The organism is Aestuariirhabdus haliotis, assembly GCF_023509475.1.
GTDB lineage: Bacteria > Pseudomonadota > Gammaproteobacteria > Pseudomonadales > Aestuariirhabdaceae > Aestuariirhabdus > Aestuariirhabdus haliotis.
In genome coordinates, this window is record NZ_JAKSDZ010000008.1 from 1 (window position 1) to 56,344 (window position 56,344).

Annotated in this window: 56 protein-coding genes (1 of these 56 cut by a window edge); 34 read left to right on the top strand and 22 right to left on the bottom strand. The window is 52.9% G+C overall.

Annotated features, from left to right (window positions below):
* Positions 1-285: 285 nt before the first annotated feature.
* On the top strand, positions 286-912 hold the full coding sequence (gene upp / locus MIB40_RS07705; RefSeq protein WP_249692661.1) for a uracil phosphoribosyltransferase: 627 nt from the start codon (positions 286-288) through the stop codon (positions 910-912).
* Between the two features lie 48 nt (positions 913-960).
* On the top strand, positions 961-2,241 hold the full coding sequence (locus MIB40_RS07710; protein ID WP_249692662.1) for a uracil-xanthine permease family protein: 1,281 nt from the start codon (positions 961-963) through the stop codon (positions 2,239-2,241).
* An 81-nt stretch (positions 2,242-2,322) separates the two neighbouring features.
* On the opposite strand, the gene gatB is transcribed toward MIB40_RS07710, so the two are convergent.
* The 3 genes from gatB to gatC all read right to left on the bottom strand — a co-directional run bounded on the left by gatB (position 2,323) and on the right by gatC (position 5,651).
* Positions 2,323-3,768 (bottom strand): Asp-tRNA(Asn)/Glu-tRNA(Gln) amidotransferase subunit GatB, encoded by a 1,446-nt coding sequence (gene gatB / locus MIB40_RS07715; RefSeq protein ID WP_249692663.1) that lies wholly within the window; start codon positions 3,766-3,768, stop codon positions 2,323-2,325.
* A gap of 78 nt (positions 3,769-3,846) precedes the next feature.
* The gene (gene gatA, locus MIB40_RS07720) at positions 3,847-5,301 is read right to left on the bottom strand and encodes an Asp-tRNA(Asn)/Glu-tRNA(Gln) amidotransferase subunit GatA (RefSeq protein ID WP_249692664.1); all 1,455 of its coding nucleotides are present in this window, start codon (positions 5,299-5,301) and stop codon (positions 3,847-3,849) included.
* Between the two features lie 62 nt (positions 5,302-5,363).
* Positions 5,364-5,651, bottom strand: a complete 288-nt coding sequence (gatC, locus tag MIB40_RS07725) for an Asp-tRNA(Asn)/Glu-tRNA(Gln) amidotransferase subunit GatC (RefSeq protein WP_249692884.1) — start codon at positions 5,649-5,651, stop codon at positions 5,364-5,366.
* 114 nt (positions 5,652-5,765) lie between these two features.
* Here gatC and MIB40_RS07730 point away from each other — a divergent pair, with 114 nt between their 5' ends.
* The 9 genes from MIB40_RS07730 (at position 5,766) to tldD (ending at position 16,995) form a co-directional block, all read left to right on the top strand.
* Entirely contained in the window at positions 5,766-5,978 is a 213-nt protein-coding gene (locus tag MIB40_RS07730) for a hypothetical protein (RefSeq protein WP_249692665.1), read from the top strand.
* On the top strand, positions 5,971-7,008 hold the full coding sequence (locus tag MIB40_RS07735; RefSeq protein WP_249692668.1) for a rod shape-determining protein: 1,038 nt from the start codon (positions 5,971-5,973) through the stop codon (positions 7,006-7,008). The genes MIB40_RS07730 and MIB40_RS07735 overlap by 8 nt, the downstream gene beginning before the upstream one ends.
* A 106-nt stretch (positions 7,009-7,114) precedes the next feature.
* Positions 7,115-7,975: a rod shape-determining protein MreC gene (gene mreC / locus MIB40_RS07740; protein WP_319941641.1), complete on the top strand. Its 861-nt coding sequence runs from the start codon at positions 7,115-7,117 to the stop codon at positions 7,973-7,975.
* A complete protein-coding gene (gene mreD / locus MIB40_RS07745; protein ID WP_249692676.1) occupies positions 7,968-8,456 on the top strand; it encodes a rod shape-determining protein MreD in 489 nt (162 codons plus the stop codon). Before mreC ends, mreD begins: the two co-directional genes overlap by 8 nt.
* Positions 8,457-8,495: 39 nt before the next feature.
* A complete protein-coding gene (locus MIB40_RS07750) occupies positions 8,496-9,083 on the top strand; it encodes a Maf family protein (protein WP_249692677.1) in 588 nt (195 codons plus the stop codon).
* 30 nt (positions 9,084-9,113) lie between these two features.
* The gene (gene rng, locus MIB40_RS07755) at positions 9,114-10,583 is read left to right on the top strand and encodes a ribonuclease G (protein WP_249692679.1); all 1,470 of its coding nucleotides are present in this window, start codon (positions 9,114-9,116) and stop codon (positions 10,581-10,583) included.
* 54 nt (positions 10,584-10,637) lie between these two features.
* The gene (locus MIB40_RS07760) at positions 10,638-14,615 is read left to right on the top strand and encodes a YhdP family protein (RefSeq protein WP_249692684.1); all 3,978 of its coding nucleotides are present in this window, start codon (positions 10,638-10,640) and stop codon (positions 14,613-14,615) included.
* Positions 14,616-14,679: 64 nt separating this feature from the next.
* Entirely contained in the window at positions 14,680-15,543 is an 864-nt protein-coding gene (locus MIB40_RS07765; protein WP_249692685.1) for a carbon-nitrogen hydrolase family protein, read from the top strand.
* A 12-nt stretch (positions 15,544-15,555) separates the two neighbouring features.
* Positions 15,556-16,995, top strand: coding sequence for a metalloprotease TldD (gene tldD, locus MIB40_RS07770; protein WP_249692694.1), 1,440 nt, complete (start codon positions 15,556-15,558; stop codon positions 16,993-16,995).
* 5 nt (positions 16,996-17,000) lie between these two features.
* On the opposite strand, the gene MIB40_RS07775 is transcribed toward tldD, so the two are convergent.
* Together MIB40_RS07775 and yjgA are read right to left on the bottom strand one after the other, a co-directional pair.
* Entirely contained in the window at positions 17,001-17,375 is a 375-nt protein-coding gene (locus MIB40_RS07775; RefSeq protein WP_249692695.1) for an EthD domain-containing protein, read from the bottom strand.
* A gap of 24 nt (positions 17,376-17,399) precedes the next feature.
* The gene (yjgA, locus tag MIB40_RS07780; RefSeq protein WP_249692697.1) at positions 17,400-17,927 is read right to left on the bottom strand and encodes a ribosome biogenesis factor YjgA; all 528 of its coding nucleotides are present in this window, start codon (positions 17,925-17,927) and stop codon (positions 17,400-17,402) included.
* Positions 17,928-18,119: 192 nt separating this feature from the next.
* Here yjgA and pmbA point away from each other — a divergent pair, with 192 nt between their 5' ends.
* Positions 18,120-19,478 (top strand): metalloprotease PmbA, encoded by a 1,359-nt coding sequence (gene pmbA, locus MIB40_RS07785; protein ID WP_249692698.1) that lies wholly within the window; start codon positions 18,120-18,122, stop codon positions 19,476-19,478.
* 32 nt (positions 19,479-19,510) lie between these two features.
* Here the strand turns inward: pmbA and MIB40_RS07790 are convergent, their stop codons facing one another.
* From MIB40_RS07790 to MIB40_RS07840, 11 genes are all read right to left on the bottom strand, one after another.
* The gene (locus MIB40_RS07790) at positions 19,511-19,780 is read right to left on the bottom strand and encodes an HPr family phosphocarrier protein (RefSeq protein WP_249692699.1); all 270 of its coding nucleotides are present in this window, start codon (positions 19,778-19,780) and stop codon (positions 19,511-19,513) included.
* 14 nt (positions 19,781-19,794) lie between these two features.
* Entirely contained in the window at positions 19,795-20,658 is an 864-nt protein-coding gene (gene rapZ / locus MIB40_RS07795) for an RNase adapter RapZ (protein ID WP_249692700.1), read from the bottom strand.
* A 101-nt stretch (positions 20,659-20,759) separates the two neighbouring features.
* Positions 20,760-21,215, bottom strand: a complete 456-nt coding sequence (ptsN, locus tag MIB40_RS07800) for a PTS IIA-like nitrogen regulatory protein PtsN (protein WP_249692702.1) — start codon at positions 21,213-21,215, stop codon at positions 20,760-20,762.
* Between the two features lie 8 nt (positions 21,216-21,223).
* Positions 21,224-21,511: a ribosome hibernation-promoting factor, HPF/YfiA family gene (gene hpf / locus MIB40_RS07805; protein WP_249692711.1), complete on the bottom strand. Its 288-nt coding sequence runs from the start codon at positions 21,509-21,511 to the stop codon at positions 21,224-21,226.
* A 124-nt stretch (positions 21,512-21,635) separates the two neighbouring features.
* On the bottom strand, positions 21,636-23,165 hold the full coding sequence (locus MIB40_RS07810; protein WP_249692713.1) for an RNA polymerase factor sigma-54: 1,530 nt from the start codon (positions 23,163-23,165) through the stop codon (positions 21,636-21,638).
* 119 nt (positions 23,166-23,284) lie between these two features.
* Positions 23,285-24,010, bottom strand: coding sequence for an LPS export ABC transporter ATP-binding protein (gene lptB / locus MIB40_RS07815; protein ID WP_249692716.1), 726 nt, complete (start codon positions 24,008-24,010; stop codon positions 23,285-23,287).
* A gap of 7 nt (positions 24,011-24,017) precedes the next feature.
* On the bottom strand, positions 24,018-24,527 hold the full coding sequence (lptA, locus tag MIB40_RS07820; protein ID WP_249692718.1) for a lipopolysaccharide transport periplasmic protein LptA: 510 nt from the start codon (positions 24,525-24,527) through the stop codon (positions 24,018-24,020).
* Positions 24,514-25,086, bottom strand: a complete 573-nt coding sequence (lptC, locus tag MIB40_RS07825) for an LPS export ABC transporter periplasmic protein LptC (RefSeq protein ID WP_249692720.1) — start codon at positions 25,084-25,086, stop codon at positions 24,514-24,516. Before lptC ends, lptA begins: the two co-directional genes overlap by 14 nt.
* 7 nt (positions 25,087-25,093) lie before the next feature.
* Positions 25,094-25,618 (bottom strand): KdsC family phosphatase, encoded by a 525-nt coding sequence (locus MIB40_RS07830; RefSeq protein ID WP_249692722.1) that lies wholly within the window; start codon positions 25,616-25,618, stop codon positions 25,094-25,096.
* The gene (locus MIB40_RS07835) at positions 25,618-26,592 is read right to left on the bottom strand and encodes a KpsF/GutQ family sugar-phosphate isomerase (RefSeq protein ID WP_249692724.1); all 975 of its coding nucleotides are present in this window, start codon (positions 26,590-26,592) and stop codon (positions 25,618-25,620) included. Before MIB40_RS07835 ends, MIB40_RS07830 begins: the two co-directional genes overlap by 1 nt.
* 36 nt (positions 26,593-26,628) lie before the next feature.
* Positions 26,629-27,594, bottom strand: coding sequence for a calcium/sodium antiporter (locus MIB40_RS07840; RefSeq protein WP_249692726.1), 966 nt, complete (start codon positions 27,592-27,594; stop codon positions 26,629-26,631).
* Positions 27,595-27,810: 216 nt separating this feature from the next.
* On the opposite strand from MIB40_RS07840, the gene MIB40_RS07845 reads away from it, so the two are divergent.
* From MIB40_RS07845 to hisD, 9 genes are all read left to right on the top strand, one after another.
* Positions 27,811-28,626 (top strand): ATP-binding cassette domain-containing protein, encoded by an 816-nt coding sequence (locus tag MIB40_RS07845; protein WP_249692736.1) that lies wholly within the window; start codon positions 27,811-27,813, stop codon positions 28,624-28,626.
* Positions 28,616-29,410, top strand: a complete 795-nt coding sequence (gene mlaE, locus MIB40_RS07850) for a lipid asymmetry maintenance ABC transporter permease subunit MlaE (RefSeq protein WP_249692738.1) — start codon at positions 28,616-28,618, stop codon at positions 29,408-29,410. Before MIB40_RS07845 ends, mlaE begins: the two co-directional genes overlap by 11 nt.
* A 2-nt stretch (positions 29,411-29,412) precedes the next feature.
* Positions 29,413-29,874: an outer membrane lipid asymmetry maintenance protein MlaD gene (gene mlaD, locus MIB40_RS07855; RefSeq protein WP_249692739.1), complete on the top strand. Its 462-nt coding sequence runs from the start codon at positions 29,413-29,415 to the stop codon at positions 29,872-29,874.
* 49 nt (positions 29,875-29,923) lie between these two features.
* Entirely contained in the window at positions 29,924-30,571 is a 648-nt protein-coding gene (locus tag MIB40_RS07860; protein ID WP_249692741.1) for an MlaC/ttg2D family ABC transporter substrate-binding protein, read from the top strand.
* Positions 30,571-30,873: an STAS domain-containing protein gene (locus MIB40_RS07865; RefSeq protein ID WP_249692743.1), complete on the top strand. Its 303-nt coding sequence runs from the start codon at positions 30,571-30,573 to the stop codon at positions 30,871-30,873. Before MIB40_RS07860 ends, MIB40_RS07865 begins: the two co-directional genes overlap by 1 nt.
* 85 nt (positions 30,874-30,958) lie before the next feature.
* Positions 30,959-31,201, top strand: coding sequence for a BolA family protein (locus MIB40_RS07870; RefSeq protein WP_249692746.1), 243 nt, complete (start codon positions 30,959-30,961; stop codon positions 31,199-31,201).
* A gap of 46 nt (positions 31,202-31,247) precedes the next feature.
* On the top strand, positions 31,248-32,510 hold the full coding sequence (gene murA, locus MIB40_RS07875; RefSeq protein WP_249692749.1) for a UDP-N-acetylglucosamine 1-carboxyvinyltransferase: 1,263 nt from the start codon (positions 31,248-31,250) through the stop codon (positions 32,508-32,510).
* A 14-nt stretch (positions 32,511-32,524) separates the two neighbouring features.
* The gene (hisG, locus tag MIB40_RS07880; protein ID WP_249692751.1) at positions 32,525-33,178 is read left to right on the top strand and encodes an ATP phosphoribosyltransferase; all 654 of its coding nucleotides are present in this window, start codon (positions 32,525-32,527) and stop codon (positions 33,176-33,178) included.
* Between the two features lie 59 nt (positions 33,179-33,237).
* Positions 33,238-34,551: a histidinol dehydrogenase gene (gene hisD, locus MIB40_RS07885; RefSeq protein ID WP_249692753.1), complete on the top strand. Its 1,314-nt coding sequence runs from the start codon at positions 33,238-33,240 to the stop codon at positions 34,549-34,551.
* A 49-nt stretch (positions 34,552-34,600) separates the two neighbouring features.
* Here the strand turns inward: hisD and MIB40_RS07890 are convergent, their stop codons facing one another.
* Entirely contained in the window at positions 34,601-35,755 is a 1,155-nt protein-coding gene (locus MIB40_RS07890) for a S1C family serine protease (RefSeq protein ID WP_319941639.1), read from the bottom strand.
* A 152-nt stretch (positions 35,756-35,907) separates the two neighbouring features.
* On the opposite strand from MIB40_RS07890, the gene MIB40_RS07895 reads away from it, so the two are divergent.
* The 7 genes from MIB40_RS07895 to MIB40_RS07925 all read left to right on the top strand — a co-directional run bounded on the left by MIB40_RS07895 (position 35,908) and on the right by MIB40_RS07925 (position 44,200).
* Complete coding sequence (locus MIB40_RS07895; RefSeq protein WP_319941640.1) at positions 35,908-36,669, top strand: Nif3-like dinuclear metal center hexameric protein; 762 nt, start codon at positions 35,908-35,910, stop codon at positions 36,667-36,669.
* Between the two features lie 225 nt (positions 36,670-36,894).
* Positions 36,895-37,803 (top strand): sulfate adenylyltransferase subunit CysD, encoded by a 909-nt coding sequence (gene cysD, locus MIB40_RS07900; RefSeq protein ID WP_249692754.1) that lies wholly within the window; start codon positions 36,895-36,897, stop codon positions 37,801-37,803.
* Between the two features lie 67 nt (positions 37,804-37,870).
* Positions 37,871-39,508, top strand: a complete 1,638-nt coding sequence (gene cysN / locus MIB40_RS07905; protein WP_249692755.1) for a sulfate adenylyltransferase subunit CysN — start codon at positions 37,871-37,873, stop codon at positions 39,506-39,508.
* A gap of 480 nt (positions 39,509-39,988) precedes the next feature.
* Complete coding sequence (locus tag MIB40_RS07910) at positions 39,989-41,008, top strand: amino acid ABC transporter substrate-binding protein (protein WP_249692756.1); 1,020 nt, start codon at positions 39,989-39,991, stop codon at positions 41,006-41,008.
* An 80-nt stretch (positions 41,009-41,088) separates the two neighbouring features.
* A complete protein-coding gene (locus MIB40_RS07915; RefSeq protein ID WP_406566444.1) occupies positions 41,089-42,279 on the top strand; it encodes an amino acid ABC transporter permease in 1,191 nt (396 codons plus the stop codon).
* Positions 42,280-42,282: 3 nt separating this feature from the next.
* Positions 42,283-43,380, top strand: coding sequence for an amino acid ABC transporter permease (locus MIB40_RS07920; RefSeq protein WP_249692758.1), 1,098 nt, complete (start codon positions 42,283-42,285; stop codon positions 43,378-43,380).
* 91 nt (positions 43,381-43,471) lie between these two features.
* Complete coding sequence (locus tag MIB40_RS07925; RefSeq protein WP_249692896.1) at positions 43,472-44,200, top strand: amino acid ABC transporter ATP-binding protein; 729 nt, start codon at positions 43,472-43,474, stop codon at positions 44,198-44,200.
* Between the two features lie 105 nt (positions 44,201-44,305).
* On the opposite strand, the gene MIB40_RS07930 is transcribed toward MIB40_RS07925, so the two are convergent.
* The gene (locus MIB40_RS07930) at positions 44,306-44,953 is read right to left on the bottom strand and encodes a cupin domain-containing protein (RefSeq protein WP_249692759.1); all 648 of its coding nucleotides are present in this window, start codon (positions 44,951-44,953) and stop codon (positions 44,306-44,308) included.
* Between the two features lie 463 nt (positions 44,954-45,416).
* On the opposite strand from MIB40_RS07930, the gene MIB40_RS07935 reads away from it, so the two are divergent.
* The 5 genes from MIB40_RS07935 (at position 45,417) to MIB40_RS07955 (ending at position 51,364) form a co-directional block, all read left to right on the top strand.
* Positions 45,417-47,063: a methyl-accepting chemotaxis protein gene (locus MIB40_RS07935; protein WP_249692765.1), complete on the top strand. Its 1,647-nt coding sequence runs from the start codon at positions 45,417-45,419 to the stop codon at positions 47,061-47,063.
* Between the two features lie 104 nt (positions 47,064-47,167).
* Entirely contained in the window at positions 47,168-48,646 is a 1,479-nt protein-coding gene (locus tag MIB40_RS07940; RefSeq protein ID WP_249692767.1) for a DUF2867 domain-containing protein, read from the top strand.
* Between the two features lie 67 nt (positions 48,647-48,713).
* A complete protein-coding gene (locus tag MIB40_RS07945) occupies positions 48,714-50,291 on the top strand; it encodes a winged helix-turn-helix domain-containing tetratricopeptide repeat protein (protein WP_249692769.1) in 1,578 nt (525 codons plus the stop codon).
* Positions 50,292-50,568: 277 nt separating this feature from the next.
* The gene (locus MIB40_RS07950; RefSeq protein ID WP_249692771.1) at positions 50,569-50,934 is read left to right on the top strand and encodes a hypothetical protein; all 366 of its coding nucleotides are present in this window, start codon (positions 50,569-50,571) and stop codon (positions 50,932-50,934) included.
* Positions 50,935-50,977: 43 nt separating this feature from the next.
* Positions 50,978-51,364: an ArsR/SmtB family transcription factor gene (locus tag MIB40_RS07955; RefSeq protein ID WP_249692772.1), complete on the top strand. Its 387-nt coding sequence runs from the start codon at positions 50,978-50,980 to the stop codon at positions 51,362-51,364.
* Between the two features lie 30 nt (positions 51,365-51,394).
* Here MIB40_RS07955 and yaaA read toward each other — a convergent pair whose 3' ends face one another.
* Entirely contained in the window at positions 51,395-52,171 is a 777-nt protein-coding gene (gene yaaA, locus MIB40_RS07960; RefSeq protein ID WP_249692898.1) for a peroxide stress protein YaaA, read from the bottom strand.
* Positions 52,172-52,337: 166 nt separating this feature from the next.
* Here yaaA and MIB40_RS07965 point away from each other — a divergent pair, with 166 nt between their 5' ends.
* A complete protein-coding gene (locus tag MIB40_RS07965) occupies positions 52,338-52,637 on the top strand; it encodes a hypothetical protein (protein ID WP_249692773.1) in 300 nt (99 codons plus the stop codon).
* Positions 52,638-52,682: 45 nt separating this feature from the next.
* Here the strand turns inward: MIB40_RS07965 and MIB40_RS07970 are convergent, their stop codons facing one another.
* The 3 genes from MIB40_RS07970 to MIB40_RS07980 form a co-directional block, all read right to left on the bottom strand.
* Positions 52,683-54,083 carry a PhoH family protein gene (locus MIB40_RS07970; RefSeq protein ID WP_249692774.1) on the bottom strand — a complete coding sequence of 467 codons (1,401 nt, stop codon included), beginning with the start codon at positions 54,081-54,083 and terminating at the stop codon, positions 52,683-52,685.
* Positions 54,084-54,603: 520 nt separating this feature from the next.
* Positions 54,604-55,935, bottom strand: coding sequence for an ATP-dependent RNA helicase RhlB (rhlB, locus tag MIB40_RS07975; RefSeq protein WP_249692775.1), 1,332 nt, complete (start codon positions 55,933-55,935; stop codon positions 54,604-54,606).
* 81 nt (positions 55,936-56,016) lie between these two features.
* On the bottom strand, positions 56,017-56,344 hold the 3' portion of the coding sequence (locus tag MIB40_RS07980) for a hypothetical protein (RefSeq protein ID WP_249692776.1). The gene runs 242 nt beyond the window's last position; 328 of the gene's 570 nt are visible here — the last part of the coding sequence; the start codon falls outside the window, past its right edge; its stop codon occupies positions 56,017-56,019.

Sequence of the window (56,344 nt, forward strand, 5' to 3'; positions counted from 1 at the left end):
TAGGTACCTCGGCGGGAACGCTAGCTAATAGGGTGGTTAGGGAAATAAACGCGCAACCTTACCCCGCTTGTTGACGGAGGGCAAGCTCGATGGGTTTTTTGATTGCCCCGAGTAGGACTGCCCCGATAGAATAGCTCTCCGGGACGACCCCGGATACCCGCCAGCAGGTACCCCCTCCCAGATTTTCCGATTATTGCCCGCAAATTATTTTGCCGGGGCTCGGGTGGTCTGCGGATGGACGGCGAGAAGAGGTGTATCCATAACCACAGCATCAGAGGATTACAGATGAGCGTTCACGAGATCACACACCCACTGGTCAAGCATAAGCTGGGTATAATGCGTAAAGAGGGTATCAGTACCAAAGCCTTCCGGGGGCTGGCTGGCGAAGTGGGTGCCCTGCTGACCTATGAGGCGACTAAAGACCTGACGCTTGAAGAAGTTGAAATACAGGGCTGGTGTGGTCCTATCAAGGTGCAGCAGGTCAAGGGTAAAAAAATCACGATTGTGCCTATTCTACGTGCTGGCCTCGGCATGCTCGACGGAGTCTTCGAATTGATTCCCAGTGCCAAGGTGAGTGTGGTGGGCCTGTACAGGGACGAAGAAACTCTGGAGCCAGTAGCTTATTTTGAGAAACTGGTGGGTAAGATTGATCAGCGGATCGCCCTGGTTGTGGACCCGATGCTGGCTACGGGAGGCTCCATGATTGCTGCCATCGATATGCTCAAGAAAGCCGGTTCAAAAGATATTCGAGCCCTGGTTCTGGTCGCAGCTCCCGAGGGCATCGCCAAGTTGCAGCAGGCGCACCCCGATGTTGAGCTCTTTACGGCGTCGATCGACGATGGGCTCAACGAAAACGGCTACATCATGCCGGGGTTGGGTGATGCCGGGGACAAGATCTTCGGTACCAAGTAAATAACGGCCATTTCATTCAATAGAACAACAACGAACAGGAGATAGGGTATGACAACTTCGGTGGGGGAGCAGCAGGGCGGCGCCCAGCTGGTATTATCCGGTGCACAAATGCTCTTTGTGGCGTTTGGCGCTTTGGTGTTGATGCCTTTGTTAACGGGCATGGACCCCAATGTGGCGTTGTTCACGGCGGGTGTGGGTACCCTGATCTTTCAATTGATTACTGGCCGGCAGGTACCGGTATTCCTGGCGTCCTCCTTTGCTTTTATTGCACCAATTATCGTCTCTACCCAAAACTGGGGGATGGCCGCGACCTTAGGCGGGTTGGCGGCTGCTGGCGTGCTTTATATGTTGCTCAGTGTGGTGATCAAAGTGCGCGGTACCGGCTTCTTGCACCGAGTCTTGCCTCCTGTGGTGGTGGGTCCGGTGATTATGGTGATTGGCCTGGGGCTTGCGCCGGTGGCCGTGAATATGGCATTGGGCAAAACCGGTGACGGTGCCGTGCAGCTGGTGCCTCAGGATGTCGCTATGACCATCTCCTTTGCTTCCTTGCTGATCACGCTATTGGTCGCGACTATGGGTCGCGGCATTCTGAAGCTGGTCCCCATTATGGTCGGCGTGGTCTCCGGTTATGTGCTTTCTGTAATGTTTGGCATTGTCGACTTTGCCAAGGTTAGTGAAGCAGCCTGGTTCGCCTTGCCGAATTTTGTTACTCCGGAATGGAACTGGAATGCGGTGCTCTTTATGATTCCGGTCGCCATAGCTCCGGCCATTGAGCATGTGGGTGATGTTTTGGCCATCGGTAACGTCACCGGCAAGGACTATATCAAGAAGCCTGGATTGCACCGGACCATGCTGGGCGATGGTGTGGCGACGACGGCGGCGGCGATGGTGGGAGGACCGCCAAACACAACCTATTCCGAAGTCACCGGTGCGGTCATGCTGACCAAAGCCTTCAATCCGAAAATCATGACCTGGGCGGCGCTGTTTGCTGTCGGTCTGGCCTTTATTGGCAAGGTGGGTGTGCTGTTGCAGACCATCCCGGTGCCGGTGATGGGAGGGATTCTGATGCTGTTGTTTGGTTCCATCGCGGTAGTAGGCCTTAATACCCTGATCAAGGCGCAGGTCGACATGGCCAAGGCGCGTAATCTGGCGATCGTCTCCCTGGTATTGGTAACCGGCATCGGTGGTATGAGTATCGGGACCGAGTCCTTCAGTATGCAGGGGGTGGGTTTATGTGCGCTGGTAGCGGTGGTTCTAAACCTTATTTTGCCTCATGAAAAGGGTGAAGACCGTTACGAGGGTGTCGAGATCGAGCCCCGTAACGACTAGGGCTGTAACTCATGGGTGAGAGCCCGTTACGCTATACAAAAAAACCCGCGCAAGCGGGTTTTTTATTGGGTTTAAATAGCATCAGCCATCGAGCTTGGAACGCAACAGTTTATTGACCTGACCCGGGTTGGCACTACCGCGGGAGGCTTTCATAATCTGGCCAACAAAGAAGCCGATCATCTTGCCGCGCTTGGCCTCGTCACTGGCACGGTACTGTTCCACCTGCTGAGGGTTGGCGGCCATGACCTCATCGATCATGGCTTCCAGCGCGCCGCTATCGGAGACCTGCTTCAAGCCCTTGCTGTCGATGATGGCGTCGGGCTCACCTTCACCATTCCACATTGCCTCGAACACGGTTTTAGCGCCTTTGCCAGAAATGGTGTCGTCCTTTACTCGCAGCAACATGTCGCCCAGCTGTTGAGCCTTGACCGGGCTGTTGGAGATATCGAGGTTTTCCTTCTTGAGGCGACTGGCCAGCTCTCCCATCACCCAGTTAGCGGCGAGCTTGGCATCACCACAGGCGTTTGCGGTCTGCTCGAAATAATTGGCGGTGGCACGTTCAGGGGCCAGCACCGAGGCGTCGTATTCAGACAGTTTATAACTCTCTAGAAAACGAGCAATGCGCGCATCTGGCAGCTCTGGCAGCTCGGCGCGTACCGACTCAATAAAGGTATCATCGATTTCGACGGGCAGCAGATCAGGGCAAGGGAAGTAGCGATAGTCGTTGGCTTCCTCTTTCGAGCGCATGGAGCGTGCGATACGAGTCTCGCCGTTATAGAGACGGGTTTCCTGTTTGACGCTGCCGCCATCCTCGATCAGGTCGATCTGGCGCTCAACCTCCAGTTTGATGGCGTCTTCCATAAAGCGGAAAGAGTTGAGGTTTTTGGTTTCGGTGCGGGTGCCGAGCTTTTCGCTGCCTTTGCGGCGTACCGATACATTGACATCGAAGCGCATCGAACCCTGGGACATATGCCCGTCGCAAATCTCCAACGAGGTGACAATCGAATGCAGTTTTTTGGCGAAGGCCACCGCTTCGGCTGATGAGCGCATATCGGGTTCGGTCACCACTTCGATCAGCGGGGTGCCGGCTCGGTTAAGGTCGATGCCACTCATGCCGTGGAAGTCTTCGTGCAAGGATTTGCCCGCATCCTCTTCCAGGTGGGCGTGGTGGATGCGAACCGACTTGTGACTGCCATCCTCGAGCAGGATGTCGACGACGCCGGGGCCAACGATGGGTTGCTCCAGCTGGGTGGTTTGGTAGCCCTTGGGCAGGTCGGGGTAGAAATAGTTCTTGCGCTCGAAATGGGATCGCTTGCCGATCTCGGCATCGATTGCCAAACCGAACATCACCGCGTAGCGATAGGCCTGTTCGTTGACCACCGGCAGCACGCCGGGCATACCCAGGTCGACCAGGCAGGCCTGGGTGTTGGCTTCGGCGCCATAGGCGGTGCTGGCGCCGGAAAAAATCTTACTCTGCGTGGCCAGTTGAACGTGGACTTCCAGCCCGATCACAACTTCCCAATCCATTCTGTACACCTCTTGTCTTGTCCGCCTGTGCTGCGGAGTCATTCTGTTGCTGTGCTTGTCTATGTCCGGGCTTGGTGATTAAGCGTCGGTTTTTGGGGCTTGTTGGTGCCAGTCGGTCGCTTGCTGGAAGCGGTGGGCAACATTGAGTAGACGAGCTTCGCTGAAATAATTACCGATCATCTGCAAGCCAACCGGGCGCCCTGCGGATTGACCCGCCGGAATGCTAATGCCGGGAAGCCCCGCCAGGTTGGTCGACAATGTGTAGATGTCGGACAGATACATGGCGACCGGGTCGTTGGATTTTTCGCCCAGATTAAAGGCGGGTGTCGGTGCCGTGGGTCCGACGATCAGATCGACCTGTTCGAAAGCAGAGACAAAGTCGTTTTTGATCAGGCGGCGTATTTTCTGAGCCTGTATATAGTAGGCATCGTAATAACCGGCCGAGAGCGCGTAGCAGCCGACCAGGATGCGCCGCTTGACCTCGGCGCCAAAGCCTTCGCCGCGGGAACGGGTGTATAGATCTTCCAGGTCAACGGGGTTGTCGCAGCGATAACCGTAGCGTACACCATCGAAGCGGGACAGGTTGGAGGACGCTTCCGCCGGGGCGATAACATAATAGGCCGGTACTGAAAGCCGGGAGTTGGGCAGGCTGACTTCCTGCACGGTCGCGCCCAGTTTTTCCAGTTCCTTGATGGCGTCCCGCACACATTGTTCGACGCCGCTATCGAGCCCATCGGCAAAAAATTCACTGGGAATGCCGATGCGCAGGCCGTCCAGCGAATCGTTCAATGAGGCACTGTAGTTATCGACCGGATGATCGACACTGGTTGAGTCCTTGGGGTCAAGTCCTGCCATGGCTTCTAATAGCAGGGCGGCATCTTCCGCAGTTTGGGCCATGGGACCCGCCTGATCGAGGCTGGAGGCATAAGCGATCATGCCCCAGCGCGAGACTCGGCCATAGGTGGGTTTGATGCCGGTAATACCACAGTGGGAAGCGGGCTGACGAATCGAGCCGCCGGTGTCGGTTCCGGTAGCGGCAGGTGTCAGTCGGGCCGCTACCGCCGCTGCGGATCCACCGGAAGAGCCACCGGCAATGGCGGTGGTGTCCCAGGGGTTTTTGACGGCGCCGTAGTAACTGTTTTCGTTGGATGAGCCCATGGCAAACTCATCCATATTGGTTTTACCCAGTAACACGGTACCGGCAGCTGCCAGTTTTGCGGTCACCGTGGACTCATAGGGGGCGATAAAGTTGTCCAGCATGCGCGAACCCGCACTGGTGCGAATACCCTGGGTGCAGAAGATATCCTTATGCGCGATGGGAATACCCATCAGCGGTGTCGCGTTACCGGCCTTGATGCGCTCATCGGCAATGGCGGCATCGTGCATGGCACGCTCTTCGGTAACGCTAATAAAGCTATTGTACTGGCCGTCCAGTTTTGTGATGCGATCCAGATAGTGGCGGGTCAGTTCCTGGCTACTGAACTCGCCGGCTGACAGGGCGTGGGAGAGTTCGGTTATGGTTTTGTTATGCATTGGAAAAATGGTCCTGAAATCAGATGACTACGATTCGCTGAAGGGATTCGGGCAGGAAGAGCCTAGTCGATCACCTTGGGTACCAGATACAGCCCATCTTCCGTAGCTGGGGCGATTTTCTGGACTTCGTCGCGCTGGTTGTCCTCGGTCACGACGTCGGTTCGCAGTCGTTGCAGGGCATCCAAAGGGTGTGCCAGGGGCGCGGTGCTGGAAGTGTCGACAGCTTGCATTTGATCAACCAGTTGCAGGATATCGGTCAGGGTGGCAGTGGTGTTTTCGATATCGTTTTCGTTGATCGCGAGTCTGGCGAGATGAGCTATACGGGTTACTTCTTCACGGTCAAGGGCCATGTCAGTCTTCATCGTCGCTGGGTTCCGCGACGCTCCTTTTGAAGGGGGTTACAAAGCGCAGCATTGTACCCTGAACCGTGCAGGCTGTCCCCTGCAGAGAAGTATCGGGTCCAGATGACAACAGAAAACGCAGTATTTGGAGCTGTTGCAGGAGCCTTCAGCCAGAGTTTGGTTATGAAAATAACGAGCGAGGGGGCGAAAACGTCGGAAAATGCGCTGAAATGCCCAAAGCTCTGGCGTAAAAGTTGCTCTATTTCGCAGGCGTTGTTAGAGTTTGCAACACTCCGGAAATCTTTGTTCTTATTAGGATTATCAGCTGATGTTTAAAAAATTGCGGGGCATGTTCTCCAGCGATCTCTCTATCGATCTGGGAACGGCCAATACCCTGATCTACGTCCGTGACAAAGGGATCGTCTTGAATGAGCCTTCGGTCGTAGCTATTCGGCACCATGGCAACCAGAAAAGCGTGGCGGCCGTTGGGACCGACGCGAAGCGTATGCTGGGGCGTACTCCCGGTAATATTTCTGCCATTCGCCCAATGAAAGATGGCGTAATTGCGGACTTTAACGTCACCGAAAAAATGCTGCAGCATTTTATCAATCGGGTACATGAAAGCAGTTTTATGCAGCCCAGCCCACGGGTTCTGGTCTGTGTACCTTGTAAGTCGACCCAGGTCGAGCGCCGGGCGATTCGTGAATCAGCACTGGGTGCCGGTGCTCGCGAAGTCTATCTGATCGAAGAGCCTATGGCAGCGGCCATTGGTGCTGGTTTGCCGGTCGAAGAGGCGCAGGGTTCGATGGTGGTTGATATCGGTGGTGGTACCACTGAAATCGCAATTATCTCGCTCAACGGTGTGGTGTATTCCGAATCGGTCCGTGTTGGTGGCGACCGTTTCGATGAAGCGATTGTGACCTATGTTCGTCGCAACTATGGCAGCCTGATTGGTGATTCCACCGCCGAGCGTATCAAGCAGGAAGTGGGTTGTGCCTACCCGGGCGAAGAAATTCGTGAAATTGACGTTCGTGGTCGAAACCTGGCCGAAGGGGTACCACGCAGCTTTACCCTCAACAGCAATGAAATCCTCGATGCCTTGCAAGAGTCGTTAGCCGCCATCGTTCAGGCAGTGAAGAGTGCACTCGAGCAATCCCCCCCTGAATTGGCCTCTGATATTGCAACTCGTGGACTGGTGCTCACCGGTGGTGGTGCCCTGTTACGGGACCTCGATCGATTGCTCAGCGAAGAGACCGGCCTGCCGGTGATTGTCGCCGAAGATCCGCTGACCTGTGTCGCGCGCGGCGGTGGTCGAGCCTTGGAAATTATGGATCAACACGCGGCTGATCTGCTCTCAACGGAATGAGTAAGGTCCTGTAGTTATCGGCGTTCAGTGTCTGGCTGGGCGCCGTTTCTATTTCTTGAGGCCACTATAGATACAATAACGAATCGGGGAACTGGTCATTAAACCCATCTTTACCAAAGGCCCTTCGGTCGCGACTCGTGTAGCCCTGCTTGCGGTATTGTCGCTCGGTTTGATGCTGGTGGACCATCGCTACGATTATTTGCATGCAACCCGGGCCTGGTTAAGCCTGGTCACGGCACCGGTGCAGTGGATGGCCAACGTTCCTGCAAATCTCTGGGGGTCGTTAACCGATTCGGTGAAAACACGAGATACCCTCAAAGAGGAAAATGCCAGCTTGCGGGCCCAGAATCTGGTACTGGAAAGGCGCTTGCAAAAACTGGCTTCGCTGACAGCGGAGAATGTACGTTTACGCGAGTTGCTGAACTCCTCTGCCCTGGTGGATGATCGGGTGCTGGTCGCCGAGTTGATCGGGGTCGACCCCGATCCCTTTCGGCATCAGGTGATTGTCAATAAAGGGGCCTCCGATGGTGTTTTCGTGGGGCAGCCGGTGCTGGATGCCGAAGGCCTGTATGGTCAGGTGATTGAGGTTAACCCCATCGCCAGTCGAGTATTATTAATCTCCGATAACAGTCACAGCCTTCCGGTGATTGTTAATCGTAATGGGGTGCGCGCGATTGCCAGTGGTACCGGGCAACTGGATGAGCTGGTGCTGCGCCACGTGCCCAATACCGCGGATATTACCGAAGGGGATTTGCTTATCAGCTCGGGGCTCGGAAAACGTTTCCCGAGCGGCTACCCCGTGGGCACGGTGGTATCGGTGGTGCATGATCCGGGTCACCCTTTCGCTTTTGTGAAAGTCCGCCCCAGTGCTCAACTAAATCGAAGCAGTCACCTGCTGCTGGTCTTCACCGAACGTCCACAGACACCTCAGGTTGTTGCTCCTGAACAGGAGGCTGACAATGAATGAGCAAAAACCCCGGGGCGGACTGGTTATTTTACTGAGTTTTGTCGTCGCGCTGTTGTTGGCGGTGTTACCTATGCCCGGGTGGGGGCAGTTTGTCAGACCCGAGTGGGTCGCCCTGGTGGCGATTTACTGGGTGTTGGCGTTGCCGGAGCGCATTAATATCGGTTGGGCCTGGTGTGCCGGGTTAATGCTGGATGTAATGCAAGGTACGCTGTTGGGGCAGAATGCCCTGGGCCTGGTCATCGTGGCTTACATTATGACTCGCTTGCACCGGCGTATGAGAATGTTTCCACCGCTACAGCAATCCTTCATTGTCTTTGTGGTGGTGGGGCTGTATCAGATGATTGCCCTATGGGTGCGCAGTGCGACTGGGGCGATAGTGCCGGGTTTGAGCTTTTTGTTGCCCGCCATTACCAGTGCCATTTTATGGCCCTGGGTGTTTTATATTTTACGGGATCTGCGTCGGCGTTATCGCATCAACTGATTCGGTCGCCTGGGGCTCAGTATTTATCAGGAGCTGAACATGGCTAACCATTCGTTGTATCTGGGATCCAATTCCCCCAGGCGTCGGGAACTGCTCGCCCAGATCGGGGTTCATTGCAAACAATTTTCCGTGGATATTGATGAAACGCCAGGCTCTGGTGAGTCCCCCCGAGATTATGTATTGCGTATGGCTCCCGAAAAGGCTCTGGCTTCACGCGCCGCGCTTGCCGGCGGGCAACGCTTACCGGTGCTGTGTGCCGATACCACGGTAGTCGCGGGGGGAGCAATTCTTGGCAAGCCGGCTAATCGTGAGCAAGGCATCCTTATGTTGCAAACCCTGGCGAATAACGAGCATCAGGTACTCACTGCGGTTGCTATCGCAGATCAGCAGTGTATTGAAACCCGGCTCAGTAGCACTCGCGTGTGGTTTGGTTCTATCAGTGATGAACAGGCCAGCCGTTATTGGGACAGTGGCGAGCCGGCGGATAAGGCCGGTGGTTATGGCATTCAGGGCTTGGGTGCCATTTTTGTGCAACGAATTGAAGGCAGTTATAGCGGGGTGGTCGGGTTGCCGTTGGCCGAAACTGCGGAACTATTAGCGCAATTTAAGGTGCCCTATTGGGTATAATAAGAGGACTAACAGTGACTGGGCGCATCCATGAGTGAAGAGATTTTAATGAACATCACCCCGATGGAGTCACGAGTGGCGGTGGTGGAGAACGGGGTGCTGCAAGAGGTTTATATCGAACGCCCGCAGAAAAGAGGCATTGTCGGTAATATCTATAAGGGTAAGGTAGTCAGGGTATTACCGGGTATGCAGGCGGCTTTCGTCGATATTGGTCTTGAGCGAGCTGCGTTTATTCACGCGGGAGAGATTTGCCGCAAAGGTGAACGTGATACCTCCCAGGAAGATCTGCCCATCAATCAGCTGGTTCGGGACGGGCAGTCTCTGGTGGTCCAGGTAACCAAGGATCCCCTGGGAACCAAGGGCGCGCGCCTGACCACCAATATTTCCATTCCTGCTCGCTATCTGGTCTTGATGCCCGATTCCAGCCATGTAGGCATCTCACTGCGGATCGAACAACCCGAAGAGCGTGAGCGTCTCAAAGCCTTGGTTGAAGCCGGTCTCGACAGTCTGGAAGAAAAGCCGGAATTCGGCTTTATATTGCGTACTGCGGCTGAAGGGGTGGGGGAAAAAGAAGTCGTCGCCGATATTCGCTACCTGCAGCGCCTGTGGGGAACCATCTCGGAGACCATAAAATCCAGTAAAGCCCCGGCTAACATTTACGAAGATTTGCCCTTGCACTTGCGCACATTGAGAGATCTGGCCGAACCCGATATTGAAAAAATTCGTATTGATTCCCGGGAGACCTTCCAGAAAGTCGAACGGTTTGTCGATAAGCTACTGCCCGAAGTGGGAGGCCGTGTTGAATATTACCCCGGCGAGCGCCCCATATTTGATCTGTACAGTGTCGAGGATGAGATTCAAAAAGCGCTGAGTCGTAAAGTGCAGTTAAAGTCCGGCGGCTATCTGATTATTGACCAGACGGAAGCGATGACCACCATCGATGTGAACACCGGTGGTTTTGTCGGGCACCGGAATCTGGAAGAGACTATCTTTAAAACCAACCTTGAGGCAGCCACTGCTATCGCTCGCCAGCTGCGGCTGAGAAATCTGGGCGGTATTATTATTCTCGACTTCATCGATATGGAAGATTCTGAACACCAGCGGCAGGTGTTACGCATGCTGGAGAAGGCGATGGAGCGGGATCATGCCAAAACCAATATAACCGGTGTGTCAGAGCTTGGTCTGGTTGAGATGACCCGCAAGCGAACACGGGAAAGCCTGGAAAACATCCTGTGTGAAAGTTGCCCGGTGTGTGAGGGGCGTGGAACTCTTAAAACGGCGGACACGGTGTGTTATGAAGTCTTCCGTGAAATTTTGCGTGAAGCCCGCGCCTATGACAGCAAATCATACCTGGTGCTGGCTTCCCAGTCGGTGGTTGATCGGTTGCTCGATGAGGAGTCTGATAATGTGGCCGATCTGGAAGAGTTTATTGATCGATCGATACGATTTCAGGTTGAACCCATGTATTCCCAGGAGCAATTTGATGTGGTGTTGTTGTGACTTTCTGGCCGATTACTCTGTGGGGAATCGGCCGGATACGGTGAGCGTTTAGCCATGAAGAAAGTTGCCTTTCATCTCACCCGAGGAACCTGGCTGCTAACCCTGTTGTTGGTTGTGCTGTTGGGAGTCTACCTGCTGGTGGGTCGGTTGTTGGTGCCCTACGTAGAGAACTATCGACTGGTTGCCGAACGGGAGCTATCCGAGATGCTGGGCGCCCGGGTTACCATCGAGTCCATGACCGGCCATTTCCGTGGCTTTAATCCTGCGTTGGAAGCCAAACATGTGGATATTTCTCCGTTGGCTCCGTCGCAAGGTTTTAGTTCCAATATTCACATTGATTCCCTGTCGGCTGAAATTAGCTTCTTTGGCACGCTACAACACCGAGAAATATCGCTGCAGGAACTGGTGATTACGCGGCTCGAGATCTTTCTTAACCAAAATGAACAAGGTCAATGGAACATAGCCGGTTGGGAGCCGAAAGCGACTGCCGCCAGTGAAGAAGATAAAAGTATAAAAGAGATTCTGGCCAACCTTGTGGAAGAGGTTGAACAACAAGGGCATGTGCAGATTATTGATAGCACGGTGCATGTGCAGCCCTGGCAGCAGACTGCTCGCAAGATCGACCAGATACAGATGGACCTGTTTGATCTGCCGAGAAATCGGATTCAATTGGATCTGCGCGCTCGATCCGGTTTTCAGCAGCCAATGCACCTGATGGCGACTCTTGAAGGCGACGTTTCGGATCCCTCTGATTTGCGTCTGGATGCCTACTTTCAGGCAGGCATGTTGCAATTAGGCCCCTGGCTTAAACAGCTGGTGTTTGAACAAGTTTCTGAATTGAATGTAAAACCTGAATTGTGGCTGAACTGGAATGGTGAGCGCTGGCAAACACAGGGAAGTCTGGATATTGGTCGATTGCAAGTGCTCCATGAAGGGGTGCAGCATACGATGAATGATTTGTCGATTGACCTGTCGGCAAACTACCATCCTGATAACCTGTGGCAGTTATGGCTGCAAAACCTCTCTTTTTCCATGGCCGGTTACCAATGGCCGAATACTGAATTGTACCTGCAAGGGGATACGTCCGATGTTGTCACCTTCGGAATCCCTCAGCTGGATCTGGGCGTAACCAGGGATATTTTGTTAGGTAGTGAGATTCTCTCGGGTATGCCTCTTGAGCTGGTCAAGACCCTGAATCCATCCGGTGTTCTCGAAGGTGTGCAGCTTCGTTACCTGCCGCAGCAGGAAGATTTTGACATCAGTGCCCGATTGGTCGATGTGGCCGTTGATGCCTGGGGCGATGCTCCCTCTGGACATGGCGTCAATGGTTTTGTTCATGCCTCCAAGTCCAAAGGGTATCTGGATCTTGAGTCATCAAATTTTACCCTGGGCTTGCTTAACCTGTTCCGTGAGCCCTGGCATTACCGTCAAGCGGATGGCGTGTTGTATTGGCAGATAGCGGATAACCAATATTCGCTCATGACCGAAAATATGCTGTTGGTGGGCGATGAGGGCGAGGTGCACGGCCAGTTTCGCCTCGATATCCCGTTTGACGAGCGACCGGTATTGATGGGCTTGCACGCCGGTATTCGTAATGGTGATGTGCGGCATGCGGGCAAGTACATCCCGTTCGGCGAAAGCGGTCTCGACGAGGATGTGATCTCCTGGCTGGATGCGGCTCTGGTGCAAGGCAAGATACGTGAAGGCTCCTTTATGATGAACGGAGCCCTGCAGGACGTCGGGGCAGAGAACGACTTCACGGTCGGATTGTTCTTCGATGTGGAGCAAGCCACCATCAATTACGATCCCGAGTGGCCACTAGCCGAACAGGTCAATGCGCTGGTGGTCATCAACGACGATGACATACGTGTGGACAGTAAACAGGCTCGGGTTTGGGGAGCCAAAGTCGACGCGTTGAAGGTTCGTATACCCACTTCACCCGAAGGGCAATCCACCAGATTGTCGGTGGTGGGGCACGCAAAGAGTAGCCCGGAAAGTGCGTTAAAACTATTGCGGGAAAGTCCGATCAACGACATCCTCGACGGTGAAGCTCATGACTGGGAGCTGGCGGGGGATATCGGTGTTAATCTGAATCTTGATATTGCCTTGGGTGAGGGTGGAAGTGAAGATCGCTATCAGGTGGAAGTGGATTTTGATAACAACCGCTTTCAAATTAGTTCCCTGCAGTTGCCTCTTGAAAACCTTTCGGGACGTTTAGTTTATGACTCGTTACAGGGGATCACCAGCGAGCCTCTCAGTCTTAATCTGCTTGGATCAGCCGTCAGGATGCAGGCGCTGAAACCTCAAAATTCGAGCCAGATTGCCCGTTTTAGTCTTGATGGCACGGTTGCTTTGACCAAGCTGTATGACTGGCTGGAACAGCTGCAAGGCAAGCAATATGCGCTCGATTTGGCTCGCAAACTGGTTACCGGAAAGGCGCCATACACCGGTCAGGTGTTGATTGCGGAAGAACAGGGCAAAGTCATTTCCAGAACCACCATTGAAAGCCGCCTTCAGGGCATCAAAATTGATGTCCCGTCCCCTCTGGGCAAGTCAGCTGAGCAGGCACGATCGCTGAAAGTTCGTATCGATGATGAGGTTGACGATAGCGATAAACTGGGCTTTCGCTGGCGCTACGGTGCTTTGCTCGATGGTGCCCTGTTTAGCCAGAACGGAAGCCTGACGGGAGGGGCTCTGGAAATTGGGGGGAAACAAGCCAACCCGGGCAAGCAGCCTTCTTGGCTGAACGTCTCGGGGACCATTGATCAGCTGTTATTGGAAGACTGGCTTGATTGGGTGCAGAAGCTGCCTCGGGGTACAGCGGTTCAGGCGTCGGGGGATAGTGCTCTGCCGATCAAGCTCAGGCAGCTGCGCGTAGGACAGGTAAAGGGGTATGACCATCAATTTGATGAGCTCTGGATTAATGGTGACATCAACGGTGAAGATATTGTGCTTGAGGTTGAATCGCCCAAGCTGAGCGGCACTCTCTCTTCTGGCTCCGATGATCAACCTTACGGTGTGAATCTGGAGCGCCTCTATTTGGCGGCATTGACGTCCGAAGACATTGAACAGCTAAAGATTGTTTCGGACGCCCCCCTTGAAGAACCTCAAGCCGTATCGCCTGAAGAGCCCCGGAGTGCTCCTGAAGCGGATCAGACTAACGAGGATGCAACAGAGCCTGATGACCCGTTAAAAACGACCGATCCCAGCCAGTTCCCTGCCGTTGATTTGATTATTGCCGATCTGCGTTTTGGTGAAGAGTCCTGGGGGAGTATTGGCGCCAATATTCGTCCTTATGAAGAGGGCGTGCACTTTTTTAATATCAATGCCACGATTCGCCAGGTTGAGATTGAGGGTGACTTGAGCTGGGCCTATAGCAATGGTTTGCACCATACCTATACCAAAGGCTCCCTGTCCATTGAGGATATGGGGGATGTGCTGGAGAACTGGGGGGTTGGTCGTTATATAGAAACCAAGCAGGCCCATTACGATTTTAACTTCAACTGGCCCGGGAGTCCGGCTGCGGTGTCTATGTTGTCCTTGACCGGTTCCGTGGAAGGGGAGTTGAACGATGGTCGATTCCTCGAGGCAGGTAAAGGCGACGCGCTGCGCTTGTTCGGAGTTCTCAACATCAATACCATCACTCGCCGCTTGAAACTCGATTTTTCAGACCTGTTGTCCTCAGGCATCGCCTTTGACAAGCTGACAACCCACAACACCTTTGCTAGCGGAGTCGTCACCACCGAAGAGCCGGTTACGGTGGATGGCCCCGGTTCTGATTTCAAGCTAACTGGAACCGTTGACCTCAATACAAAACAGATCGATGCTGAGCTGGTCGTGACCCTGCCATTGACCGGTAGCTTGCCTATCCTTGGTCTGGTGTTGGTGAACCCTGTTGTGGGTGGAGGTCTGCTGGTCTTCGATCAGCTATTGGGTGATCAGGTGCAGCAACTCGCCAGCGTTAATTATCGCATTGAAGGTGATGCGACCAACCCCACCGTCGAGGTTAGTAGGGTCTTTGGCCGTCAGTAGCCTTGACCCTGCTATATAAGCTTGTCGCGGGCCGATTAGGCCGGTGGATAACAGGAGTGTAACGATGCAAAGGTGCCGAATTGCCCTGGCTCAGATGAATTCTGTCGCCGACCTAAAGGAAAATCTGGACAATGCGGAACGCCTGATTATCGAAGCCGGCCATCAGGGGGCAGACCTGATTGTATTGCCCGAATGTTTTGCCAGTTTTGGCGGGGGCTCGGTTGCGGAGGTGGCCAAAACCATCGAACAAGCGGGGGTGATTGCCAGGCTGTCGTCGCTCAGTGCACGTCATGGGGTCTGGTTGGTGGCCGGAACCCTGCCAATGGTGGAAGATGGCAACCCGGATATCAGAGCGTTTTCTCGCTGCCTGGTATTTGACAGCCAGGGCCGGGAGGTGAGTTACTATGATAAAGTGCATCTATTTGATGTGGATGTTGCCGATACCACAGGCCGTTATCGAGAATCTTCAGATTACCAGCCTGGGCAGCATTTGAGCCTTATCGATACACCCTGGGGTAAACTGGCCCCGTTGGTTTGTTATGACCTGCGTTTTCCTGAGTTGTTTAAGGCTTTGGCATTGAACGGTGCTGAAATCATCTGTTTGCCATCCGCTTTTACAGCCGTCACAGGGCAGGCGCATTGGGAGCCACTAATACGCGCTCGAGCCATTGAAAACGCGCTGTATGTTTTGGCTGTTAATCAATGTGGGCAGACAGGCTCGCGAAAAACCTGGGGACATTCGATGGTGGTTGATCCCTGGGGGGAAATTTGTGCTTGTGCCGGGGATGATGTTGAACTGGTGCTGGTTGATTTACGGCCGGATACGCTGGTGAAAGCGCGTGAATCTATTCCTAGCTTGAACCACCACAAATTAGCAACGGGCTGGTATCCCTTGCCTGTCCGAACGAATGACCCGAACGGGTCCTAACGAGTAAGAACGATGACCGATATTCTGGAAACTGCGAAGCAAAGCTTGCTGCTGCCGGCGGGGCTGTCTGAGAATAATCTGCAACAGGTTCTCGATAGCATGCTGGGTCGCACCCTGGATGCTGCTGACCTCTATTTCCAGAGTTCTCGACAGGAATCCTGGGTGTTGGATGATGGCATCGTGCGCGAGGGTAATTTTAATGTCGATAGTGGCGTTGGAGTGCGCGCCATCAGCGGAGAAAAAGCCGGTTTTGCCTACTCGAATGAGATTATCTTACCCGCCCTGCAGCAAGCTGCCGGTGCGGCTCGTAGTATTGCCGCCCAGGGCCAGCAACGCCAGGTATCAGCATGGCAGCGTAGTTCGTCTTTAGCGCTTTACCAGCCAGCCAATCCACTGGATTCGATGTCCCAGCAGGACAAAGTAGATCTTTTAAAACGCCTGGATGCCGAAGCTCGGGCGCTGGATTCCAGAATCAAACAGGTGACGGTTGGGCTGTCCGGTTTGTTTGAAACCATCCTGGTTATGGACACCGATGGTACCCTGGCAGCCGATGTACGGCCGTTGGTGCGTCTTAACGTTAGTGTTATTGCAGAGCATGAAGGGCGCCGGGAGCGAGGTTCAAGTGGCGGCGGTGGGCGTTGCAGTTATGAGCATTTTTTACAGGATGATCGAGCCTCGGGCTATGCTCGAGAAGCAGTGCGACAGGCGTTGGTGAATCTGGAAGCCATTCCTGCCCCCGCCGGTGCCATGCCGGTGGTGCTTGGCCCAGGTTGGTCAGGGGTCTTATTGCATGAAGCAGTTGGCCATGGTCTGGAGGGTGATTTTAATCGCAAGGGCAGCTCTGCATACGCGGGCAGAATTGGGGAGCGTGTCGCTTCTGAACTCTGCACTATAGTGGATGATGGCACTCTGGCAGGGCGTCGAGGCTCTCTCAATATGGATGATGAAGGGACTGTCACCGAATGTACCACGTTGATCGAGAATGGCATTCTTAAAGGGTATATGCAGGATAAGATGAATGCCCGCTTAAGCGGTGAGCGCTCGACGGGAAATGGCCGCCGTGAGTCCTATTCACACTTACCAATGCCCAGAATGACCAACACCTATATGCTGGCTGGTGAAACGGATCCAGAAGAGATTATTGCATCTGTTGAGCGGGGGATTTACACCGCCAATCTGGGCGGTGGCCAGGTTGATATAACCTCAGGGAAGTTTGTTTTTTCGACCAGCGAGGCTTACTTGATTGAAAAAGGCAAGATCACGGCGCCGGTGAAAGGGGCTACCCTGATTGGTAATGGCCCTGAAGCGATGAATCTGGTCAGCATGGTCGGCACCGACCTTGAGCTGGATACCGGTATCGGTGTGTGCGGAAAAGAGGGGCAATCAGTTCCCGTTGGGGTTGGCCAGCCTACCCTGAAGATCGATGAGCTCACGGTAGGCGGTACGGGCTGATAGGGTTATTCCGAATCGATGATAATGCTCTCATCGACATAAAAAGAAGTCGACCGTGAAGTATCAAGAAGGAAATGCGGGTTCTGCTTCAGCTCGGTGATCAATTGAATCCACTGATCGCTGGAAGTGATTTCGAACGCTTCGCGGGGTTTTTCAAACCAGAATTCGACGACACCATCATAGGGGGCTTCGAAGTGTTGTCGCTGCTGCAGTTTGTCGTTTTCTTCAACTTGCAGGGTCAGGCTTTTGGCGGCGCGGCAACAGTTTAAGGTATTGCCAGCATCACGGATAAATTGGTCGAATTCATTGTTCCAGTAGTTCCGGAGTTCTATATCACTGACGCCTGCCTTGCGCCGGAAGCACATTACTTGCTTGATCAATTGAGTCTTCCTTATATACGTTGATTATTCTGCGAGTTCTGATTGCTCTCTCAGGTAACGAAACAGCTTGCGGCTACTGGCCGGTGGTTTTTGTTGTTCCAGTTCCTTGCGAGAGTTCCTTATAAGCTGGCGCAGGTATTGAATATCGGCAGTGGGATAGGCTTGTAAATACTCTTGCAGGGCCGCATCGCTTTCATTTATCAGGCGCTCGCGCCAGCGTTCCAACTGGTGAAAAATCCGGTTGTACTCCGCGCTACTGGTATCCTGCCGGTCGACTGCCTGTTGCAGGGACTCGATCTCCTCGTCGCGCATGAGTTTGCCGATAAACTGGCGGTGCCGTTTGAGGGCGTTATGGCTTTTTATTCGTCGGGTTTCTTCCAGCGCTCGGCGCAAACGTTCGCTGATTGGCAAGGCTGCCATCACATCAGGTTTCAATTCCAGTAGACGCATACCTAGGGCCTGCAGTTCATGCATCTCCTGTTTAACCTGGGTTTTGCTTTTGTAATCTTCGTCGTCGAAATCGAGCGAGTCATTTTGGTGGTCTGAGCTCATAGCAATAAACAGTTTGTAGCCATTGAGAGAATTGATTACCCATTGTAAACCGATACCTCATCAATGTCTGTGTATGGTCTGTGTAAGCGAGCACTGTTTATCCTAATTTCCGGGCAAACTCCCTTAGGGCTTGTTCGCGGGCCTGCTGCGGGTAGAATGGATCGATAGCCTCTTTGATAGCGATCTTTCATTATGACCCCAACCCCGGTTAATACCCCTTTGGACCTGCGCCAGGAGCAGCATCGACTGCAACAATTGGTGCAAGATATTCTTAAGGAGGCTCGCAAGCAGGGTGCCAGTGGCGCGGAAGTCGGGGTAAGCCTGGATAGCGGTTTGACCACGAATGTGCGTATGGGTGAAGTCGATACGGTTGAGTTTAATCGAGACCAGGGGTTTGGCATCACGCTTTATTATGGACAGCGCAAGGGTTCAGCCAGTACGTCGGACAGCAGCCAGCAGGCGATCGTGGATACGGTAACGGCGGCCAGCAATATCGCTCGCTACACCTCCGAGGACCCGTATGCCGGTCTGGCTGATGCCGATATGATGGCGTCGGAACTGCCTGATCTCGATCTGTTTTATCCCTGGGACGTCGAGGTGGATCAGGCGGTTGAGATTGCTACTCGCTGCGAGCAGTCCGGATTGGAGGTTTCAGACCAGATTACTAATTCCGAGGGGGCCAGCCTGTCCAGCCATCAGAGTTGCCGGGTCTATGGTAACAGTCATGGTTTTATGGGTGGCTATCTGGCGTCGAGACAAAGCCTTAGCTGTGTGTTGATTGCCGGTGAACGCGATCGCATGCAGCGAGACTACTGGTATAGCCTGGCGCGCAAGCAGGAGAATCTGGAAGACCCTGAAGCCATTGGTCGACGTGCGGCTGACAGAACGCTTCGACGCCTGGACCCGCGAAAGCCTAAGACGGAACAGGTGCCGGTGCTGTTTGCCGCCGAAATCGCCGGAGGGTTGCTGTCGCATCTGTTGGGTGCGATCAGTGGTTCCAGTTTGTATCGACAGGCCAGTTTCCTGCTGGGGCATCTGGATAAGCCCCTGTTTCCCGAGTTTGTGCGTATCTACGAGGAGCCTCTGTTGCGCGGAGGTATGGCAAGTGCCTCATTCGATAACGATGGTCTGGCGACCTATGCCAAGGACTTTGTTCGTGATGGCGTTCTGTGCAGCTACCTGCTTGGCGTCTACTCGGCGCGTAAGCTCGGTATGACATCGACCGCCAATGCCGGTGGGGCACATAACCTGCGTATCAGTGACAGTGGTCTGGGGGCCGGTGAGCTCTTGCAGAAAATGGATCGAGGGCTACTGGTCACTGAGCTTATGGGGCAAGGGGTGAATCTGGTCACGGGTGATTATTCAAGAGGTGCCAGTGGTTTCTGGGTCGAGAATGGCATCATCCAGTATCCCGTGTCTGAAATTACCATCGCTGGTAATTTGAAAGATATGTTCGCCAATCTGGTTGCGGTTGGAAACGACGTTGATCGGCGGGGTAATGTACAGTCAGGCTCAATTTTGCTGGAAGGTATGACGGTTGGTGGGGATTAGTCCGTTATGTGATCCTGATAGGAGCAGGAGGGCTATTCGCCCTCCCCGAAGAAGTCGTTAACCAGTTCGGTAATGGCTTCCAGAGCCCGCTCTTCGTCGTCACCGTCAATCCGCAGAATAAGTTCGGTGCCCTGGCTCGCCGCCAGTAGCATCACTGACATAATACTCTTGCCGTCAACCATCTTGCCGTCGTGGCCTACCTCGATGGCGCTGCCATAAGCGGAAGCGGTGGTAACAAACTTGGAGGCGGCCCGTGCATGCAGACCGAGTTTATTGATAATAGTTATCCTGGTGTCGATCATGTTGGTTCACATTGTTATTTTTGTGTGGTGTGAAGCTCGCGGTGACGAACCTGAACATTCTTGATTTTGTCGCTAAAGCTGTTGGCCAGCTGCTCACTGAGATATACCGAGCGATGGTGTCCGCCGGTACAACCGATGGCAACCGTCAGATAGCTTCGGTTGCCTGCCTCGAAAGCGGGCAGCCAGCGATCGACAAAGTCACCTATATCGGACAGCATTCCCTGTACTTCAGGTTGATCGGCCAAAAAGGTCTGTACGGGTTCTTCCAACCCGCTAAACCCCCTGAGATGAGGAACCCAATAGGGGTTGGGTAAGCAGCGTACATCAAATACGTAATCGGCATCAATTGGGATGCCGCGTTTGAAGCCGAAGGACTGAAACAGCAACGCCAGGCTATCGTTGTTACGTTGGGCTACGCGCGTGCGAATCAGGTCACGCAGTTCGTGAAGCGACAGGGAGCTGGTATCCAGAGTCAGTTTGGCTTCGTCTTTGAGCGGAGCCAAGAGTTCACTTTCGGCCAGTATTGCTTCTTCTAATGAACATTGATCGTTGGAGAGTGGGTGCCGGCGGCGGGTTTCACTGAATCGCTTCAAGAGGGTCGCGGGTTCGGCATCCAGGTAGATGACCTCACAGTTAACACCGCTTTCGCTCAGTTGGCTGAGGATTTCCGGGAAACGTTTGAGGTCGGCATGCATATTACGAGCATCGATACTCACCGCCGCATTACGCAGTTCTGCTTCCCCTGAGATTTCTGCGGCCAGAGAGCCCAGAAGTCCAGCCGGCATATTATCGACGCAGTAAAAACCCTGGTCTTCCAGTACGTGTAACGCACTACTTTTTCCTGAGCCTGATCGTCCACTGATTATGACTAGTCGCATGCCACTTTTTCCACTGAGTACAGGCAGCGAGCCACCTGTCCATTGACTGAATTAGTGGAAGTATATCAGCTGGTAAGTGACAGGTCTGTGACCTGAGGGATTCAGTCAATCGGCGCGATAGCGATGGTGTAGAGTTCGCTGCCATCTTTTGCGTGGCGAAGATTGTTACGATAGCTGGCATTGTCCAGCCGTCCCGCCAGTTCTTGCAGGATAGCCAAATGTTCGTTGGTAGCTTCGTTGGGTACCACAAGGGCGAAAATAAGATCCACCGGATTGCCATCCATAGCATCAAAATCGATGCCATCGGAGAGTTTTAATAGGGCTCCCATGGGTGCGGTGCAGGATTCGAGTCGGCAGTGGGGTATGGCGATACCCTTGCCAAAACCGGTGCTGCCGAGTCGTTCACGCTCGATCAAGCCATTAAAAAGATTATCCGCCGAGATTTCCGGAGCGCCCTGGGCAATGGTTTCCGCCAGGGTTTCGAGTACGCGTTTTTTGCTGCCGCCTTCCGCAGCACAAAGGCTGCGGTCGGGGCTTAGGAGGGTTGTCAGGTTCATGGAGAATATTAACGAGAGAGGTTCTTTTCCTTGTGTTTCATCAGCTGACGATCCAGTTTGTCGGCCAGCATGTCGATGGCGGCATACATATCGTCATGGACAGCAGTGGCGTGGATGTCAGCACCGCGAACATGGAGGTTGGCCTCTGCTTTTTGCCCTTCTTTTTCTATGCTCAGGGTGACGTTGACGCTGGTGATGGTGTCGAAATGTCTTTCCAGACGGTCAACCTTGGTTGCTACATACTCACGCAAAGCTTCTGTTACATCGACATGATGTCCACTGATGTTGATTTGCATGCGTCTCTCTCCTAGATGGGTTTTTCGTGATACTGAACCGACACCATGTCGTGCTCAGCTGTGTGCCTCTGTTTCGATCATATCCGAGACTCGATATTTCTATGTTGCTATTAATCAATATAACCTATACCAGACGTTTTCTTTCGTTTGATGGAGGAATGGACAGGGATTCTCGATACTTGGCGATGGTGCGGCGGGCTACCTGAATTCCTTGCTCGGCAAGCAGACCGGCTATTTTACTATCGCTCAATGGTTTTTTTGGGTTCTCGGCGGCAACCAGTTTCTTGATAATCGCACGAATGGCGGTGGAGGAGCATTCCCCACCACTGGCCGTGCTGACATGGCTGGAGAAGAAATACTTCAGCTCAAAGATGCCCCTTGGGGTGTGCATGTATTTTTGCGTTGTGACCCGGGATATGGTCGATTCATGCATGCTGACGGCTTCCGCAATATCATGCAGAACCAACGGTTTCATGGCTTCTTCGCCATAATCCAGAAAGCCGCGTTGGTGTTCGACAATCTGGGTGGCGACTTTCATCAGGGTCTCATTGCGACTTTGCAGGCTTTTAAGGAACCAGCGGGCTTCCTGCAGGTGGTTTTTCAAGTAGGTGTTGTCGGCGCTGTTATCGGCTCGCTTGACGAGGGAGGCGTAGCCCGAGTTAATCCGTACACGGGGCATGGCATCCGAGTTGAGTTCAACAATCCAGCGCTCGTTGACCTTTCTGACCGTTACATCGGGAATGACATATTCGGGCTCGCTGCTTTCGATACTGGCTCCAGGCTTGGGGTTCAGGGTCTGGATCAGCTCGATTGCCGCTTTGAGTTCGGGTTCTTTGAGGCGTGCTTTGCGCATCAGTTGAGCATAGTCATGGTTGCCCAAAAGGTGGATATGTTTTTCAACCACCAGAGCGGCCGGTTTCAGGTGGGGAGTGTCGCTCGGAAGTTGGGCCAGCTGGATCAGCAGACATTCGCTCAGGGAGCGCGAAGCGACCCCTACAGGATCGAACTGCTGTATCCGGCGAAGTACGGCTTCGATCTCATCAAGCTCAATCTCCAGATCGGCATCGATGCTGTCGAGCAGCTCCTCGCAGCTGCAGCCAAGGTAACCATCCTCTTCAAGAGCGTCGATGATAGTGATCGCAATGGCACGATCGGTATCGCTCATTGGAGTCAGGTTAAGCTGCCATTCGAGATGGGATTGCAGTGAATCCACCGTGCTGGCACGCGCCGCTGGATTGTAGTCATCGTTGTCCGATGGGGCTGAAGAAGCAGGTAAGCTCGATTGATAGACATCGTCCCAGGCAGAATCTACTGGCAGATCATTGGGGATGTTGTCCTGCCAGTCGTCGGAAAGAACCTCGTTCTCGTTATTGGCGCTCTCGCTGCTCTGTTGTTCCTGCTGGCGTTGCTCACCTTCATTGAGAGCGGTTGATTCGGCTTTAATATCGAATTCCGTACCGTCACGGGCTTCATCTTGCTTTGAGCTGGGTTCTTCCAGGCCGTCTTCGGCCTCGAGCATAGGGTTAGATTCGAGGGCTTGCTGAATCTCCTGTTGAAGATCCAGGGTAGAGAGCTGCAGAAGTTTTATGGCTTGTTGCAGCTGAGGCGTCATCGTCAGCTGCTGGCCCATTTTCAGGACTAGGGATGGTTTCATAGATAATACAATGTCCGGTCCATATACTGCCTACTCCTCGCATGGGTTACCCCGGTAGCCTCTTGCACCGGCAAAAATCTTGCATGGCGTCTATTATAGAGCCGAAGTACTCCGAATGCCTATATTCGAAACTGGTGTCCGAGATAAACGTCTTTCACCTTTTGGTTACTCAGAATGGCTTGGGCATCGCCCTCTGCAATGATTTTGCCTTCGCTGACAATGTAGGCGAGCTCGCAGATATCGAGGGTTTCGCGCACGTTATGGTCGGTAATCAGAACCCCGATACCTTTGTCACGTAAATGACGGACGACATCCTTGATGTCATTGACAGAGATAGGATCTACCCCGGCAAAGGGTTCGTCGAGCAAAATAAAAGCGGGTTCAGTCGCCAGTGCCCGAGCAATTTCGACCCGGCGTCGTTCACCACCGGACAGACTGATGCCTTTGCTATCTCGAAGGTGAGAGATATGAAACTCGTTGAGCAACTCCTCCAGTTTGGCCAGGCGTTGCTTGCGATTGAGGTCCTTGCGGGTTTCTAAGATCGACAGAATATTTTCGGTGACAGTCAGCTTGCGGAAGATTGAGGCTTCCTGAGTCAGGTAACCTATGCCTTTGCGGGCCCGACCGTGCATGGGCAGACGCGTGATATCTTCGCCGTCCATCAGGATTTGGCCGTTGTCCGACTGAACCAGGCCAACAATCATATAAAAGCTGGTCGTCTTGCCGGCGCCATTGGGTCCCAGCAACCCTACAATCTGATTGCTGTTGATGCTGATCGAAATGTCTTCGACGACGTGCCGGCCACGATAACTCTTTGCCAGGTGAAGTGCTTTCAGGGTTGCCATAGATCGCTTACTGCTTGCTCTTGGGTTGAATGACCATCTCGACACGGTTCTTTCCGGTGCGACTGGTGGCACCCTGGGCGTTGACCGCCTGGGTTTTCATATTGTAATGAATGACATCGCCGGTAAAGGAGTTGCCCTCCTGAAACAGTTTGGCGTTCTTGATCAGCTTGACTTTGTCTTTGGCGATGGCGTAATCGATGGTATTGCCATAGGCCTTGATAATCTCTTTATCGACAGCCGGTTTTTCCTGGTAATGAGCTGGTGTGCCTTCCGCTACCATGCGAGTCACCGCACCCGCCTTGGTGTAGATGGTGACTTTATCGCCGGTAATATGAATCGAGCCCTGGTCCATGGTGACACTGCCTGTGTAGATGGCTCGTCCGGCTCCTTCGTCGATATCGGCCTTGTCCGCTTTAATGCGAATCGGTTGTTCCTGGTCTTCTGGCAGGGCTTGTGCGCCCGTGCTGGCCAGAAGGGTAGAGAATAAGAGAACAAGTAAGGGTTTAGTGGTGCTCATAGATGCCTCTGACGTTCGATTGTAATTGAACGCGGTCCTGGTTGAGGTGGGCCTTCATTCCCACAGCATGAGTGATCCCTTCGGGAGAGGTAATAACGACCGGTCGATTGGTTTCGGCCAGTTGTTGTTCAGAATATAGAGTGATGAAATCGGTATCAAGGCGGCCTGTTTCCAGGCCTTCTCTGGATAGCATGGTCATGCTGACATCGTCCCAGAGTTCCAGGTCTTCGTTGCCAGGTAACAGTTTTCCCGAGCGCGCACTGATGAGGCGTTCACCCATGTCGCGTATCAAAATAACACGGGGTTCACGAATCATGGTCGTATCGTTGTGGGGGAAGTGGTTTACTCGTTCAGCTTTGAGGCGATGATCGGGTTTACCCAGTTCGTTAAATCGGGTCACCTGGGCATTATCCAGGTAGAAGTCCACTTCCTGGCGCTCACGAGGGTCGATATTGGGCGGTGCGAGTGTCTGGCGAAGTGGTGTGTTCTCGTAAAGATACAAGCCGGCGTAGGCAAATAACACTCCACATAACAACGTAACCAGGACAGCTCTAATCATGAATCACTCACAGGTAACTATCGAGGGCACTTTGTAACTTACCCTGAGCGGCAAGCAGGGCGTCGCAAAATTCACGGGCTGCGCCCTGACCACCTGAGGATTGGGTCACGGCGATGGCGTGTTGCTTTACAAAGCTGTGGGCATTGGCCACGGCGGCGCCCAGGGCTACGTGACGGATGGCCGCGAGGTCGGGCAGATCGTCGCCCAGGTACGCCACCTGATGCAGCTCCAGCTGAAGGCTGGGCAGAAGTTCTTTCAGGGCGATCAGTTTGTCTTCGCGACCCTGAACCAGGTGTGAGATGCCCAGGTTTTTTGCGCGCCGGGCAACCAGTTGCGAGGTGCGGCCGGTGATAATAGCCGTTTCAATACCGGCGCGTTGCAGCATCTTGATTCCCTGCCCATCGAGGGTGGAGAACGCTTTGAGCTCCTCGCCGTTTTCGCTGAACAACAGTTGGCCGTTGGTGAGTACGCCATCGACATCAAAAACAGCCAGACGAACCTGTTTGGCTTTTTCTTCGTACTGACTGAACATCAAACGACTCCTGCCTTTAACAGATCGTGCATGTTAAGCGCCCCGACAGGTTTGTCGTTATCATCGATGACAATCAGGCCGTTGATTTTGCTTTCTTCCATGATATGGACCGCTTCAGCGGCCAGCATACCAAGGGTGATGGTTTTGCAGTGCCGGGTCATGACGTCATCGATGGAGGTCGTCGCCATGTTGAGTTCGTGATCCAGCGAGCGACGCAAGTCACCGTCGGTAAAGACGCCGCTCAGGGTTCCTGCAGCGGATACAATCGCGGTCATTCCCAAACCTTTTTGAGTCATCACCAGCAGGGCGTCTCGCAGCAATGTGTTTTCATTGACAATGGGGAGGCGTTCGCCGCTGTGCATGATGTCGTCCACTTTTAACAGCAGGCGGCGACCCAAAGAGCCGCCCGGGTGGGAAAAAGCAAAGTCTTCGGCGCTAAAACCTCGGTGTTCCAGCAGGGCGATGGCCAGGGCATCCCCCATCACCAGAGTTACGGTAGTGCTGGATGTTGGTGCCAGGTTGAGCGGGCAGGCCTCTTCTTTAACGCTGGTATCAAGGTTGACGTTGGCCGCTTGAGCTAAGGCAGAGTCGGGGTTACCTGTCATGCTAATCATGGGTACCCCAAGCCGTTTGAGTAGGGGGATCAGGGTGACCATCTCGCCAGTGTTACCGGAATTGGACAGGGTGATAACCACATCATCGGCGGTAATCATGCCCATGTCACCGTGGCTTGCTTCTCCTGGGTGAACGAAGAATGCGGGGCTGCCGGTGCTGGCCAGGGTGGCAGCTATTTTAGTGCCAATATGGCCGGATTTTCCCATTCCTACCACGACGATGCGCCCGCGGCAGTTGATCAATAGTTCGCAAGCTTGCTCAAAGTCGGCATCGATTCGCTGTTCTAGCTGGGCTATGGCTTCCTGTTCCATGCGTACGGTACGCAGGCCGGAGGCTTTGAAGCTATTGGGTTGGGTCATTAGGCTACCAGGCTATTCAAACAAAGGAAGATACTGTTACAAGGTCAAATACAAGGCGACATAATACGCGCTATAACCGGCAAATAGAATGCTACCGCTGAGTCGTCCTATGCCGCCATTTCGCAGCGCAAGCCAGGCCATCACCGCTAGCAGTAGGGTAAGCCCCAGCATGCTGGCGTAGTCGCGATATAATATTTCGCTAGTAAAAGCGGTAGGGGCAATCAGGCCGGGTACAGAGAGCACGGCCAGCAAATTAAAGATGTTGGACCCCACCACGTTACCCAGGGCAATGTCGTGGTGCTTCTTAAGGGCGCTTGCGACCGATGCGGCGAGTTCGGGTAGGCTAGTGCCAACGGCAACCACAGTGAGGCCGATAACCAGGTCACTCACACCGAAGAACAGGGCGACTTCAGTAGCTCCCCAGACCAGCATGCGTGAGCTTATCAGCAATATGGCTAATCCGAGCCCGAGGATGGCCAGGGCCCGTCTCAATGGAATGTCAGGGATCTCTTCCGCCTCATTCAATGCCAGTGCCTGGTCCCCGGCGGCGAGTGGCGGTTTTTGCCACCGAAACAGCAGGTAAAGTGTGATTACCAACCCTGACAGCAGGAATACACCGTCCATAAGGCCCAAATAGAGATCAATCAGGCACAATCCGGCTGCTAGCGTGATAACCAGGAGCAGAGGGATCTCCCTGACAATCAGTGAGTTCTTCACGGGCAAAGGGGCGATGAGTGCGGTGATGGCCAACACCAGGCCTATATTGGCTATGTTCGAACCGATAGCATTCCCTGCGGCAAGCCCGGCATGGCCATCTGATGCGGCCATTATCGATACCAGGATCTCCGGGGCGGATGTGCCCAAGGATACGACGGTCAGACCGATCAACAGGGGAGACATGCCTAACTGCCGAGCTGTCGCAGCAGCACCTTCGACAAATTTGTCGGCGCTCCAGATCAGGGCTGCGAATCCGGCGGCTATCGAAAGCGATGCCAAAAGCATAGAGGAATCCATCAGTTAAAAAAGGGGGCTAATTAAAGAGATTATCCATTTTGAATGCAAGCCTCTGACGATATGGCCTCATCAGTGAAAGAGCGGGCTGGAAGCGACGGTCATAAGTGATTAGAATGCGCTCAAAGTTTAGTAACAAGGAATCCCGTGTTGGAATTCATCTGTATAGTCGGAATTCTATCGGCTGCCAAGGAAGTGGCGATCTGAATGGACGATTTTGACAATCCTTATATTGAAATGTGCGGTCTCAGCTTTCGGCGTGGGGAACGTGTCATTTTTGATAAGGTCGATATTGCCATTCCTCGAGGCAAAATTACCGGCATCATGGGGCCTAGCGGCACAGGTAAAACTACCCTGCTGAAATTGATTGGTGCCCAAATTCGCCCGGATAAAGGCTGTGTAAAGGTTGATGGGCAGGAAATAAGCTCATTGCGACGAGGCGACCTCTTTGCGGTGCGCAAGAAGATGGGCATGCTGTTTCAGAGCGGTGCCCTGTTCACGGATCTCAGTGTTTTCGAAAATGTCGCCTTTCCTCTAAGGGTTCATACGAGTCTCGATGAAGCCTTAATTCGTGATCTGGTACTGATGAAGCTTCATGCGGTGGGATTGCGTGGTGCGCGCGATCTGATGCCTAGCGAGTTGTCGGGTGGTATGGCGCGACGCGTTGCCCTGGCCAGAGCGATTGCCCTGGATCCCCAGATGATGATGTACGATGAACCCTTTGTTGGTCAGGATCCTATGGCTATGGGGGTTTTGGTGCAGTTAATTCGCATGCTGAATGATGCTTTGCAACTGACCAGTGTTATCGTCTCCCATGATGTCCATGAAACGGCCAGCATCGCTGATTACATCTATGTTGTGGGTGATACCCATGTACTTGGTTTTGGTACCCCGAAAGAGATGATCAACTCCGAAGATCCCCGTATTCGTCAGTTTATGCAGGGTTTGCCCGACGGGCCGGTACCTTTCCATTATCCTGCCCAGGAGTACCATCAGGACTTGATGAGAGGGCATGATGCATAACATTTTAGCGAAATTGCGCTTGCTGGGCCGATCGGGTCTGGAGCGACTGGAAGCTCTGGGGCGTGCGCTGATTATTTTGCTGGGCGCTATTTTTGGCCGCTCCTTGTTTGGCTCTAATCTTCAACTGCTGATTGCCCAGATCTATTCGGTGGGGGTGTTATCGCTCATCATTATAACTGTGTCTGGATTGTTTATTGGCATGGTGTTGGGTTTGCAAGGCTATAACATCCTGGTCAAGTACGGTTCCGAAGAAGCGGTGGGCCAGATGGTGGCATTAACACTGGTTAGGGAGTTAGGTCCGGTGGTGACGGCATTGTTGTTTGCCGGCCGGGCCGGATCAGCCCTGACCGCAGAGATTGGCTTGATGAAGGCGACCGAGCAGCTTTCCAGTATGGAAATGATCGGTATAGACCCATTGAAGCGCATTGTGGCTCCAAGGTTTTGGGCTGGCTTTATTTCCATGCCCTTGCTGGCACTCATATTCAGCTGTGTCGGTGTGATTGGCGGCTCCATGGTAGGCGTGAATTGGTTGGGGATATATGAGGGCTCGTTCTGGGGTGTGATGCAGAACTCGGTGAGTTTTCAGGGCGATGTGCTTAACGGCATCATAAAAAGTATTGTGTTCGGGTTTGTTGTGACCTGGATAGCTGTCTTTCAGGGCTATGACTGTGTTCCCACATCGGAGGGGATCAGCCGGGCAACAACCCGAACCGTGGTCCATTCATCCCTTGCAGTGCTAGGGCTAGACTTTATTTTGACCGCAGTGATGTTTGGAGAATTGTAATCATGCGCATGAGAACGGTAGAAATCAGCGTGGGTGGTTTTATTGTAGCTGGAGTGCTTGCGCTGGTGATGGTTGCATTGCGTGTGAGTGGGCTCAGTATCTCTTCCGGCGAAAGCGACTATCGACTGGTCGCTCATTTTAGCAATATAGGTGGCTTGAGTGTGAGAGCCAAGGTTTCCATGAGTGGTGTTCCGGTCGGTAAGGTTGTGGCCATTGAGTACGACCGTGAAGCCTACGATGCCAAAGTAACCATGGCGATAAATAGCCGATATGACAATATCCCTTTTGACAGCACGGCGATGATTCTGACGTCGGGATTGCTGGGTGAGCAGTATGTGGGGATTAGTGTCGGAGGAGATGATGAGTTTCTGGCCGAAGGGGATGAGTTTGACGATACCCAGTCCGCACTGGTGCTCGAAGAGCTGATTGGTCAGTTCCTGTTAAATACCGTTGAGAAGGATTAGTCGGTTGCGCGATAATTACTTTCGGGGCTTATTGGTAGAGGTGCCACTTATGAAATGGTTTCGTTCAATCTTCGTGATGTTGATGATGCTAGCTCTCTCCGGGCCGGCTCAGGCGGAAATCGGGCCTGAGCAGGTTGTGCGCGAAACCACGGATCGCATGATGGGTATGCTGAAGGATCAGCGGGAGCTCTATAACTCTGACCCTGAGGCGTTGTACAAAGCGCTTGATGAGTTGTTGTCCCCGGTAATTGCCTTTGATGCGATCGCTAAAAGCGTGGTTAGCGTCAAGTACAACCGTGACGCGAGTCCGGAGCAGATGCAGAATTTTGAGGTGGTGTTCAAGCGCAGCCTGGTCGAGTTTTATGGCAAAGCCATCAGTCAGTTTGATGATAGTGAGTTCAATATTGATATTGTTGTAAAGCCGGTTGATCCCAAGAAAATGAAGAAGCGCCGGGTTCCTGTGGAAATGGATGTGACCACCGCTAATGGAACTCTGATTCCCCTGACCTACACCATGTTCAAGGCTAAAGACGGTACCTGGAAGCTTCGTAATGTGATTGTGAATGGTATTAATATCGGCAAGTTGTTCCGTACCCAGTTTGATCAGGCCATGCAGGATAATGGTAAGGATCTGCAGTACGTGATCGACAACTGGGGTGAGATCCTGTCCCAGAACAACCAGCCGCAATCCAGCTGATGCACGGTCAGGCATGGCTATCCGGTCGTCGAGAAATCTCCCTGTCAGGTGAGATTGATTTCGACACAGCCCCGGAACTGGATCGCTTGGTGAAATCCCTGTTGGCCGAAGCGCCAGGCATTGATTGGCAGCTGAATATGGACGGTGTGGTGCGGGTTAACAGCGCGGCGCTGGCGCTGTTGTTGAGCTGGCATCGTTTTCTGGCTCCGCATCAGGGCGCTTTGGAAATCAAAGCGATGCCAGGCGAACTCATCGACCTGGCCAGGGTCTGTGGCGTCGATGAGATTCTTCAAGCACATTGAGTGAGCTGCGAGCTACTTTCCCCACCCAGCGTATTCTTATATCATAGGCGCCCTTTTTTTATTGCCACCCCAATAGAGGTACGCCATGACGCCCGAAGAGATCAAGCAGCTGCTGGAATCCCGACTCGATGGAGTGGAAGTGCAGGTCGAGGGGGAAGGCTGCGATTTTCGACTCAACCTGATTGGTGATGAACTGGCGGCTATGCGACCGGTCAAGCGTCAGCAGACGGTGTATCAGCACCTCAACGAATTCATTGCCAGTGGTGCAATCCATGCCGTAAACATGGCATTTTTCAACCGAGAGCAGTGGTCGGCTCGCGGCCAGTAGAACCTGTTTCCTTACTTATGGCAGTACCAGATCTCCAGGAGATCCCATGGATAAACTGATTATCAGCGGTGGAGTTCGTCTCGATGGCGAAATTCGCATTTCGGGAGCGAAAAATGCTGCGCTTCCTATTCTCGCAGCCACACTGTTGGCCGAAGAGCCTGTTACCGTCTGCAACTTACCCCATTTGCACGACATAACCACTATGATCGAACTCTTCGGTCGCATGGGGGTCGAGCTGGTGATTGACGAGCGGCTCAATGTTGAGGTTCATGCCAGTACGATCAAGAGCCTGAGCGCACCCTATGAGTTAGTTAAAACCATGCGGGCCTCGATTCTGGTCCTGGGTCCGATGTTGGCCCATTTTGGCGAAGCGGAAGTGGCCCTGCCTGGAGGCTGTGCGATCGGCAGCCGCCCCGTAGATCTGCATATTCGCGGTTTGCAGCAGATGGGTGCCGAGATAGTCGTTGAAGATGGCTATATCCGTGCACGAGTCGAAGATCGTCTCAAGGGAGCGCGAATCTTTTTCGATACGGTCACGGTAACCGGTACCGAGAATTTGCTGATGGCCGCTTGCCTGGCCGACGGAGTCTCCGTATTGGAGAATGCCGCACGGGAGCCAGAGGTGGTTGATCTGGCCAATTGCCTGATCGCGATGGGGGCCAAAATCGAAGGCCATGGCACCGATATGATTACGGTGACGGGTGTGGAGCGGTTACATGGTTGCACCTATCCAGTGTTGCCGGATCGTATCGAAACCGGCACCTATCTGGTGGCTGCGGCGGCAACGGGTGGTCGAGTTAAGCTTAAGGATACTCGCGCCGATATTCTTGATGCGGTTTTGGTTAAGCTGGAAGAGGCTGGTGCCAAGCTTAATGTTGGTGAAGACTGGATTGAACTGGACATGGAAGGTCGGCGCCCCAAGGCGATCAACCTTCGAACCGCTCCCTACCCAGCGTTCCCGACCGATATGCAGGCCCAGTTTGCTGCTCTTAATGCGATCGCCGAAGGGGCCGGGCAGGTTGTGGAAACTGTGTTTGAAAACCGCTTTATGCATGTCAATGAGATGATGCGTATGGGGGCCGATATCAGTGTTGAGGGTAACACTGCGATGGTCAGGGGGGTCGATCAGTTAAAGTCGGCGCCGGTGATGGCAACGGATCTTCGTGCGTCGGCCAGCTTGGTCATTGCCGGATTGGTGGCCGATGGTGATACGGTGGTCGATCGTATCTACCATATTGATCGTGGTTACGAATGCATTGAAGAGAAGCTACAGTCGCTGGGCGCTAAAATTCGACGCGTGCCCTCCTAGGAGAAGTTAAACGGATGAGCAGTTCGCAGCAGTTGACTATTGCCCTGTCCAAAGGGCGTATTCTTGATGATACCTTGCCACTGTTGAAGGCCGCGGGTATCGAACCTCAGGAAGATCTGAATAAAAGTCGCAAGCTGATTTTTGATACCAGTCGTGATGACGTTAAGCTGTTGATTATTCGTGCTACCGATGTTCCCACCTATGTTCAGCATGGTGCAGCAGATCTCGGAGTCGCCGGTAAAGATGTCTTGATGGAACACGGGGGCAAAGGCTTGTATGAGCCGCTGGATCTGGAAATTGCACGTTGCAAGCTGATGACGGCGGGTCCGGTCGACGCTCCCGCGTTATCCGGTAGACTCAGAGTGGCAACCAAATTCGTGAATGTTGCGCGACGTTATTATGCTGCCCAGGGCCAACAGGTTGATGTCATCAAGTTGTATGGTTCGATGGAGTTGGCGCCTTTGGTGGGGCTAGCCGATCGAATTATCGATGTGGTGGATACCGGCAATACCTTACGGGCGAACGGCCTGGAACCTCAGGAGCTGATAGCCACCATCAGCTCTCGGTTGGTGGTCAATAAAGCATCGATGAAGTTAAAGCATGGCAAGGTGCAGGAATTGATTGAACGTCTGGGAGAAGCGGTTGTTAACTCCCGTAAAGAGAGCTGATCGATGTTAGGGCTTTTTACTGAGTAATTGAGTGGCTGCGGTTGAAAGGAGATGATGTCATGCCAAATCCCACAGTAGATATTGCCCGGTTGGATGCGGGTGCTGAAGGTTTTCGTGAGCGTTTGGATCGTATGTTGGCCTGGGACGGGGTGTCCGATGACAGTGTGGTTTCCAGCGTCACCGACATTATAAGTAATGTGCGCCAACGCGGTGATCAGGCGCTGGTTGAATACAGCAATCGCTTTGATCGCCTCGATGTCTCCGACATGCAGCAGCTCAGCCTGGGTGCCGATCGTTTGCTTGAGGCCTACGAAGGGTTGCCCGAAGAGCAGAGAGAAGCGCTTCGTGTTGCGGCTGAGCGTATTCGGGATTATCACCAGCGGCAGCTACAGGAATCCTGGCACTATCGGGAGGCCGATGGCACCCTGCTGGGTCAGCAAGTAACCGCAATGGACCGTGTGGGTATCTATGTGCCTGGCGGAAAGGCGGCTTATCCATCGTCGGTGCTGATGAATGCGATTCCGGCCAAAGTAGCCGGGGTATCCGAAATCATCATGGTGGTACCAACCCCTGACGGGGAAGTGAACGAGCTGGTGCTGGCAGCGGCGCATCAGTCTGGCGTTGACCGGGTCTTTACCGTCGGTGGTGCTCAGGCAGTGGCGGCCCTGGCTTATGGCACGCAAAGCGTGCCCGGAGTCGACAAAATCGTCGGTCCCGGCAATATCTATGTGGCGACGGCCAAGCGAATGGTATTCGGTCAGGTAGGTATTGATATGATCGCCGGACCTTCTGAAATTCTTGTGGTGTGCGACGGTCAAACCAATCCTGACTGGATCGCGATGGATCTGTTCTCTCAAGCCGAACATGACGAAGACGCACAATCTATCCTGGTCTCGCCGGATGAAGAATTCCTGGATCGTGTACAAGAAAGCATCGAGCGTTTGCTGCCCACGATGGAGCGGGCGGACATTATTCGCGCTTCTCTCGAATCCCGGGGCATGCTGATTAAGGTTTGTGATCGTGAGCAGGCGCTGGCGGTAACTAACCGCATTGCCCCTGAGCATTTGGAGTTATCGGTAGAAGATCCGGAAGCCTGGGCGCGAGAAGTTCGTCATGCCGGCGCCATCTTTATGGGGCGTTATACGGCCGAAGCACTGGGCGATTATTGCGCAGGACCCAATCACGTCTTGCCGACGTCATCAACGGCTCGTTTCTCATCGCCGCTTGGGGTTTACGACTTCCAGAAGCGCTCCTCGTTGATCCAGTTTTCGGCCCAGGGGGCTTCGGAGATGGGTAAGGTGGCTTCCGTTCTGGCTCGTGGCGAAGGGCTTACGGCTCACGCTCGTTCTGCCGAGTACCGGATTCGCAAATAAGGCTTGATGATGGGCTGGCCTTGGTTGGATTTGACTTCCAGGCTGGCTGCTAGGGGATGACCATTCTGGGGCGTTCCCCTACCACCGTGTTGAACGTCTGCTCGTTGCCCTGGCGCAAGGCTTTGATGGTGACTTTTTCCCCGGGCCGCTGACGAGCCACTTGATCCATCACTGAGCGGCCATTGCCGGCGTAAGTGCCGTTAATCTCCGTAATCACATCCCCTCTTTGCAAACCAGCTGTAGCCGCAGGGCTGTTTTTGTACACGCCTGAAATCAGAATGCCATCACGCAGTGCGATGCCGAACGACTCGGCCAGTTCCGGTGTCAGGGGTTGGGCTTCAATGCCTAACCAGCCACGGATAACACGGCCATGCTTGATGATCGATAGCATCACGCTACGGGCCAGCTCAGATGGGATGGCAAATCCGATGCCTTGGGAGCCGCCACTGCGGGAGAAAATGGCGGCATTGATACCCAGCAGGTTACCTTCTGCGCTGATTAAGGCGCCGCCAGAGTTGCCGGGGTTGATGGCTGCATCGGTCTGGATGAAGTCTTCGTAGGTGGTGATGTTGAGTTCGTTTCGTCCCGTGGCGCTGATGATACCCATGGTCACCGTTTGCCCTACGCCGAACGGGTTGCCAATAGCCAGCACGACATCACCAATGCGAGCGGTTTGTGAGTCGGCCAATGTGATTGTGGGCAGGTTGGCGAGTGAGATTTTCAGCACCGCGAGATCGGTTTCCGGATCGTCGCCAATAATGGTGGCTTCAGTGTCGCGCCCGTCCCGCAAGGAGACAATAATCTCATCCGCCTCTTTAATGACGTGGCTATTGGTCAGAATATAGCCTTCCGGGCTCATAATTACCCCGGAGCCCAGGCTCGATTGCATGCGCCGGTTTCTCGGGACGCTGCCGTAGCCGCCAAAGGGGTCGTCTTTTCGGGAGTCTATCAACGGGTTGTTTGGGTTGGTTGCCTTGGCGGTATAGATGTTGACGACGGCCGGTGCCGCCGCGCTCACCGCATCGCTGTAGGATGTGCGGATACCGCTTTCGGCAGACGGCTGAGGGGCAACGGTTTGCAAGGTAATGGCGGGCTTTTGCGTGGGTGGGTTGCCGATCAGTGCGGGAAACTGCTGTATCAGTAATAACGCGACCAGCACTCCGCAGACTACTGGCCAACTGATATAGGAGAACAGACGGTTCAAATGCAGGTCCCTGAGCAAAGGCGGTCGGTGCAAAATGCGTCGACAAAGATTAATATTATCAGGCGATTATACGCAGCATCTGAGGGGCATTCCACGTTTTGAACAATGCCCGAGCTGTTTACGCTGTTATTCAGACCTTCCAGGGTGGCCCCATGTCTTTGCCTCTGTACGAATTATTGGATCTATTGAACGCCGAACTCAAACCCGCTCAGTTTAGTGATTATTGCCCTAACGGTTTACAGGTAGAGGGTGCCGGGCGAGTCGAGAAGGTGGTGACCGGAGTGACGGCCAGTCAGGCGTTGATCGATGCGGCAATTGAAAGGCAGGCGGACCTGTTACTGGTTCACCATGGCTTTTTCTGGAAAGGGGAGTCGGCGCCAATCGTGGGTATCAAGCAGCGCCGTATCAAGGCCCTGCTCGAGCATGGAATCAGTCTGGTGGCTTATCATCTGCCACTCGATGCGCATCCGGTGCTGGGTAATAATGCCCAGTTGGGTCGATTGCTTGGAGTGAACAAGGCATCGCCCATCAGTGCTGATGATCCGTCATCATTGGTGTGGATGGGGGAGCTGGAACGGCCCTGCAGTGCACCAGAGATGCAACGCCTGCTTGAAGCGAAACTGGGCCGAGAGCCGCAGTTGATTTCAGGTGGATCCCACGAAGTGAAACGGGTTGCCTGGTGCACCGGTGCGGCACAGGGTTATATAGACCAGGCCGCGCTGGCCGGGGTTGATTGCTTTATCAGTGGCGAAATATCCGAGCCTACAGTGCACAGTGCACGTGAACTGGGTATCCATTATCTGGCGGCAGGGCATCATGCCACGGAACGTTATGGTGTGAAGGCGTTGGGGGAGTGGCTGGCACAGACACAAGGGCTCGACCATACCTTTGTTGATATCGACAATCCGGTCTAAGGGTCGTCTGGTTGGCTGTAGGTAGCAACTCTGTAAGTCGCTGGGGGTAGGGGGGGTTATCCCTCTTTGTCATATTAATAGTTTTTTTTATTCTTAAATTTAGTCTACTTATAATCATCACCTATTTGATATAGTAGCCACCCCTTTTTTGAGAATCTGCGCTTTTTCTGCTTGAGCATTATTCCGCGAATGCCAATACCCAAAGCGCTTAATATGGAACCTTCCATGTCGGATAGAAAACTTACCCATCTCAAACAGCTTGAAGCTGAGAGCATTCACATTATCCGTGAGGTCGCGGCCGAATTTGATAATCCGGTCATGCTGTACTCCGTCGGCAAGGATTCAGCGGTGATGCTGCATTTGGCGATGAAGGCGTTTTACCCCGGTAAGCCACCATTTCCCCTGATGCATGTGGATACCACATGGAAGTTTCGTGAGATGATCAGTTTTCGTGATCAGCATGTCAAGAATCTGGGATTGGAGTTGCTGGTTCACACCAATCAGGAAGGCGTTAAACAGGGTATTGGCCCCTTTACTCATGGCAGCGCCAAGCATACTGACGTGATGAAAACCGAAGCGCTCAAGCAGGCGTTGGATAAATACGGATTTGATGCTGCCTTTGGTGGTGCCCGTCGGGATGAAGAGAAGTCCAGGGCCAAAGAGCGTGTTTACTCCTTCCGTGACAAGAACCATCGATGGGACCCCAAAAACCAGCGCCCTGAGTTGTGGAATATCTACAACGGCAAGGTAAATAAGGGCGAGAGTATACGTGTGTTTCCATTGTCTAACTGGACCGAGCTGGATGTCTGGCAGTATATCCACCTCGAACAGATCCCCATTGTGCCGCTCTATTTTGCCAAGCCTCGTCCCGTCGTTATGCGTGATGGTGTCAAAATTATGGTGGATGATGAACGCATGCCGCTTGAGCCCGGAGAAGAGCCAACGATGGAAATGGTTCGTTTCCGTACCCTGGGCTGCTATCCCCTGACCGGAGCGGTCGATTCCCAGGCCACTACCTTGCCTGAAATTATCCAGGAAATGCTGCTGACCACGAGTTCCGAGCGTCAGGGTCGAGTGATCGACCACGACAGCGCTGGCTCGATGGAAAAGAAGAAGCAGGAAGGCTACTTCTAGCTTTAAGCCGTTATTTGTCCATGGGTCGCTTGCGCGGCCCGAACGCAACCGAACATCAGAAGCCGCTATGTCACACCAATCAGACCTGATCGCGACCGATATTAATGAATACCTGGCTCAACATGAGCGTAAGGAACTCCTGCACCTGCTGACCTGTGGCAGCGTCGATGATGGTAAGAGCACCCTGATCGGGCGCTTGCTTCATGACTCAAAAATGATCTATGAAGATCAGCTGGAAGCGGTTAAGGCCGATACCGTCAAGCACGGTACCACGGGTCAGAAACTCGATCTGGCGCTGCTGGTTGATGGTCTTCAGGCCGAGCGTGAGCAGGGCATTACCATTGATGTTGCCTACCGTTATTTTTCCACGGCCAAGCGCAAGTTCATCATTGCCGATACTCCCGGGCATGAGCAATACACTCGAAATATGGCCACAGGGGCCTCCACCTGCGAACTGGCCATTATTCTTATCGACGCCCGTCATGGCGTCATGACCCAAACCCGTCGGCACACCTTTATTGCTTCGTTGTTGGGCATTCGTCATGTGGTTGTGGCGATCAATAAGATGGACCTGATGGATTTCAGTGAAGAGGTCTATAACCGGATTCGCGCACAATATCTGGAATTTGCCGACCAGCTGGGCATCGAAGATCTACGCTTTATACCCCTTTCCGCGCTGGAGGGAGACAACGTAGTCAACAATAGCGAAAAGAGCCCCTGGTACACCGGCCCCTCCCTGATGGAGATTCTGGAAACCGTCGAGCTGTCCGGCGACCGTAATATGGAGAACTTTCGCTTTCCTGTTCAATACGTGAACCGACCTAATCTTAATTACCGAGGATTCTGCGGAACCATTGCTTCCGGTACCGTATCTCCGGGCGATGATATTGTTGCCCTACCATCGGGTAAGGTCAGTCGTATCAAGAGTATCGATACCTATGAGGGTGCCTTGCAAGAGGCCTTTGCTTCGCAGGCTGTTACCCTGACTCTGGAAGATGAGATCGATATCAGTCGTGGTGATACTATCGTCAAAGCTGACGATTTACCGTTGCTGGCCAACCACTTTGAGGCCAACCTGGTCTGGATGAGTGAAGGCGCCCTCAAGTGCGGTCGCCAATACGATTTCAAGTTTTCATCCAATCTGACCACCGGCGCGGTAACCGATATTCTCTACAATATCGATGTGAATACCCTCGAGCATAAAGATGCGGATCAGCTGCAACTCAATGAGATTGCCCGCTGTCGGGTTAGCGTCAATAAGCGGGTGGCATTCGATAGCTACAGCAGTAATCGGTCCACCGGTGCCTTTATCGTGATTGATCGCCTGACCAATGTCACCGTTGGTGCGGGGATGGTCAGTGGTCTGGGTGGTGAAGAGCGAGACCATCAGCCAGTTACGGCCGCAGAGAGGGCTCAGCGCCTTGATCAAAAGTCCGCCATCATAGAGTTGGTGGGAGGCCAGATTGATGAGTGGCTGGTCACCCTTGAGCGGGGGCTGTTTGAGCGGGGTAAGACCGTACTGCTGTTACCGCGAGACATAACGCTATCTGATGCCATGCATGCATCACTGGCTAATGCCGGTCTGATCGCGCTGGTTCCCGTCAGTCAGGCAGGAACGGCCAATGCGCAGCACAGCAAGGTTTTGGATAGCCGTCAGGCGGTTGATGTCGCGTTAGAGGAAATTCTCTCTTTAACCGAACGTTAAGCCAATATTGAAGTTTTTGTGATGGTGAAAGCGGCAGCCGAAGGCTGTCGTTTTTTGTGGGCGAACCAGTGCTGTGGCGTAGTATTAAAATGCCGCCCGTTTTTGGTGCGCCTAACCCTGGGCAAGGGAACAAAAAATGACCGAGTCGACACGCAAAGTGCACTAATGTTGTTGAACACGGTTTTTTTTTGCTCAGTTTTTTCTCATGCAGGACTAAACCTTTGTTAAAAGGCTCTAGGACGCCCTTTTCGATTGCATTGCCCAGTAAAACTTGATTAAGTTGAGCCATAAGCTCGTCGGCACTCAGGTGCTGTGAGCTGAATCTAACGAGAGACCTTGGATGTGCGTTCGTTTTTTTGCGTCCGTATATAGCTGTTTCTCGGGATACCACGGAAGACCAAAGGTGTTACCCGGAACAAGGGTGGCTAAGGGTTTCCGTTACCCATACTAAAAATATCAGTAACCAATTAAGGATAGGATATGAAAAAGCTCGGAATTATTGCAGCCGCCGCTATGAGCATCTCTGTCGCTCAAAGTGCATCTGCTGAAGATGTAACTCTTAAGGGAGTGCAGGATCGTGGTTTCGTTCAGTGTGGCGTGAGTACCGGACTGCCTGGTTTCTCCAACCCTGACGAAAAGGGTAACTGGACCGGAATGGACGTTGACGTCTGCCGCGCTGTAGCTGCAGCTACCCTGGGTGATGCTACCAAGGTGAAGTACACACCGCTGACAGCTAAGGAGCGTTTCACTGCGCTGCAATCTGGTGAAATTGATGTTCTTTCCCGTAACACCACCTGGACCCAGACCCGTGATACTTCTCTGGGCCTGAACTTTGCCGGTGTAAACTACTACGACGGTCAGGGCTTTATGGTATCCAAGTCCCTCGGCGTTAAGAGTGCGCTTGAGCTGGACGGTGCTGCAGTATGTATCCAGGCCGGTACTACTACCGAGCTGAATTTGGCTGATTACTTCCGTCAAAACAACATGAAGTACCAGCCTGTTGTATTTGATACGTCTGACCAGACTGTTAAAGGTTTCGAAGCCGGTCGTTGCGATATCCTGACTTCTGATGCTTCCCAGCTGTACGCGCTGCGCATCAAGCTGGCTAACCCGGATAGTGCTATGGTGCTGCCGGAAATCATCTCCAAGGAGCCTCTGGGTCCTGTAGTACGTCAGGGCGACGACCAGTGGTTTAACATCGTTAAGTGGAGCATGAACGCTCTGATTAATGCTGAAGAGCTGGGTCTGACTTCCGCTAACGTTGATGAGCAGAAGATGGGTGACAACCCAGCCGTTCGTCGTTTCGTAGGTCTTGACGGTCCTAAGGGTAAAGGACTGGGTCTGGCTGACGATTGGGCTTACCAGATCGTTAAGCAGGTCGGTAGCTACGGTGAAGTGTTTGAGCGTAACGTCGGTGGCGACTCTGCGCTGAACATCGAGCGTGGTGTTAACGCGTTGTGGAGCAAAGGTGGCTTTATGTACGCGCCACCAATGCGCTAAACCACTCCTCAGAAACGGCTACAGCCACAAGCTGTAGCCGTTTTCTTGTTTTTCACTCCTGACTTATCCTATGGAGTAGTTTGATGCCGGAAGATAATAAATATTCGGCGAATTCCAAGCCAAAATTCTGGAATGACCCCGAAAAGCGGTCACTGTTGTTCCAGGTATTGATGGTTGGAACCGTTATCCTGTTCGCTTTATATATCATCAACAACACAATGAATAACCTCGAGAGCCGTGGTATCTCGACCGGTTTTGGTTTCCTGAGCCAAAATGCCGGTTTTGATATTCTGCTCACGTTGATCCCGTTTGACGCAACATACAGCTTTGGCCGTACCTTCTTTGTTGGCCTGCTTAATACCATGCTGGTGTCGTTTCTGGGGGTTATTCTGGCCACCATTCTCGGATTCATTATTGGTGTTGCCCGTCTCTCGCATAACTGGCTGATTTCAAGAATGGCCTCGGTGTATGTTGAGACGTTTCGAAATATCCCACTGCTGTTGCAGATTTTTTTCTGGTACTTTGCGGTGTTGCAGCTATTGCCTTCGCCTCGTGAGAGTATCGAACTGTTTGATGGCGTACAGCTGAATGTTCGTGGTTTGTATTTCCCTGCGCCAATTACCGGTGATGGATTTGGCTGGGTCGTGATTGCGTTCTTTGCCTCTCTAGTTATGTCGGTCTTTATGATCCGGTGGGCGAAAAAACGCCAAGATGAAACGGGTCAGTTTTTCCCGGCTTACTGGGCTTCATTCGGACTGGTTATTGTTCTGTGTGGATTAACCTACCTTGCTAGTGGTTCACCATTGACCTGGGAGTACCCCGAACTTAAAGGCTTCAATTTCAAAGGGGGTATCAATGTTATCCCCGAGCTTAGTGCTTTGCTGTTAGCACTGAGTATTTACACCGCTGCATTTATTGCAGAAATTGTGCGCTCCGGTATCGAAGCTGTCGATAAAGGGCAGACGGAAGCGTCCTCTGCTTTAGGTTTACCCCGTTCCCGTACCTTGCGTCTGGTTGTTATTCCCCAAGCCATGCGCGTGGTTATTCCACCACTCACCAGTCAATACCTGAACCTGATCAAGAACTCGTCACTGGCTACGGCCATTGGCTACCCCGATCTGGTCAGCGTATTTGCCGGTACCACATTGAACCAGACCGGTCAGGCGATCGAAGTGATTGCAATGACAATGGCGGTTTATTTGACCCTGAGTCTGTTGGTATCGCTATTTATGAACTGGTACAACAAGCGCATGGCGCTGGTGGAGCGATAGCCAATGTTGCATAACGATCAAAAACTTCCCGATCTTCCAGCCCCGATATCATCGACCGGGCCTATTGGTTGGTTGCGAGAAAACCTGTTTGATAGCTGGGTGAACTCGGTCATGACGGTGATTGCGGTTTACTTTATCGCGACCACAATAGGGCCGTTGTTGAACTGGGCCTTTTTTAGCGCCGATTTCCTGGGTGACAGCAAAGATTCCTGCACCAGCGATGGTGCTTGCTGGGTCTTTGTCACCGTGCGGATTAACCAGTTTATTTATGGTTTTTATCCCGAAGCTGAAATCTGGCGAATCAATATTCTGTTTGGCATGTTTGCGCTGTTGATTGCCGCGCTGGTGATTGAGCGTACCCCCCACCGAGGATGGATTGCCCTGTTCACCCTGACTATTTTCCCGATCATTGCCTTCTATCTGTTGTACGGTGATGCTTTTGGTTTGGAAAAGGTTGAGACCCACAAATGGGGTGGCTTGATGTTGACCCTGGTACTGGCGGTTGTCGGTATTGTGGCAGCATTGCCCTTTGGTATTTTGTTGGCACTCGGGCGCCGCTCTCATATGCCGGTGGCTCGCAGTTTCTGCACCATCTTTATCGAAGTATGGCGTGGGGTGCCATTGATCTCAGTGCTCTTTATGGCATCGGTCATGTTCCCTCTGTTTATTCCGGAAGAGATGTCTTTCGATAAACTGCTGCGCGCCTTGATTGGTATTGTGATGTTCCAGTCGGCCTATATGGCCGAAGTAATTCGTGGTGGTTTGCAAGCCATTCCGAAGGGCCAGTATGAAGCTGGTGAAGCCATGGGCTTGAGCTATTGGAAACTGATGGGGCTGATTATCCTGCCTCAGGCGTTGAAGATTGTTATCCCGGGTATTGTGAATACCTTTATTGCCCTGTTTAAGGATACGTCTCTGGTACTGATCATCGGATTGTTCGATGTGCTGGCAACGGTTCAGGCTGCGATTACTGACCCGGCCTGGCCGCGAGTCTCTACCGAAGGTTATGTGTTTGTTGCGTTTGTTTTCTGGGTATTCTGTTTCAGTATGTCCCGTTACAGTCAATCCATTGAACGCAAACTCAACACCGGCCACCGCTAGGTGCGTCCAGCAAAAGAATTGAGAGGAAATACAGATGTCTGAAGAAAATAACGGGGCAGCCCAAAAAGAGTTGAATGTTTCCGATGAGCTAATGATTGAGCTTAAAGGTGTTAACAAATGGTACGGCGATTTCCATGTCCTCAAGGACATTAACCTTAAAGTATTCAAAGGTGAACGTATCGTTGTCTGTGGTCCATCGGGTTCTGGTAAGTCCACCATGATTCGTTGCATCAATCGTCTGGAAGAGCACCAGAAAGGTGAGATCGTTGTCTCTGGTACGCCATTAACCAACGATTTGAAAAATATCGAGGCGATTCGTAAGGAAGTGGGTATGTGCTTTCAGCACTTTAACCTGTTTCCTCATTTGACCGTTTTGGAAAACTGTTGCCTGGCACCAATCTGGGTCCGCAAGATGGCTCGGGATGAAGCCGAAGCGGTTGCGATGAAGTATCTGGAGCGAGTTCAGATTGCCGAACAAGCGCTGAAGTTTCCTGGCCAGCTATCAGGCGGTCAGCAGCAACGTGTGGCCATTGCCCGAAGCCTGTGCATGAGCCCTCAGATTATGCTGTTTGATGAGCCTACCTCTGCGCTCGATCCTGAAATGGTCAAGGAAGTGCTCGATACCATGGTAGAGTTGGCAGAAGATGGTATGACCATGATCTGTGTCACTCACGAGATGGGCTTCGCCAAAACTGTTGCTAACCGGGTTATCTTTATGGATGCCGGTCAGGTGATTGAAGAAAATGAACCTAACGAGTTCTTTGAGAATCCTCAATCAGAACGTACCCAGCTGTTCTTGAGCCAGATTCTCCAGCACTAGGGAGCTAATGGTTGATGGATAAAAAAACGCCACCAATGTGGCGTTTTTTTATGGGCAATCCCAACTGACTGAAGACCAGTTATCCTGGAATGAACCAGCAAGTTATTAAGCTAGATGGCCCGTTTTTACCCAGATTATAGTCTCTTGTTCAACGTAAGGATGATGTTGACTCATATGTGGGCTTCGAATCCAGCTACCGCTGCCATAGCGTCCGTGCTCATCACAAAACTCTCCGCTTAGGACAAAAATTTCCTCACCGCCGAAGTGTCGATGTGGCTGAAAAATTTCTCCTGCGGGCCATTTAACCAGCGCAACCTGCTCATGGCCATGATGATGTAATGGCATCACCTGAAGATTACCTTGCCCGGGCAGCCATTCGCTATTGCTCGTATCGATACAAATCTGGGCAGTATCGTCGGCTAAAAACTGATGCAGTTTAACCAGCAAGGTGCAGCCCTGGTTGCTAAAAGGAGCATGTTGAGTGCCAGGTGGATTGCGCAGGTAGGTACCAGGACCAAAATCCCCATTTTCGTCCGAGAAAACCCCTTCAAGCACCAGGATCTCTTCACCAAGAGGGTGTTGGTGCGATGAAAAAGACGCACCGGGATCGTACTTAACGACACTGGTTGCGTGACCTCGCTCGGCTTCTTCTCGAGCCAGAGGTATTCGCCACACACCTTTTGCCGGGCTGGATTGCCACTGTTGTTGACGGGTAGCAATAACGACACGTTGATCAAATTTCATGTTGAGCATATTAGCTGTGACCCTTGAGGAGAACAGAGCGGAACCAATGCCTTGGCTGATGCATTCATTATTAATGACATACTCTGTTGTGATGATGGGTTATTAACCGTCAAAAAGAGCATAGGAAGCATTATGTCGAGTTTTTTAATAAAAGTTGAGCAAATAAATATCAAGTGATGATAGTGGTGGTCGATACAGGATCTAAGGTCCGCTTTGAACCGTTTTGCAGGCACTAGCCCCTGAAAATGTCAGACTCATCTATACTCAGGTGAGCGCTGTCTGCGTTAGTGGTATTTAGGAAAAGAGACGCAAGTCCTAAGTGTCGCGAGTAAAGAGCATGGATGCTGGAACAATTGGCCTGAATCTGGAAGTTACGACGAATTAGTACAGTGGCTGTGCCAGAAAAAAACGAATGATGCAGGCATTAACCCCCTGATAAAAACATTTTATTACCATTGTCCATGGAGTCTATATGAGTGGCATTAATGATTTTTCCTTTAGAGTAAAGATGGCCGTCCCTATTGCCATTCTCGCGATTATTCTGCTCATAGTTGCCTATATCGGTATTTTAAACATTGGTAAAGTGAGCGATGGTGCCGGAGAATTGGGGCAGCGGTACTTACCCGAGATCAGTTACTTGCTGGAAGCTGACCGGGATATGTATCAGGCTCAGGTGGCCGAACGCAGCATGAGTTTTACCGATGTCTTTTCCGATGAATTCAAGGTACTGGTCGTTCAACACAAAGAGAATATTCAACAAGCCAGTGATCGTGTCGAAAAATATGCTGCTTTGGAAACGGATCCCAAAGCATTGGCAACAGTTGCTACCTTCAGGGAGAACTTCGCTCGCTGGAAAGCGACCACCGAAGAGGTGCGACGTCAGCGGGAAGAGGAAGGGCTGCGTGGGCGCAGCGCAGCGATGGACCTGAGCTTTGGACCAGGAGCCGTAGAATTTGATGCCGCAAGGGACCAGCTTGATCAGCTTACCGAATTTATTCAGGCAAAAACTACAGAAAAAGTAGCGGACATTGATCAGTTAGTGCAGTCAAGTCAGCAGATTCAAATTGTTTCAACTCTAGTGGGCTTGTTGCTTTGTATCGTCATCGGTATCGTATTTCCGCTTTTAATCACGGGACCACTGTCCCAGTTGTTACAAAGAGTAGAAGATATATCACATGGTGATGGTGACCTGACACAAAGAGTGCCTGTCGGAGGCAAAGATGAGTTGGGGCGTTTGGCCGCGGCTTATAACGTATTTCTGGAAAAGCTGCAGGGCATTATTGGACAGGTATCGGGTTCCACAACGCAGGTAGCGACGGCCGCTGAAGAGCTTTCCAGTATTACGGCCGATACGCAACAAACCATCGACCAGCAGCATCGGGTGACCCAGGAAGTAGCGGCCGCGGTTAGTGAAATGGCGGCTACCGTGCAGGAAGTCGCTCGAAATGCCGTTGATGCTGCGACCGCCGCGCGGGATGCGGATGATAACGCCCTCGAAGGGCAGAAGGTGGTTGGCCAGGCGATTACGTCGATTCAACAGCTAGCCGATGACGTCAACAGTGCCTCTCAGGTGATTCAGACGGTGGAAGCTGACAGCAATACTATAGGCAGTATCCTGGATGTGATTCGCGGAATTGCCGAACAAACCAACCTGCTGGCGTTGAACGCCGCAATTGAGGCTGCTCGGGCGGGTGAGCAAGGCCGAGGCTTTGCCGTTGTAGCGGATGAAGTTCGTACTCTGGCGAGCCGAACCCAGCAGTCGACGGAAGAGATCCAGCAGATGATTGAAAAGCTGCAGCAGGGTGCCGCTGAAGCAGTACGAGTGATGGAAGTTGGCCGAACGAAAGCGTCCGAAAGTGTTGAGCGAGCCACCAGTGCCGGAGAGGCCTTGAATGCTATAACCACCGCTGTCACCTCGATCAGTGATATGAACACCCAAATTGCCAGTGCCGCGGAGCAACAGAGTGCGGTTACCGAAGAGATCAGCAATAACGTCGTTCAGATTAATGATTTCTCTGATCGCAGTAGCGAAAGTGCTCTTCATGTCAGTGGTGCAAGTGCTGAACTGGCCAAACTGGCAGGCGAGCTACAGAGCCAGGTCGGCCAATTTAAGGTGTAATAGTTACTGTTTCGAGTCTGGCTTCGAATCAATTTGTTTGGCCTGTCGAAAGCGTGCCATCATGATGATAATGATTTAACCACGCACGTATCAGGTAACTCTTAATGAGCGATGGCCCGAGCGCCACAGGGAAGAACGCTGACAACAGTACTGCTCTTGGTTGTACTGTACTGGTGCTGGGTTCAACGGGATACGTTGGTTCTCACCTTGTGCCAGCGCTGCTGGACAAGGGGCTCAGGGTGAGGGCCGTCTCGCGAGATATTGAAGCCTTGCACGCGCGTTTTGATGATCGAATTGAGTGCATGTGGGCCGACCTATTGGATCCGGATTCACTGCCCCCTGTTTTGGAAAATATTCAGGTGGTTTTTTATCTGGTTCACTCGATGGCGTCCGGGGATGACTTTGCCGCACGGGATATTCGTGCGGCCCGTATTTTGGCTGAAGCGTCTGGACAGGCCGGAGTAAAACGGATTGTCTACCTCGGCGCCGCCTGCCCACTTGATACTCGATCCGAGCATCTGGTGTCCCGCCGTGAAACCGGCGAAGCCCTGAGTCAGGGCCCGGTTCCTGTGGTGGAATTGCGAGCTCCGGTCGTGATTGGCGCCGGCTCGGTGCCCTTCGAGGCGATTCGAGATATGGTGAATCACCTTCCGGGTACCGTTTTGCCGCTGGCAGTCAAACATCGCAGCGCGCCATTGGCTCTTAGCAACCTGTTGCACTATCTGGTCGAGTTGGCCAGGTCGGAATCGGCCCCCCAAGGGGTGTATCTGTTGGCGGGACCAGAACTGATCAGTTATCAGCAACAGATTCGGCGTTACGCCCAGGTGGTTGGAAAACGCTTTGTTATGTTGCGCATGCCGGGCCTGTCACTGGCCATGGTTCGTTACGCCATGCCTTTATTCAGCTCTGTACCCGCTGCGGTAATTCGCGCCTTATTGGGCGGCCTGTCCGAAGATATGCCCGATGACAACCAGGCCATTAAAGCGCTGATCCCACAACCCCTTCTATCCTACGAAGAGGCAGTGCGGCAGGCTCTGGAAAACGAACAGCAGGATGCCGGTTGCCTTCATTGGTATCAGGGAAATACTCGTTTTCGTGAAGGGTGGCCTAACTCGGCCTACTACGGTGATCGTTTGGTAATCGCTCGGGAAACAGCCTTGCCGGCTTCCTCGCTGTGGCAAGTACTGAGTCGTATCGGAGGGCAGCAGCGTTTCTTCAGTATGAACTGGGTCTGGGCCATTCGGGAGTGGCTGGATTTTATCGTTGGAGGTCCAGGCCGAAACCTGGGCCGGGACACGCCGGATCGCTTTGTGGTAGGGGAACGGGTCGATTCCTGGCGAATCCTGGATGTTGTCGAAGCACAACGTGTGCTGTTGGGGTTTCGTATGAAGGGCCCGGGTTCCGGTACTCTGGAATTCCGTCTCGATCCACTGGCCGGAGGTGGCACCCGATTGACCATGCTGGCCTATTGGCACCCTGCCGGGCTGTGGGGGCAACTCTATTGGTACATTATGATGCGGCCCCATACCCTCTTGTTTCGGCGTATGTTAAGGGCCATCGAAAGGCAGGCCCATGATCTATAGCTGCAGTAATGCACAATCCTGTAAGCATTGCACTAGGCTATAGTTAGCAGCGGCACGGGCCATAATTATGGTTTTCTACACCGCTATTTATCGAGACCATAGACCAATGGTGTATCAGTTCTCCAATATACAGATTGACAGTCTGCGCTTTGAACTACGTCGTGATGGGGACGTTATTCCGGTGGAACCGCGGGTGCTGGATCTGTTGCTCTGTTTTATGGCCAACCCCAAGACGCTGTTAAGTCATGAGCAATTGATTGAATTGGTGTGGAAGGGACGTTGCGTCTCGGATGCTTCAATCGCATCGGCAGTCAAGCATGCGCGCAAGGTCCTGGGCGATAGCGGGCGTGCGCAAACTTTCATTAAAACCGTGCATGGAAGAGGGTTTATTTTTCAACCGCCGAGTGAAGATAAGCTGGTTTCCGGTAACCGGGTAAAGCCGGCGCGTCAGGAGATCGGAACTGAACCCTATGTACCGAAAATATTGATTGCACCGTTCAGTCACGGTAATGGTCAGAGCGCTTTGGGCAGCGTGATCGAGGGTGTTCAGGGAGACCTGGAAGCCATGCTGACTCGAGTGCCTCTGCTGAAAATACAGCCCTCAGCTTCGCTGATCGAATCCATGACCCGGTTATCGAGCATGGAATTATGCCATCAGCGCGGGGTGCATTATTTGTTAGAAGGAAATGCGCGTCGGGTAGCGGATGGTGTGCGATTGAATGTGTCACTGATCGATGCGCCAAGTGATAGCCTGTTATGGGCGCAGCCCTTTGAAACAGGGCTGGATGATAATGGTAATCCGCAAGCCGATATAGCCGTTATGATTCTAGCCAAGCTCGAACCACAATTGGTCAAGGCAATGCTTGTGCAGAGCCATGCCGATACCGAGAATCCGACCCCGGCAGCACTCTATATCAAGGCCAGTGGTATTCTTGCGTTGAAAGGTTGGCACCGGCAAACCTTCGAAGAGGCGTCGAGCCTTCTGAAACAGTGCCTTGCGCAGGATCCTGATTTTGCCTTGGCCGAAAGTTACCTGGCGCTAGTTTTATCGTTGGGGCATCGATTTGGCTTGTTTCCGAATCCAGAGAGTATCAAACGGGAAGCCTTGCACGCGGCAGAAAGCGCTATGCGTAAGGACAGTACCGATTCTGTCTTGCTGGGGTATGCCGGCTGCGCCCTGGCCGATCTGGGCTTCCTCGATCGGGCCAAACCTATCTTGCATAAGGCTATCGATATCTCTTCAGCCAATGCCCAGGCCTGGGCTGCCCTCGGGTCGGTGTACCTCATGCAGTCTCAACTAGACGAAGCCGTACGCTATCTGCGCAAGAGCATTGAGATCAGTCCTCTCGATAGCCGTTTGTCAGTGTGGGGGGCTGTATTGGCCTTTGCCCTCTTGATGAATGACGAGTATGACGAGGCGCAGAAGCAAGCAGAATGGGCTTGCCGTCATGATGACAGGATCTACTTTCCCTGGGTGGTGCTGTCAGTCATTGCTACTGCTCAGGGTAATGCGGCTCGAGCGCATAATGCATTAGCCGAGGCTTATCGCATCAAGCCTGATCTCAGTCGCCATGAAATTAACTGTCTGGTTGGCAAGAAAATGGGTGCCCAGTTGTGGCTGCAGGCAGAAGCACTGTTGCCCTGAGCAGTACCCTCGCTGCACTAGTACCCTTGGCGCGCAGTTCACTCTCCAGAGTATCACCCGATAATCCCCCGATTTGCTTCAAGCCCAGGTGCCTGATCAGGAATAACCTATGCGGGTGCCCTGATCAATTGGTACACAACAACAGACCCTGTTGGCTGTAAGGGCCTTATTACAAAACAGTATTACTTCGACACTTCTACAGTTTGACATTAATCGAATTGAAGTATAGTTTTACGGTTGTCGAAATATGAAAACAAGGTCCATGGAGGGTCTTACCATGATTAAACTCTTAATCGATACGTTGTTCCTTACTCTTTACGTGGCCGTGAATGGGGCGCTTTGGTTGCTGTTTCGTCAACTGCCTTTCTCCGTAGCGCTTCAATTTCTTGTGCTGCCCCTGGTAATGGTGGCTGCAGGTACGCTGGTGTATCTCGCTTATGATGCGGTGATTTGCGTGATTGAGAAGGTCGAAAAAGCCTCGCAGAGTATGGCGTTGGTGGATGGAAACCCTGTTGCGCGAGTGGCCCCGGTAATCTCTCCAGAGCCTTCGGTTCAACCCGCAGCCTCGGTATCAAAAGCGAGATTTCCCCTGCCAGTGAAAGCTCCTCAGCATTACGCGCAGGGTACTCTTATTGGACATTAAGAACGGCAAGTGAAAGATGACAGCAACTCAAGGGGCGTTTACTATGCAATCTGAAGTACGTGAGGAGATTGTTTTGAGAACTCAACAGCTCGCCAAGGCGTTCAAGGCGCTGTCCAATGAAAATCGGTTAACCATTTACCTGGAGATTCTGCGCCACCGGGAAGGGGTATTAAAACCGGACGATGCCTGTGGCTGTATGCTGGCGGATATCATCCAGTCATTGAATATCGGCGCGCCAACGATCTCCCATCATATGAAAGAACTGATAAACGCTGATCTTATCGAGGTCAGCAAGCAGGGTAAATTTATCCACTGTCGTGTCAATCCTGACACCCAGTACGCACTGGAACAGTTTTTTTCACGCTCAGGAAAAATACAGCTCGAAAAAGAGAGCGATAAGGCCGACGACCCTTCACCTCTTTCGGCTTAGGTTTTTATCGAACCGGACAGAAAAGAGGCGCTACGGCGCCTCTTTTCTCGTAAAGACCCAGTCATCTCCCTTGCTCATATCCGGATTGTATTCGTAGCCGGCGTAATCAAAGCTCTTTAACGCATTGGCATTGTCGATATGCTCGTCGATGATATACCGGGCCATTAAACCCCGTGCCTTCTTGGCGTAGAAACTGATGATCTTGTATTGACCATTTTTCCAGTCTTTGAAGATGGGGGTGACGATACGGGCATTGAGTTGTTTGGGTTTGACCGATTTGTAGTATTCATTGGATGCCAGGTTGATGACTTCACTCATCTCCTGGTTTTCCAGTTCCTGGTTGAGCTGTTCGGTAATCAGTGAACCCCAGTATTCATAGAGATTTTTACCGCGGGAATTAGCAAATTTGGTGCCCATCTCCAGGCGATAGGGCTGCATCAGATCCAGGGGTTTTAGCAATCCGTACAGGCCAGAAAGAATTCGCAGGTGACGCTGGGCAAATTCCAGCCCTTCCTCGGGGAGTGTTTCGGCGTCCAGACCGGTATACACATCACCTTTGAAAGCCAGTACCGCTTGCTTGGCATTTTTAGGGGTGAAGGGTTGTTTCCAGCTGGCGTAGCGGGCGACATTGAGCGCCGCCAGCTTATCGCTGATTTTCATCAACTGGCTGACAGCATCCGGAGTCAGTTTGCGCAGCTCCTTGATCAACTGTTGGGATTGATCCAGAAACTGGGGGGTGCTGTATTGCTCGGTAATCGGAGCGGTATCGAAGTCCAGGGTCTTGGCGGGGGAGATCAGAATCAGCACGGTAACAAGCCTCACGAAACGGCCTTCCATGGTAATACAGACTGTGACCGGGATACAAAAGTCTATCGCTTAATTCCTGACATCAAAGCATCATCTCTCTGTTATCAAAGCATCACGTAAGGCTGTCATGCTCTGCTCCTGAATTCTTCTTGAGGAGGTTCTGATCATGTTGAGACGCCTGTTACCGATGGCCCCCCTGATAGCCATTCCCGGCATTTTGCTGATGATTGATCAGCTGGCCAAGCTATGGGAATTTTCTCCCTTTAATCAGTATCTGTTATTCCCAGCGCTGGTAATTGTGCTGGAGACCCTGGTTATTCTGTGTTGTGACCGCGTCGCCAGTGATGTTCCGGCCGAACAGCGCCGGCGACAGACAGATCTGCCTGTTGATATGGAACAAGGTCCCCTGACATGGCCTGTCTGGGAGCAGGAAGCTGGCGCGGTGATTGATCGCCGCGCCGCCTAAGTTGAACAGCAAAAGCACGGAAGCGATCAGCTGCCGGGCTTTTGCTTACAGGTGTGACTCGGCAAACTCTGCCAACAAGGAACGGGGTACACCTTGCAGCTGGATATTGCCACCGTGGCTGAAATCCTTGAAGCGTTCGGTCATATAGGTCAGCCCGGAACTGGTTGCCCCCAGGTAGGGAGTATCGATCTGGGCCAGGTTACCCAGGCAGATCACCTTACTGCCGTTACCGGCTCGGGTAATGATGGTTTTGATCTGGTGGGGGGTCAGGTTCTGTGATTCATCGATGATGATCAGGCTGTGCTGAAAGCTTCGACCTCGAATATAGTTCAGGGACTTGAAGTGCAGCGGCACCTTATTAAGGATGTAATCCACACTGCCGTGGGTGTTTTCGTCATCGCAGTGCAGGGCTTCCAGGTTGTCGGTGATGGCCCCCAGCCAGGGCTCCATTTTTTCCGCTTCGGTACCCGGAAGAAAACCGATATCTTCGTCCAGTCCCTGAGTACTGCGGGTGGCAATAATACGGCGATAAGACTTGTTGGCGACGGTCATCTCGATGGCAGCAGCGAGCGCCAGAATGGTTTTACCCGAACCGGCCGAACCGGTCAGATTAACCAGGTGCACATCCGGGTCCAGCAAAAGATGCATGGCGATGGCCTGGTAAATATCCTGTGGATGCAAACCCCAGGCTTCCTGGTGCATCAGATTGTCGGCATTCAGGTGCAGCAAGGTAACCTGAGTATCGGTTACTTCGATCGCGCGGCCAATAAAGCCCTGTTCATCCAGTATGAACGTGTTGGGATAGACATCGGTGAGAATGCCCTGGCGTTCCAGCCGGTGGTGGGTTTCGCCATCAAATTGCAGGGTTTCGACGTTATCGATCAGATCCCAAAAGCTGCCTTCTACTTCGATGTAGCCCTTGTTGAGCAGTTCGACGTCGGTGACCAGTTTGTCGTTTTCGTAATCCTCAGCTTGCAGGCCGCATCCTCGGGCCTTGAGCCGCATATTGATATCCTTGGTGACCAGTACCGCTTGCTCATTGGGGTGGGCGGCCTGCCATTGGCAGATATCATTAATGATTTTATTGTCGTTGAGGTCATTGGGCAGGTAGCTGAGATTGCTGGCAGGGGTCGAGGTCAAAATCGACATGCAGCCGCGGTGGTCGTCGGCATCGGCTCGGGGAATAGGCACTCCCTCATCGATCTCTTCCGGGGAGGCATTACCGATAATGCTGTCAATTTGCCTAATCGCCTGACGGCAATCGGCGGCGATGGTGTGCTTGCCGGTCTTCAGTTTATCCAGCTCCTCCAAAACCGTCATGGGAATCATGACGCGGTGTTCTTCGAAGTTGAAGATGGCGTTGGGGTCGTGGATAAGAACGTTGGTGTCGAGGATATAACTGATGTTTTCGGAGGGAAGCAGGTCGAGCTTAATCGCGTCATCCATAGCAGAGAGCACCTCTATAAAAGTCCTGTCGAAGGGGCGGTGAGAGGTTGAGTCGGGTTGCTTGCAGCCCTTCAACAATCATCGCCTTACTAACGATACTAGTGCCGGTGATATGACAAACAAGTGAAAATATCGCTATGGAAACTTTTTTTAGGGATTTATCCCGGAAGCCTTTTTATATTCTGAAAACGGGCATATAGTGGAAAGCCGGGCCTTCATCAGTGAGGCCTTTTTTATTGCCTTTTTGGCCGATTAAAGCCTTTTTTATGACCCTTCTTCTTGATCTCCCGATGATTGACGTTGACGTGTTTTTCAAACCAGACACAGTGGAAGGTCTGCCAGGGTATGACGCATTCGCGAGTACAATCAGGCGATAACATGGTTGGCAAGTGCGGGAATATCAGCGCTGGATCGAGACAAAAAGCCGATGCGACGGGTTGTGGCATTGTTTGCGATATGGCCTGATTGGTTAACCAGGCCGGCAAAGCGATCAGTGGCGGTGAATAACCGTCTGTGAAGTCTAAGAGCCCATTAACTCAGCAGGTGGCGGGGTGCAGGGAAGTTTTCGACCCAGCATGGTTTCCAGCTCCGGTAGCAGGAAGGAGTCTTCCTCTCCAGCCAGGGTAATGGCGATACCGCTGGCGCCGGCACGACCGGTGCGGCCAATGCGATGCACGTAGTCATCGCTCTCTTCGGGCAATGTGTAATTGACCACATGGGAGACGCCATCGATATGAATGCCTCGGCCTGCGACGTCGGTGGCAACCAGCACCTTGATCTTGCCGGAACGGAAGTCTTCCAGCGTGCGCACACGCTTTTTCTGGGGTACTTCGCCCGACAACATATCGACACTGACCCGATCCTTTTGCAGACGCTCGGTCAGGCGGCGGACCTGATCGCGACGATTGGTAAACACCATAACCCGTTCCAGTGCTTCGCCCCGTAACAGGTTGCGCAGGACGCGATATTTGTCGCTATCAGACACCAGGTAAACCAGCTGTTCCACGGTATCGGTAGCCACCTGTTCCGGCTCGATCTCGACCGTGATACAGCGGTAGGTCCATTGCCGGGTGAGTTCGATCACCTCGGGGGTAAAGGTGGCGCTGAACAGCAAGGTTTGGCGATCGCCCCGTCTGGGGGTGGCCCGAATGACGCGGCGAACCTGGGGAATAAAGCCCATATCCAGCATGCGGTCGGCTTCGTCGATCACCATCACTTCCACCAGGTCGAGATAGAGGTCGCGCTTTTCGTAGAAGTCGAGCAAGCGTCCCGGAGTAGCGACCAGAATGTCGACGTAATCATTATGCAAATGTTGCTGCTGCTTGGTGTAATCCATACCACCGACCACTTCGGTGACAGTGATATCGCAGTATTTGGTCAGCGCGCGGGCATCCTTGGCAATCTGGATCGCCAGCTCCCGGGTAGGAGCGATGATCAGGGCGCGGGGCTCACCGACATAACGTTCGTCGGGTGCCGGTGTTTGCATCAGCTGTTTGATGGTGGAAATCAGGAAGGCGGCGGTTTTTCCGGTGCCGGTCTGGGCTCGGCCCAGGGCATCGCGTCCATTCAGTGTGGCACCCAGTACCTCGGCCTGGATCGGGGTGCAATACTCAAACCCTTGCTCATGAATACCACGCATCAACTCTTCGGGCAGTTCAAAATCATGGAAGCGGGATTTTCCGGCTTGTTCCGGAACAGCAAATTGGCTGATGTCCCAGGCGGGAACCTTGCGCTGCTGTTTTCGACGCTTATTGCCTTTTTGCTGATGGTTGCGCGGCGCAGTGTTCTTGCTGCGTGGCTGTAGCTCCGGCTTGGGGGCTTCCTGTTTTTTCTTGAAGAGTTTGCCTAGCAACTTATACCTTCTTGGTCACGGGTTGTTCAAACAGCGCTAATAGTAATCGCTTTACCAGCTCAGTGAAACGATTTGGCGCCCTTATGACGTGAGGGAAGGCAAGAATGGCAGGGGTTTTTCTCCCATTTGGGCGTGTAACTGGTGTTCGGTTACCAGCGAACAGCTGTTAATCCAGTATTGCAGGAGTCTCGGGTTGGCATCGGACAGGGTCAGGTGATCGATGATTTCCGGACTGGCCAGCAGGTGCTGGGACAGTGGCTCCAGTGCGGTGACCGGAATGCGGTATTCCTCACGCCCGCTGTTGCTCCAATCTCTGCGGGGGAAGCCGTGCAGTTGCTCGGCAGCAAACTCCAGCCGGCAAACCCAGGCACAACCGTGCCGGGGCAGCGTCCAGCGGCTTGCTACGTTT

Bases quoted from the DNA above. Each gene is read 5' to 3' on its own strand.
- MIB40_RS07945 (WP_249692769.1), top strand. From the start codon at position 48,714: ATGGTTTTCTACACCGCTATTTATCGAGACCATAGACCAATGGTGTAT.
- MIB40_RS07750 (WP_249692677.1), top strand. From the start codon at position 8,496: ATGGCTAACCATTCGTTGTATCTGGGATCCAATTCCCCCAGGCGTCGG.
- murA (WP_249692749.1), top strand. From the start codon at position 31,248: ATGGATAAACTGATTATCAGCGGTGGAGTTCGTCTCGATGGCGAAATT.
- MIB40_RS07955 (WP_249692772.1), top strand. From the start codon at position 50,978: ATGCAATCTGAAGTACGTGAGGAGATTGTTTTGAGAACTCAACAGCTC.
- gatC (WP_249692884.1), bottom strand. From the start codon at position 5,651: ATGGCCCTTGACCGTGAAGAAGTAACCCGTATAGCTCATCTCGCCAGA.
- hpf (WP_249692711.1), bottom strand. From the start codon at position 21,511: ATGCAAATCAACATCAGTGGACATCATGTCGATGTAACAGAAGCTTTG.
- rng (WP_249692679.1), top strand. From the start codon at position 9,114: ATGAGTGAAGAGATTTTAATGAACATCACCCCGATGGAGTCACGAGTG.
- MIB40_RS07735 (WP_249692668.1), top strand. From the start codon at position 5,971: ATGTTTAAAAAATTGCGGGGCATGTTCTCCAGCGATCTCTCTATCGAT.
- MIB40_RS07965 (WP_249692773.1), top strand. From the start codon at position 52,338: ATGTTGAGACGCCTGTTACCGATGGCCCCCCTGATAGCCATTCCCGGC.
- MIB40_RS07895 (WP_319941640.1), top strand. From the start codon at position 35,908: ATGTCTTTGCCTCTGTACGAATTATTGGATCTATTGAACGCCGAACTC.
- upp (WP_249692661.1), top strand. From the start codon at position 286: ATGAGCGTTCACGAGATCACACACCCACTGGTCAAGCATAAGCTGGGT.
- MIB40_RS07860 (WP_249692741.1), top strand. From the start codon at position 29,924: ATGAAATGGTTTCGTTCAATCTTCGTGATGTTGATGATGCTAGCTCTC.
- lptC (WP_249692720.1), bottom strand. From the start codon at position 25,086: ATGATTAGAGCTGTCCTGGTTACGTTGTTATGTGGAGTGTTATTTGCC.
- mlaE (WP_249692738.1), top strand. From the start codon at position 28,616: ATGATGCATAACATTTTAGCGAAATTGCGCTTGCTGGGCCGATCGGGT.
- MIB40_RS07845 (WP_249692736.1), top strand. From the start codon at position 27,811: ATGGACGATTTTGACAATCCTTATATTGAAATGTGCGGTCTCAGCTTT.
- MIB40_RS07950 (WP_249692771.1), top strand. From the start codon at position 50,569: ATGATTAAACTCTTAATCGATACGTTGTTCCTTACTCTTTACGTGGCC.
- tldD (WP_249692694.1), top strand. From the start codon at position 15,556: ATGACCGATATTCTGGAAACTGCGAAGCAAAGCTTGCTGCTGCCGGCG.
- mlaD (WP_249692739.1), top strand. From the start codon at position 29,413: ATGCGCATGAGAACGGTAGAAATCAGCGTGGGTGGTTTTATTGTAGCT.
- gatA (WP_249692664.1), bottom strand. From the start codon at position 5,301: ATGCATAACAAAACCATAACCGAACTCTCCCACGCCCTGTCAGCCGGC.
- MIB40_RS07920 (WP_249692758.1), top strand. From the start codon at position 42,283: ATGTTGCATAACGATCAAAAACTTCCCGATCTTCCAGCCCCGATATCA.
- MIB40_RS07830 (WP_249692722.1), bottom strand. From the start codon at position 25,618: ATGTTCAGTCAGTACGAAGAAAAAGCCAAACAGGTTCGTCTGGCTGTT.
- MIB40_RS07710 (WP_249692662.1), top strand. From the start codon at position 961: ATGACAACTTCGGTGGGGGAGCAGCAGGGCGGCGCCCAGCTGGTATTA.
- MIB40_RS07925 (WP_249692896.1), top strand. From the start codon at position 43,472: ATGATTGAGCTTAAAGGTGTTAACAAATGGTACGGCGATTTCCATGTC.
- MIB40_RS07870 (WP_249692746.1), top strand. From the start codon at position 30,959: ATGACGCCCGAAGAGATCAAGCAGCTGCTGGAATCCCGACTCGATGGA.
- pmbA (WP_249692698.1), top strand. From the start codon at position 18,120: ATGACCCCAACCCCGGTTAATACCCCTTTGGACCTGCGCCAGGAGCAG.
- hisD (WP_249692753.1), top strand. From the start codon at position 33,238: ATGCCAAATCCCACAGTAGATATTGCCCGGTTGGATGCGGGTGCTGAA.
- MIB40_RS07935 (WP_249692765.1), top strand. From the start codon at position 45,417: ATGAGTGGCATTAATGATTTTTCCTTTAGAGTAAAGATGGCCGTCCCT.
- MIB40_RS07765 (WP_249692685.1), top strand. From the start codon at position 14,680: ATGCAAAGGTGCCGAATTGCCCTGGCTCAGATGAATTCTGTCGCCGAC.
- lptB (WP_249692716.1), bottom strand. From the start codon at position 24,010: ATGGCAACCCTGAAAGCACTTCACCTGGCAAAGAGTTATCGTGGCCGG.
- hisG (WP_249692751.1), top strand. From the start codon at position 32,525: ATGAGCAGTTCGCAGCAGTTGACTATTGCCCTGTCCAAAGGGCGTATT.
- MIB40_RS07940 (WP_249692767.1), top strand. From the start codon at position 47,168: ATGAGCGATGGCCCGAGCGCCACAGGGAAGAACGCTGACAACAGTACT.
- MIB40_RS07930 (WP_249692759.1), bottom strand. From the start codon at position 44,953: ATGCTCAACATGAAATTTGATCAACGTGTCGTTATTGCTACCCGTCAA.
- MIB40_RS07810 (WP_249692713.1), bottom strand. From the start codon at position 23,165: ATGAAACCATCCCTAGTCCTGAAAATGGGCCAGCAGCTGACGATGACG.
- ptsN (WP_249692702.1), bottom strand. From the start codon at position 21,215: ATGAACCTGACAACCCTCCTAAGCCCCGACCGCAGCCTTTGTGCTGCG.
- MIB40_RS07835 (WP_249692724.1), bottom strand. From the start codon at position 26,592: ATGACCCAACCCAATAGCTTCAAAGCCTCCGGCCTGCGTACCGTACGC.
- MIB40_RS07790 (WP_249692699.1), bottom strand. From the start codon at position 19,780: ATGATCGACACCAGGATAACTATTATCAATAAACTCGGTCTGCATGCA.
- lptA (WP_249692718.1), bottom strand. From the start codon at position 24,527: ATGAGCACCACTAAACCCTTACTTGTTCTCTTATTCTCTACCCTTCTG.
- gatB (WP_249692663.1), bottom strand. From the start codon at position 3,768: ATGGATTGGGAAGTTGTGATCGGGCTGGAAGTCCACGTTCAACTGGCC.
- mreD (WP_249692676.1), top strand. From the start codon at position 7,968: ATGAATGAGCAAAAACCCCGGGGCGGACTGGTTATTTTACTGAGTTTT.
- cysN (WP_249692755.1), top strand. From the start codon at position 37,871: ATGTCACACCAATCAGACCTGATCGCGACCGATATTAATGAATACCTG.
- MIB40_RS07865 (WP_249692743.1), top strand. From the start codon at position 30,571: ATGCACGGTCAGGCATGGCTATCCGGTCGTCGAGAAATCTCCCTGTCA.
- MIB40_RS07910 (WP_249692756.1), top strand. From the start codon at position 39,989: ATGAAAAAGCTCGGAATTATTGCAGCCGCCGCTATGAGCATCTCTGTC.
- rapZ (WP_249692700.1), bottom strand. From the start codon at position 20,658: ATGCGACTAGTCATAATCAGTGGACGATCAGGCTCAGGAAAAAGTAGT.
- MIB40_RS07970 (WP_249692774.1), bottom strand. From the start codon at position 54,083: ATGGATGACGCGATTAAGCTCGACCTGCTTCCCTCCGAAAACATCAGT.
- cysD (WP_249692754.1), top strand. From the start codon at position 36,895: ATGTCGGATAGAAAACTTACCCATCTCAAACAGCTTGAAGCTGAGAGC.
- MIB40_RS07730 (WP_249692665.1), top strand. From the start codon at position 5,766: ATGACAACAGAAAACGCAGTATTTGGAGCTGTTGCAGGAGCCTTCAGC.
- MIB40_RS07840 (WP_249692726.1), bottom strand. From the start codon at position 27,594: ATGCTTTTGGCATCGCTTTCGATAGCCGCCGGATTCGCAGCCCTGATC.
- MIB40_RS07760 (WP_249692684.1), top strand. From the start codon at position 10,638: ATGAAGAAAGTTGCCTTTCATCTCACCCGAGGAACCTGGCTGCTAACC.
- yjgA (WP_249692697.1), bottom strand. From the start codon at position 17,927: ATGAGCTCAGACCACCAAAATGACTCGCTCGATTTCGACGACGAAGAT.